This window comes from Clostridium sp. CMCC3677 (assembly GCF_023845585.1).
GTDB lineage: Bacteria > Bacillota > Clostridia > Clostridiales > Clostridiaceae > Clostridium > Clostridium aquiflavi.
Window position 1 is genome coordinate 1 of sequence record NZ_JAMQHS010000012.1, and the last position, 57,671, is coordinate 57,671.

Below are 57,671 nucleotides of genomic sequence, written 5' to 3' on the forward strand. Positions count from 1 at the left end.
GTTTAATCTTGACTTACTCAAATAAAGAATTGCTGGTTTATTTTAATGTTTCTTGTTCTGTTCAATTTTCAAAGATCTTCGCTGTCTTTCGACCGCTTTATTATAATAACATTATCAGTTTTAGTTGTCAACATTTTTTTCAAATATTTTTAATCAACTTTCAACTAATTTTGCACTGTTGCTTCGACATTTATTTATCGCTCACAACGGATATTATGATATCATGATTATGTATTGTTATATACATTTATTTTAGCTTATTATAATAAATTAAACGAATTTTTCTCTATTTACCTTCATTTATTTAACTTTTACATATATTGATACACGTGGGTGAGTTATTGCCTTTTTATTCCCACATTACATTTTACCACCCTAAAACACTACATATATTCTTTACTCTTTGCGCAAGTTATCATAATATTAATACTATAAATGTTAATAAAAATTATTAAATTAACCTTTAATATACTACTTGGGGGGATTTTTTATGATAAAAAAAATATTAAGCTTACTTTTATTATGTTCTACTTTGTTTATAGTAGGTTGTACTAAACAAGAAGAAAAAAAAAGCGTTGATAAATCAACTTCAACAATTTCTTCATCCAGCGAGTTAACATCCAATTCAATTTCACCATTTATATTAACTGACTCAACTTCTTTTCGTTGTCCATTTGTATTTAACAATGATACATTAATATTTCCTAATCCAGATGAGAACAATAGAATTTCAATGATAAATGCTCCTCTTCCAAAGGATATATTGAAAAGTAGTGATTTAAACGATCTAGTTGATTATTATACTGGTGACTTAGCTTTAGTAAATAGTACTCTTTATTTTGCAGATGGAAGTAATAGCAATGGACTATCTTCTATAAATGTTTCTGATAAAACATATACCTCTTTAAATAAAGATTCTGTTTATAGTTTAATTTCTTCAAACGATAAATTATTTTACATAAATAAAAATGATAATCAGAAATTATACAGTTATGATATAAGTAAAAATACATCTTCTGCATTATCTTTAGATAGTGTTGGATCTTTTATAGTTAATGGAGATTTTTTAATCTATCAAAACTTAAGTGATAATTCAAAGCTTTATTACGTTAAAAATGATGGTACTAATAGAACTAAATTAACTGATTATACTGCTAATAGTTTTATTCCATTTGATGGAGAAATCTTATTTTTTAATACATCTGATAACGAAACATTATATTCATTAAATATAACAACTTTAGAATCAAAAAGAATTTCAACTTTACGTGGAGGGAATTTAAAGTCTATAAATAATCAATTATTTTTCATAAATAATGATGACTCAAATTATTTATATTCTTTATCTGTAGATTTACCTAATTCTAAAGTTGATTCAAAGCCGTATATTTCTGAATCTCTAAATAATTATTATTTAACTAGCTCAGGAATATTTTATGAAAAATCTATAAATATTAATAATATATATTATTATCAATTTTCTGCAAAAAATTAGACAAAAAGACTGATGGTATTCTAGTATCATCAGTCTTTTCTTTATTATTGGGCTATGTTTTAAATCATTCTGTTTTTACTTTTCATTGATATTAAAATGATTTCCTCTGTACATTAACTTTATACTAAATTATCTAGATGTTTTTAAAATAATACATTATAAATTACTAACTATCTCTTTAAATTTATTTCCTCTAATCATAAAGTTAGGGAACATATCAAAAGATGCACAAGCTGGTGATAATGTAACTATATCGCCTTCTTTTGCTAAACTTTGTGCTTTTTCAACTGCTTCTTCTAAAGTACTTACTTCTGAAATGTTTATTTTTATTCCTGTATTGTTTTCTAATTTCTTAAACACTTCTTTTATCTTTTCTTTAGTTTGACCTAATAAGATTAATTCCTTTATATATGGATATCCTTCATTTGCTAATGGTTCAAACAATAAATGCTTATCGTATCCCCCTGCTATCAATATAACCTTTTTATCAAAAGCTTTAAGACCTGCTAGTGTTCTAGTTGGACTTGAAGCTATTGAATCATTATAATACTTTACTCCATTTATTTCTCTAACAAGTTCACATCTATGTTCAACTCCGTTAAAGCTTTCTGCAACTTTTTTCATGCTTTCTATAGATACATCATCTTTAGTAGCTATAAATGCAGCTAAATAATTTTCTACATTATGCATACCTTTTATAACTATATTGTCTTTTTTACAAACTTCTTTACTGTCTACATATAGAATCCCATCTTTATAGTAAGCACCATCTTTTATTTCTCTCTTAGAACTAAATTCTCTTACTATTCCTTTTGCTTCATCTTCAAATCCATAAGTGATTTCATTTTCACGATTTATTACTAATACATTATTAGTGTCTTGGTATAAGAATATATTTTTCTTAGCATCAATATACTCTTGCATATCCTTATGCATATCTAAATGGTTTGGAGCCAAATTAGTACATACTGCTATATCCATTGGTAGATTCATAGTCATTAATTGAAAACTTGATAATTCAAGTACAACTCTATCTTCTGCCTTTATTTCTTCAATTTGAGAAAATAGAGGCGTTCCTATATTACCTCCAACCCAAGTTTTATATCCTTCTTCTTGTAGCATTTTAGATACTATAGTAGTTGTAGTAGTTTTTCCGTCACTTCCTGTTATTCCATATATCTTAGCCTTACAATATCTTACGAACTCTTCCATTTCAGAAGTTACATATGCACCTTCTTTTTTAACTTTAACTAAACATTCACTATCTATTCTCATAGATGGAGTTTTAAAAACAACATCAAATCCTGTAAGTTTATCTAAATAATTCTCTCCAAGCTCTAGATTTACACCTTTATTTTTAAAATCAGAAGATACTTCTCCTAATTCTTCTTCTGTTTTTTTATCAAATGCTGTTACTTCTGCACCTAATTTAATTAAAAAATTGATAAGAGGAATATTGCTTACTCCTATTCCTACAACCCCAACTCTTTTTTTGTATATAAAATCTTTAAATTTTTTAAAATCATCTTTCATGTTTTGCCTCCAAACAAATATGATTATAACTTATACTATTTATATATTATTAAAATTCCCCATATGTTATAAATTATAACATTATTATTTTCATATTTTATCACATGTGTAAAAAGTCATTTTAAACTAAGAACTGTCCTAGCTTAAAATGACCTATAACAAATATTACTTTATAAAAAATTCAAATTAAAATTCTAAGCTTTTTTCTATATAAACTTCTAATTCAGATATTTTAATTCTTTCTTGCTCCATAGTATCTCTATTTCTTATAGTAACACATTGATCTTCTAATGTATCAAAATCTATTGTTATACAATATGGAGTTCCTATTTCATCTTGTCTTCTATATCTCTTTCCTATACTTCCTGTTTCATCAAAATCAATATTGAATTTTTTGCTTAAGTTAGAATATACCTCTAAAGCATTTTCTGAAAGCTTTTTAGAAAGTGGTAATATAGCCGCTTTAAATGGAGCTAGTGCTGGATGTAAATGTAATACAGTTCTAGAATCTCCTCCATCTAATTCTTCTTCATCATAAGCTTCAATTAAAAATGCTAAAGTAACTCTATCTGCACCTAATGATGGTTCTATAACATAAGGTATATACTTTTCATTAGTAGTTTGATCTAAGTAATTTAAATCTTGACCTGAATGTTCTTGATGCTTTTTTAAGTCATAGTCTGTTCTATCAGCTATACCCCAAAGTTCACCCCAACCAAATGGGAATAAATATTCTATATCAGATGTTGCATTAGAATAGAAAGACAATTCCTCTTCACCATGATCTCTCATTCTTAAGTTTTCAGTTTTTACATTTAAATTAAGTAAGAAATTCCAACAATAATCTTTCCAATACTTATGCCATTCTAAATCTGTTCCTGGCTTACAGAAAAATTCTAATTCCATTTGTTCAAATTCTCTTGTTCTGAACGTAAAGTTTCCTGGAGTAATTTCATTTCTAAATGATTTACCTATTTGAGCTATTCCAAATGGTACTTTTTTTCTAGAACTTCTTTGTACAGCTTTAAAGTTTACAAATATACCTTGAGCTGTTTCTGGTCTTAAATAAATTTCTGATTTAGCATCTTCTGTAACACCTTGGAATGTTTTAAACATAAGATTGAACTTTCTTATGTCTGTGTAATTCATCTTTCCACACTTAGGACAAACTATGTTGTTACTTTCAATGTATTCTTTTAATTGTTCATTAGTCCAGCCATCAGCAGATGCTACTTCTGCACCATTTTCAGTCATATGATCTTCAACTATTTTATCAGCTCTAAATCTAGCTTTACATTCTTTACAATCCATTAATGGATCTGAGAATCCACCAACATGACCTGATGCTACCCAAACATCACTGTTCATTAATATAGCTGAATCAAGTCCTACATTATAATGACTTTCTTGTACAAACTTCTTCCACCAAGCTTTTTTAACGTTATTTTTAAATTCTACTCCTAAAGGACCGTAATCCCATGAGTTCGCCAATCCACCATATATATCTGATCCCGGGAATACAAAGCCTCTATTTTTACAAAGAGCTACAATCTTATCCATTGTCTTTTCTACTGCCATTCTTTCTTACCTCCAATTTATTTTCATAAAATAAAAAAAGCCCTATAACCATAAAGGGACGAAATATTAATTCCGCGGTTCCACCCTTCTTAGCTTAAGCCCGACTTTCTTCTCATTACACTCAAAAGTTCCATTCATTTTAATATTATAATGATTTCCACCAAACATCATCTCTCTAAAAAAACATTAAAACTACTAATCTTTTTCACTGTGTATATTCAATTATATATTAATTTTATCAAAAGGCTTTTAGATGTCAAGTAAAAAACCTCCTATTCTTAATATATATGTTATTTTAAAATATAAACTCTTTTTATTGAAACAAAAAAGAGTTTTATAAAAATAGACTTTATCTACTTTTATAAAACTCCTAAGAAAAGCTATGTATTTTATTATCATATATAAACATGATTAAATTTATATTATTTTTAGATAAAAAAAATGGCTCCGCGAAGAGGACTCGAACCTCCAACCTATCGGTTAACAGCCGAGTGCTCCACCATTGAGCTATCGCGGAACGTCATTACTTTTACTATTATATCAGACTATTATAATATTGCAACCCCTTTTTGAACTTTTTTGTTTTTTATAATTTACATTTTAGCTGATAACTTTTTTATACTTTCTGTAACCTAATATCTTTATATCTATAGATATATATTCAATATTTTAATTATTACATAAACATTACTGATTTACTTTTATCACATGAAAAAGAGTTTTATAAAAATAGACTTTATCTACTTTTATAAAACTCTTACTAGAAAACATATATTTAATCATCTCATACAAACATGATTAAGTTTATACTATTTTTAGATAAAAAAATGGCTCCGCGAAGAGGACTCGAACCTCCAACCTATCGGTTAACAGCCGAGTGCTCCACCATTGAGCTATCGCGGAACGTCATTACTTTTACTATTATATCAGATTATTATAATATTGCAACCCCTTTTTGAAACTTTTTTTAATTCTTTATAAATTACATTTTACTAATAGGCTATGTTTTAAAACAGTGTTGATATATGCAATAGGTGAAGTGGCATTGTAAATGGACTTTTTTAATTATTACCTAAATAAAATGAATATTAGTAATTTATTTTTATTACATCAAAAAGAGTTTTATAAAAATAGACTTTATCTACTTTTATAAAACTCCTATTAAAAACTATACATTTTATTATCTTATATAAACATAGTTAAATTCACACTATTTTTAGATAAAAAAAATGGCTCCGCGAAGAGGACTCGAACCTCCAACCTATCGGTTAACAGCCGAGTGCTCCACCATTGAGCTATCGCGGAACGTCATTACTTTTACTATTATAACAGATTTTTTATAAATCTCAACCCTTTTTTATAATTTTTTTGTTAATTAAGCTAAATTTTAAGATAATGTTGATATATTCATAGGTAAAATGACATCAGAATTTTACTTATCCATATATAAATGTTCTTCATAACTATTCTTTGATTAATAATCTTTTATATGTCAAAAGTCCCATAATATTATAATATGGGACTTTTGATAAAATTAAATTATTTAATACTATTTTTGTGGTTTCATTGTTGGGAATAATATTACGTCTCTTATAGATGATGCATCTGTTAAGAACATAATAAGTCTATCTATACCCATTCCCATTCCACCTGTTGGTGGCATACCTGTTTCTAACGCACTCATAAATTGTTCATCTAACATATATGCTTCGTCATCACCAAGTTCTCTTTCCTTAGCTTGTTGTTCAAATCTTTGTCTTTGAACTACAGGGTCATTTAATTCTGAGTAAGCATTACATAATTCTCTTCCGAATACGAATCCTTCAAATCTTTCAGTAAATTCTTCATTTCCTCTCTTCTTTTTAGTAAGAGGTGAAATTTCAACTGGATAATCCATAACAAATGTAGGTTGAATCATATTTGCTTCACCAAATTCTTCATATAAAGCATTTAATACTTCACCTTTTGTTACTGTATTTAAAGGCTTAGCAAATTCTAAATGTTTTTCTTTCGCTATAGCTTGAGCTTCTTCATCAGACTTTATTGTAGTAAAATCTACACCTGCATGTTCTTTAACAACATCAACCATAGTTACTCTTCTCCATGGTGGCATAAAGTCTATTTCTGTACCTTGATAAGTAACTTTTGTAGTTCCATTTACTTTTTCACAAACATATGCAACCATATTTTCTGTTATTTCCATCATATCATTATAATCAGAATATGCTTCATATAATTCAATAGCAGTAAATTCAGGATTATGTCTTACTGACATTCCTTCATTTCTGAAGTTTCTTCCTATTTCATATACTTTTTCAAATCCAGCTACAACTAATCTTTTAAGATATAATTCTGTTGCAATTCTTAAGTACATATCTATATCTAAAGTATTATGATGAGTAACGAAAGGTTTAGCAGCTGCTCCTCCTGCAATTGGCGCAAGTATTGGAGTTTCCACTTCTAAGAAACCCTTAGTATCTAAAAATTCTCTAATTCCTGAAATAATTTTACTTCTCTTTATAAAAGTTTCTTTTACTTCTGGATTAGTTATTATATCAACTTCTCTTTGTCTATATCTTAAGTCTGGATCTTTTAAGCCATGCCATTTTTCTGGTAATGGTTTTAAAGACTTACATATTAATTCAAAGTTAGATACTTTAACAGATACTTCTCCTGTTTTTGTAGTAAATACTTCTCCTGTTGCTACAACCCAATCTCCAAGATCATAAGTTTTATATGATTTTAAACTTTCTTCTCCTACAAGATCAATCTTTATAAATAATTGGATTTTTCCATCTTTATCATGAATATCTGAAAAGACAACTTTTCCTTGTCCTCTCTTTGACATTATTCTTCCTGCAACTGTTACATTTTTTCCTTCTAATTCTTCATAATTAGATTTAACTTCTTCTGATGTATGAGTTCTTTCTACCTTATAAACATCAAAAGGGTCCTTACCAGCTTCTTGTAAATCTGCTAATTTAGTTCTTCTCAATGCTTCTTGTTCGTTATACTGAGATTCTAATTCACTTATATTCATTTCCTCAGTTGACATATTATCCCTCCGTTAATCGCTTCTTAATTTATTTGGTTCCCCTTTTAGCCTCTTTGTATATCTAAAATTTCGAACTTGCTTACGCCATCTGGAATTATAACTTCCACTATATCACCAATTTTCTTTCCTACTAGAGCATTTCCAACTGGTGATTCGTTTGATATTTTAAAATTCATAGGATCTGCTTCTGCTGAACCTACAATTGAATATTCAACTTCTTCATCAAAATCATAATCCTTAACTTTAACTTTTGACCCAACTGAAACTATATCTTTTGGAATTTCTGATTCATCAACTACAACTGCATTCTTAAGCTTATTTTCTAATTGTAGTATTTTTCCTTCTGTAAATGCTTGGTCGTTTTTAGCTTCATCATATTCTGAATTTTCGCTTAAATCTCCATAACCCAAAGCAACTTTTATCTTTTCAGTTATTTCTTTTCTTTTTACAGTTTTTAAATATTCTAATTCACTTTCTAATTTCTTAACACCTTCGTAAGTCATTACGTATTGTTTTGGTTCACTCATATTTTACTCCCCTTCAATCACCTTAAATTTTTTTATATTTAAGTGCCTATTTCAGGCATTATACTCAAAATCATTAACTAATTATAAATCAGGGTATCATATATGTCAACAAACCTACTGATTGCCTAATATGATTTCCACATCATTATACAGTATTGATTCAAGTGTAATATCATTACTTTTTAACATTTCACATATACTACTATTTCTTTGTTTTCTAATTATAGAAGCTATTAATTGTGGAGGCATTTCTTTTAACAATATATTCCAAGGAACTTTGTATAATATACTATTTATATATATGCCTTTATTTGAATTAGTTGGAAAATCCCCTAAATACCAAACATTGTTACAGTCATATTGTTTATTTTTAGATGTAACAACAAAATCTATATTTGGTAAATTACTTTCTCGTAATATTACTTCTATAGATAATCCATATTCACTCATAATAGTTTCTCTAATTTTTTCTATTTTATTAATGCTATTATTCAGCAGAATAACATTTCTGCCTTCTTTAGCCAATTCTTTAAGTATGCTTACTAATAAGTTTTCCTCATCAATATCTACTAATATATTTGAATTCTTAATAGATTTATTAAGGTTCATTAAAACAAACCTTATGCTTTGTACTATACTATACGAAATGAACTCCTTTTGAAATTTACTTGCATAATTTAAATTATACAAGCTCTTTCCATTCAAACTTAATTCATCATACTTTCCATTATATTTAGTTAATATCCTTGATAGATTTTTTTCGTAAGCAATATCATTTAAATTAGATGGAATTTCTACTCTTTTTATAAGAATACCCAATTCCTCTATTTTTATATCTTTTAATTTTTTTGTTTTAAATACGTCAATTATTTTAGTAAAGAAATTATATTTATTATATATACGTTTTTTATTCAAATATACATATAAAATAGTATCCATAAATAAAATTCTCCATAACATTGATATCAATACTATCATATTCTAATAACTTTACAATAATTCTTATTTATAAAGTATTTTTATATTGTTCTAAAATACTCATAACTTCATCACTATCATTAAGAATATTTATTTGATTCTTAATTTCTGTGGATCTTGGAAGTCCTTTTATATACCAAGAAGCATGTTTTCTCATTTCTCTTATAGCCTTGTATTCTCCATCATTTTTAATAGCTAGTTCATAATGTCTTATACACATATTAATTTTATCCTGATAAGAAATTTCTCCAACAGCTTTTCCATTCAATGCATCTTGAATTTGTTTAAATATCCAAGGATTACCCATACTACCTCTTGCTACAAGTATTCCATCACAATTTGTTAATTCTTTCATTTTTATTGCATCTTCTGGTGAAAATACATCTCCATTCCCTAAAACAGGAATAGAGACTGCTTCTTTAACCTTCTTTATTATCTCCCAATCTGAGTGACCTTCATACATTTGCTTTCTAGTTCTTCCATGAACAGCTATTGCATCTGCTCCAGCTTCTTCTAATACTTTTCCAAACTCCACAGCATTTATATGTTCATCATCATATCCTTTCCTAAACTTTACTGTTACAGGTTTTTTAGAAACTTTTTTTATTGCTTTTACAATATCATAAGCTAAATTTGGCTCTAGCATAAGTGCTGATCCTTCTTTGTTTTTTACTATCTTAGGAGCTGGACATCCCATATTTATATCTATAATACAAACATCTTCTCTTGGATTTAAATATTTTTCACATATTTCTGCCATTATTTCAGGTTCACGTCCAAATATTTGTACTGCTACTGGAGACTCCTCATTAGAGACTCTAAGTAGAGTTTGCGTATTCTCACTCCCATAATATAAAGCCTTTGCACTAACCATTTCAGTGCAAACTAGTCCACAACCCATTTCCTTACAAAGTCCTCTAAATGATAGATCTGTAACACCTGCCATAGGTGCTAAAAAAACAGTATTATCAAAACTCAGATTTCCTATTTTCATTTGTTTTACTCCCTATTCTTTTTGTATAATATTTTTAATCCCTCTAATGTTAAATCTGAATCTACTTTATTTATTACATCTGTTTCGTTTGCTATTAAATTAGCTAAACCTCCTGTTGCTATGACATAAGGCTCTACTCCATCGCTCATTTCTTCTTTCATTTTCTTTACAATATACTCAACTTGACCTATGTATCCAAATAATACACCAGATTGTATACTCGAAACTGTATTTTTGCAAATTACTTTTCTAGGTACTTCTAATTCTACTCTTGGTAGTTTAGCTGCTCTTTCAAATAATGCATCTGCAGAAATTCTAAGCCCGGGGCATATACAACCTCCTAAATAATCTCCATTTTCAGTTACAGCGCAAAAAGTTGTTGCTGTACCAAAATCTATTATAATGACTGGTCTTTTGTAAATTTCAAAAGCAGCAACTGCGTTAACTATTCTGTCTGCACCTACTTCTTTAGGATTATCATATTTAATATTTATACCTGTTTTTATTCCAGGACCAACTATTATAGGTTCTTGACCAAAGCATCTTCTTAACATATTTTCTAAAGAATGCATAATATTGGGAACAACTGATGAAACAATAATACCTTTAACCTCTTTTGGGTTAAGATCACTTAAATTAAATAATTGCATTATTTGTATACTATACTCATCAGATGTCTTATTTCCTTCAGTGGAAATACGCCAACTCGCTATGTATTTTTTATCTTTATATACACCTAGAACTATGTTAGTATTGCCCGCATCTACAAGTAGAATCATTAAAAGCACCACCTTAATAATATTAAAATTAAAAGCAGCCCTAAAGCTGCCTTAATTTAGTAATTTACTTTAAAATAACAATTTAATTTTAACAATTCACATTAATTTGTCAAGGGTTTCATATAAATTAAAATAATCCAATTATTTCGCCATCTTTAAGTACATCCATCTTATTTGCAGCTGGAACTTTTGGTAATCCTGGCATAGTCATTATATTTCCTGTTTGAACTACTATAAATCCGGCTCCATTAGATACTCTAATTTCTTGAACATTAATATTAAATCCTTGTGGTTTAGCTAATAAATTTGGATTATCTGATAATGAGTATTGAGTCTTAGCCATACATATAGGTAATTTATCTAAATTAAACTTAACTAACTCATTAATTTGTTTTTTAGCTTCATTACTATATATAACTCCATCAGCTCCATAGATTTCCTTTGCTATAGTTAATATCTTTTCTTCTATAGTTTTATTGGCATCATAAAGAGTTTTAAAATTAGATTTATCTTTTTCTATAACATCTAATACAGCTTCACCTAATTCTATTCCGCCATCTCCGCCTTTTGCCCAAACATCAGAAAGCGCTACTTTCACACCTAACTTTTCACAAAAGTCCTTTATAAATTGAACTTCTTCATCACTATCATTAACAAATTTATTTATAGCTACTACAGGTTCTATATTAAATTTTTTAATATTTTCTATTTGTTTTTCTAAGTTAGCTATTCCTACTTTTAGTGCTTCAACACTTGGAATATTCAAATCTGCTTTAGATACTCCACCGTGATGCTTTAATGCTCTAATTGTAGCAACTATAACTACACAACAAGGTTTTAAGTTTCCATATCTACATTTTATATCAAAAAACTTTTCAGCGCCTAAATCTGCACCAAATCCTGCTTCTGTTACTACTATGTCTCCTAATTTAAGTGATAATTTAGTAGCCATTATAGAATTACATCCATGTGCTATATTGGCAAAAGGTCCACCATGTATCAATGCTGGAGTATTTTCTAATGTTTGAACTAAATTAGGTTTAATCGCATCTTTCATTAATAATGCCATAGCACCTTGAATTTCTAACTGTTTTGCATATACAGGATTTCCATCTAAATCATATGCTATTAGTATATCCCCCATTCTATGTTTTAAATCTTCTAAATCACTAGCTAAACAAAGTATAGCCATTATTTCTGAAGCTACAGTAATAGTGAATCCATCTTCTCTTACAAAACCATTGATTTTTCCACCCATACCAACAATGATTTTTCTTAATGCTCTATCATTCATATCCATAACTCTTTTGAATATTATTCTTCTTGAGTCTATCCTTAAATCATTACCTTGGTGTATATGATTATCTATGGCTGCTGATAATAAATTATTAGCAGATGTAATAGCATGCATATCACCTGTAAAATGAAGATTAATATCTTCCATGGGAACTACTTGTGCATATCCACCACCAGCAGCGCCTCCTTTTATTCCAAATACAGGTCCTAATGATGGCTCTCTTAATGCTATAATAGCATTTTTACCCATCTTATTAAGAGCGTCTCCTAAACCTACTGTAACAGTTGATTTTCCTTCTCCTGCCGGAGTTGGATTTATAGCTGTTACTAATACTAATTTTCCATCTCTATTATTTTTAGCTTTCTCATATACATCTAAAGAAACCTTACATTTATATTTACCATAGTACTCAATATCTTCTTCATCTAAGCCTAACTTTTCTGCAACATTTCTAATATGTAACATTTCTGCTTCTTGTGCAATTTCTATATCCGTCTTCATCAAAAACCCTCCAATACTTTATTACATTAATTTTTAGCTTACTATTAATTGTATTATAGCATTTTGTTATAGAAGTCAAAAGATTTTTTCGAATATTTAACATTTTATCAATTTTATCATTCGTATATATTAGAAATTTTATAAAATTATAATTTTGTATCATTTGTATTTATAATAAAAAGAGATTTTTAAAAGAATATCTTTTAAAAATCTCTTTACTTTAGTTATTTGCAAAAATTTCTTCAAACTCTTTACCTTCGATCTTTTCCTTTTCAAGTAAAGCCCCAGCTACTGCATGTAACTTATTTAAATTTTCATTCAATAATTTTTCAGCTTTAGAATATGCTTCATCTATAAAATCTTTTATTTCATGATCTATTTTAGAACTAATATCTTCACTAAAGTTTCTACCTTTTCCTAAGTTTCTTCCTAAGAAAACTTCACTATCATCAGAACCATAAGATATAGTACCAATTTTATCACTCATACCATATTCCATAACCATGCTTCTTGCAATAGCGCTTGCTCTATCTATATCATTCTTTGCGCCAGTACTTATATCTCCAAGTATTAAGTGCTCTGCAACTCTTCCACCAAGTAAACCTACCATATCATTTTTAAGCTTAGATTTTGATGTATAAGCTCTATCCTCATTAGGAAGTTGCATTGTATATCCTCCAGCTCTTCCTCTTGGAATTATACTGATTTCATGTACTTTATCTGAATTAGGAAGTAACTTCATAACAACAGCATGACCGGCTTCATGATAAGCCGTTAATTTTTTATCATGATCTGTTATAACTCTACTCTTCTTTTCAGGACCTGCTATAACTCTTGTTATAGCTTCTTCCATATCTTGCATTGATATTCTCTTCTTATCTCTTCTTACTGCAAGAAGAGCTGCTTCATTAGCTAAGTTTTCTAAATCCGCTCCTGAGAATCCCGGAGTTCTTTTTGCTAATACATTTAATTCAACACTTTCTTCAAGTGGTTTTTTTCTTGTATGAACTTTAAGAATCTCTTCTCTTCCTTTTACATCAGGTATTCCTACAAGAACTTGCCTATCAAATCTACCTGGTCTTAGTAGAGCTGGGTCTAAGATATCTGGTCTGTTAGTTGCAGCTATCATTATTATTCCTTCATTAGCTCCAAATCCATCCATTTCAACTAAAAGTTGATTCAAAGTTTGCTCTCTTTCATCATGACCACCGCCTAAACCAGCACCTCTTTGTCTTCCTACAGCATCAATTTCATCTATAAATATTAAACAAGGAGCATTTTTTTTAGCATCCTCAAATAAACTTCTAACTCTTGATGCACCAACACCAACAAACATTTCAACGAAGTCAGATCCTGATATACTAAAGAAAGGTACTCCTGCTTCACCAGATATAGCTTTAGCTAGTAAAGTTTTTCCAGTTCCTGGAGGTCCAACTAATAGTACACCTTTAGGTATTCTTGCACCTATCTCAATATATTTTGATGGAGTCTTTAAGAAATCAACAATTTCTTCTAATTCTGCTTTTTCTTCATCAGCTCCAGCAACATCTTTGAAAGTGACTTTTTGAGAATCAGGCATCGCCATTTTAGCTTTACTTTTACCAAAATTCATTACGCCTCTTCCGCCGCCACCACCTTGGGACTGTTGAGTAAATACAAATAAAAATACTAAGAAAATAACAACTAATAAAACGCTTGGTATTAATGTTGTAAGCCACATTCCACTATTAGATGGTTGTTCAAAGCTTATTCTTACATCTGATTTAGGAGTTTCTTTAATTAAAGAAGTTATTAAATCGTCTGGAACTACTGTAACAAAACTTTTATCATCCTTAGTCTTTCCTTCAACGGTCATTTTGTCTTGTTTTATAGTAATACTTTCAATTTGATCTTGATTCCATTTTTGTTGGAACGAACTATATATTATACTATCTGAGCCTTTTCCTGTTTCCCACATAGCAACCGATGCTAAAATAAGCATAATCGAAACTACTGTCCACAAAGCTGCACTTGAATATTTTTTCATTCAAGGCCCCCCTTTCTTATACATGATTTTAATTTTACCATAGCACTATTTCAATTACAATAAATTGTAAATTCTATTTTTCATATACTTCTGGTTTTAATACTCCTATAAATGGTAAATTTCTATATTTTTCTGCATAATCAATACCATACCCAACTATGAATGCATCAGGTACTTCAAAACCTATGTATTTTACATCAACTTTAGCTGTTCTTCTTGCAGATTTGTTTAATAAAGATACTATCTCTATAGTATGAGCTTTTCTTGCTTTTAAATACTTTAATAAATAACTAAGAGTAATTCCACTATCAACAATATCCTCTACTAATAAAATATCCTTACCTTCAATACTATAATCTAAATCTTTTAAAATTCTTACTACTCCTGATGTTTCTGTAGAATTTCCATAGCTTGATACAGCCATAAAATCTATTTCACATGGTATAGATATGTTTTTAATTAACTCTGCTGCAAATAACACAGATCCTTTAAGTATTCCTACTACAACTAATTCTCTTCCTTTATAATCTTCACTTATCTTTGCTGCTATCTCCTTTATTTTTTCATTTAAAGTTTCCTCATCAAATAATATCTCTTGTATATCTTCTTTCATAACTTCTATTCCTTTCTTTTAGCTACTATTTTTAATATATTTTTACTATTATTAGTTACTTTAAAGTTATCTGATATTTTTAATCCTACAATCCACGCTATATTATCATCAAAACAAATTAATGGTATTAAATCTCTATCTTCTTGAGGGATTTTCATATTTATAAATATATCTTTTAATTTCTTTTGACCTTTCATCCCTAAAGGTGTAATTTTATCCCCATTTTTTCTTGTTCTAAATAAAATGTTTTCTTCTATCTTATCCAAATCAAAATATTTCACTAAATTATTTTCTTTTAAATCTAGTAAATTATTAGATTTATTTTTTAAAATACTCATTACAAATTCATAATTATTAAAATATATGGTATCTTCACCTATGTTTTTCTTATCTAAAAAAGTTTCTGTTTTGTTACTTTTAATATTTTCTTTTACTTTGCTGCTTATTTTTATATCGCCATATATATTTTCTACATATATATTCTTAGGCAGATTTATACTTTTTCCTGTTTCTTTTTTAGATAATTCTAAAATATCATATATATGCTTCATTTCAAAATCATAATGAGATTTAGAATATTCAACAAGAGCGCTTCTTATAATTCGTGTTACTATAGCTTCATCTTCTCTAAACAATTTTTTATTTAATATAAAAAAATTATTGTCATTATCCTTTTTACAATATTCATTATAAACTTTAATACACAATCTCTCAATAAAAGCATTGTCTTTTTGTATTAATAATGACATTCTATTTAAAGTTTTAACTATATCTTCATTAAAATTATCCTGAATATATGGAATTATATCCAATCTTATTTTATTTCTATTATAAATTTTTTCAAAGTTAGTCTTGTCTATTCTAGGCTTTAGATTTTTCTTTTCTATATACTCTTCAACTTCTTTTCTAGTTAGACACAATATAGGTCTAATAATCTTATCCTCTCTACAAACTTTTATTCCACCTAACCCTTCAAGTCCAGTGCCTCTCATCATTCTAAAAATTATAGTTTCAGCCTGATCATTAGCATTATGAGCAGTAGCTATTTTATTAAATCCTTCTTTTTTTAATATCTCATCAAAAAAATCATATCTTACATTTCTTCCAGCTAGCTCAGAAGATAATCTATGTTCTTTTGAATATTTATTTATATCAACCCTTTTTACATAATAAGAAATATTCATTTTTTTACATGTATTAATCACAAATTCTTCATCTTTAAAAGCATCTTCGCCCCTTAATAGATGATTTAAGTGAGCTGCTCCAATTTCTATACCAAGTTCTCCTCTCAATTCTTTTAATATATTTAATAGGCATAAGGAGTCGGGTCCTCCTGAAAGAGCTACTAATATTTTATCTCCCGATTTTATAAGATTATTATCAATAATATAAGATAATATTTTTTTCTTCAAAATTAACACTTCCTATTTTTTTATACAACTTCTATTATAATACCTTATATTCATTTTAAATGTAAATATTTATAGTGGCAAAAGAAAGAATCTACCCAATAAAAACTGCTGCATTTTTAATATACAGCAGTTTTACAATTAAACAGCATATACTTTAGAAACTAATACAGTCATGTCATCTTTAAGCATATTATCACTTAATGTCATAGCTTTTTGTAAAATATTCTCTGATAATTCTCTTGGATCTGTACAACAATCTTTCAAATACTCCTTAAGCCAAATAAAGTTTCCACTATTTAATTTATCTATATCTAAAATCCCATCACTAACACTTATTAAAATGTCACCTGGCATTACTTCTTCTTTTATTACATCAAGCTCCATTTCATCAACAAGACCAAATGGTAAGTTTTTAGAATCTACCACTAATATTTGATCTCCTCTTTTTATAAAGCTTGATGCTGCTCCTATCTTCACAAAATTAACTTCTCCACTATATAAGTCTATCTTACTTAAATCTAAAGTGGCATATTTTTCACTTTCTGAAAATTTCATTCCCATTATAGAGTTCACTGTATTAATTGTTACTTCTTCATCAAATCCAGCCTCCATGAATTTCTCCACTAAATCTACTGTAGATTTGCTTTCCTTTTCTGCATCAGGACCAGATCCCATACCATCACTTAATATTGTCATATATGATCCATCTGTAACTTTTCCAAAACTATAACTATCACCAGTATGTGTTTCTCCTTCCTTAGAAGCCATAGCTCCATAGGAAATAACATTATATTTAGGCATTTCTTCTATTAACAAAGTACATGTATTTGTATCTTTATTTATAAAATAACCATTATCTAAAATGCATAAAGGAATATGCATTATCTCATTAAGCAACGGAATTAATTTATTTTCATAATACTCGCAGTTTTCACACTCCTTCATTATCAATTTTATTTTTACCCTTCCATTTCTATCGGTATAACAGAAAACATCATTATATTCAACTGAATTTTTATTTAACCCCCTTTTTACTATTCTTTCTAAATCGCTACAAATTGTTACCTCCCTTTTAAATTCATCTAATACATTACTTAAACTATAAGATATATTGTTTATATGAGTTGATATAATTTGCCTCCCTTCACTAAATCTATCTTTAATATTTGAATTTACAATATGATTAGTCACTATATCCTGTGCACTTTTTAATAATGTAAAATGTTTTACGCATGAAGATTCTAGTGCCTTTGGCAATATTGGATTTTCTTCTTCAGCACTCTTTATAAGAGTTTGGAAAGAATTATAAGTATTATTAAAATCCCTTCTCCAGCAAGAATTTTTCTTTTCACAATCTATACACACTCTATCAGCTAAACTTTCTACAAATTCACAACTTTTATTTTTAATTAAAAGTCTATCATTATCATCCATGTCTTCTAATGTTTTAGATACCTGATTTAATACACAACTTAGATCCTTTAACTTTAACGTAAATTCCTCCTTTAATTCATTTAAGTGAATTTGGTTTATACTTTCTTGTTTCTTTTCAGTATTTATTTCAAGTTCTATATTGTTATATAAATTTTTAGGTATAAATAAAAATATTGCTAAGCTAGATCCTACTTCTATTATAAATTGAGAATTTATACTTTCCGAATAAAGTCCCAAAGCAAAATAAATTAATATTCCGGATAGAACTGAAAATATTTTACCAGTATCCTTAAATATGCCTATAACTAAACCTCCTACACCATAAAACCCTACTGATGCCATCATATTATTAGATGAACATCCCAAAATTATTCCCATAGCAACACCCATGGTCGCACCATAAGATGCACCACCAATGTATGCAATTGTTACTACCAATAATAAAGCTAGTACATTCCTTAGAGAACAATACTTTATACTTATATCTCCTATACCAGCAACAAATAAACAAAATAATATGGCCATACTTACTATCTCTTCAGATGTAAAAAAGTAATTACTATTAACTTCATCAAGACAATTAAAAGAATACTTAATGATATAGTAAACAGGTAATACCACAAGTGCATTAATTAATGCCAATGTTATGTTAACGCCTAAATCATAGTTATTAGAAAATATTCCATAACCTATGAAGCTTAAAAAAACTATAAAGAAACTTGCAAACTCTTTTTTTCTTTTTTCAGATTTATTTAATACTTCATAATATAATGTCAATGCAGCTGCTGTAATTAAGTAAACCATTCCACCTGGTAACTTAGAGTTTATAGTTACATAACCTAACAGCACTCCAATTGAAGCCATGGCCGTTTTACTCCTATTACACTTTAATCCTATTACTATTAAATAGGCTATTCCTAATGGTGCTATACCATTACTTTCTGTTTGATTAAATAATAAAGTTACTCTTGATAACAATAATCCAGCTATTAATATAAATATCATTCTTGATAATTCCATTTTTAATAAAAAGCTTTTTTTAGCTTTTTTATTCTTATATGCATTAATATTCAATTCATATTGCATATATAGCCCTCCTCTTTTTCCAAATATTGTAATTTGATTATATCACTTAAGATTTAAGATTAATGTCATAAAATATACATTGGAAAATTTTTCGTTGGACAATATATTCTATATTTCTTTTTAATATTAACTGTAAAATTTTTACATAAAATAATGTGAACAAATTGATATATCTAAAGTAATAGTTATTTTTATAATGACTAGTTTAATAAAAAGCAAACATGTTATTTTTATATTAATTTGTCGTTAAAATATGCTTTTTAAAAATTTATGAGGATTTATTTTTTCATAATATATTTTTTTGTGAATATATATAACTTTACATTTATTAATTCATAAATACTTTGTGCATAGTTATCTTTTTGAATAAAAAAAAGCGACTACCACCCTTAAAATAATATTTTTTATTATATCTTTTATTTTTAAACATAAAAAAAGACTTAAGTTTATAACTTAAGTCTTTGGTGCCGAAGACCGGAATCGAACCGGTACGGTGTTTAACCACCGCAGGATTTTAAGTCCTGTGCGTCTGCCAGTTCCGCCACTTCGGCATATATGGTAGCGGAAATAGGACTTGAACCTACGACCCTTCGGGTATGAACCGAATGCTCTAGCCAGCTGAGCTATTCCGCCTTAATTCTTATGGTTGCGGGGGCAGGACTTGAACCTACGACCTTCGGGTTATGAGCCCGACGAGCTACCAGCTGCTCCACCCCGCGATATTATATTTAGTTGATTATGGTGCCGAAGACCGGAATCGAACCGGTACGGTGTTTAACCACCGCAGGATTTTAAGTCCTGTGCGTCTGCCAGTTCCGCCACTTCGGCTTACCAGTTAGGTTATTTCCTAACGACAAAATTTATTATACTGTATAGTTTCTACACTGTCAACATATATTTGATATTTTTTTATCTTTTTTCAAAATTTTATCCTAATAACAGAACAAAATCGCCAAAGAAACTTTAGAGCCGTCGATTTTTTTAGCCATGTCCCCTTTCCAAATGCAACGCAAGAATAATGGTGCGGCAATGATTATTTTTTATTCTTTAGATGTACTTATCATATCTTTAAAATACAGCATTCTATAAGTTGTCCTCAGATTGTTTAACAATATAAATTCCCAAAGAACAAAAAACGCCTTATAAATAGGCATTAAAACCTGTTTATAAGGACTTTATATAACATAATAAACTTAGATATAATAATTAATTTTGCATTAAATTATTATATATCTTTTAATTTACTTAATTATTTGGCTGGGAATTTCTTACCACCCTTACCTTTAAATTCTTGATGTTTTTTAACATCTTGCATTCTTTCTTCACTATCTTTTAAAAATCTAGACATTATGTCTTCAAAATTTCCTGAACCATTTTTCTTCTTTTCAGTATTTGAGTTCCAATCAATTTCAACTGGTTTTACTGATTTTTTTTGAATATTTGCTTGTTTTATTGAAAGACTAATCTTTCCATTGTCATCTATTGAGATAACTTTAACTTTAACTTTATCTTGTTCCTTAAGATGTTCTCTAATGTCTTTTACATAAGAATCCGCAACTTCTGAAATATGAACTAATCCAGTTTTGCCTTCAACTTCAATAAAAGCACCAAAATTTGTAATGTTTACTACTATACCTTCTAATATGTTTCCTGCCTCTAAGGTCATGTTTAAAAGTTTCCTCCTTAAAAATATAAAAATATATATTATAATATTATTAAAAACTATTTTTCAGAATTTGATGTTTGTTCAGAGCTGTTAACTACTTTTTCGCCTGGTTTTATCATTCCAAGTCTTTCTCTAGCTAGTTTTTCAAGATATTCACCTGAACCAGAGTCAATCTTTTCTACTTCATCTGAAAGCCTATTATTTCTTTTAGTTATTTCATCAAGTTGAAGTTGTTTTTCATTAAGTTGTTTTTCTATTCTATCAATTGCCAATCGTTGTCTAACATAACTAAAAACAAATATACTAAGTAATACCATTATTATTATGTTTCTAAATGTTAACTTTTTCATTTGCAGAACCTCTATTTCAAATTCTCTTATTTATATTGTAAACACTCTAAAGGTATTATTCAAGTAATTTTTTTGTGCTATTTACTTTTATCAATTACTTTGTAAAATACTATTTTTATTGGATATATAAGGTTCTTAAAAATTATTCTAAAAAAAGTATTTACTTTTTTTATTACTAATTGTTCTAATGAATAAAAATAACTACTTATAGCTTTCAAGTATATTAAAAGTGATATAATGATGAATATATAAACATATGGAGTTAAAAATGCATAATTAGTATACAATAAAAAAGTAAATATAATTAGAGCAGTAAGTACCCAAAAAAGAATGTCTTCGACAACTGTAATTATTTTTATTGAGTTTAACCCTCTTATGCCTCTATATATATCAAATAAAAAACCTGTTATAAGTCCTGCTATAACACTATACATAAGAAGATTAAACTGCATTGTCAAAGTTAACGGCATTTAGTATAACTCTCCAATTATTTAAACAACCTAGAAATTATACTTTCCTTGCTCTTCTTTACTTCTTTTCCATTGTAAACCATAGAATCAATGCTACCATTTATTATCACATCACCATTTTTAACATCTAGCTTATTCATCTTTAAATCTGAACCTTTAATACTTAGATTTCCCAAAACAGTTGTTAAATCTATTTTTTGACTATCAAAGCTTATAACCTCTATAACACCACTTAATATTAACTTCTGTCTATTTTCTAAAGATAAATTAGAATTTCTATCATTGAGCTTATTTTCATCTTTATTCTCCATAATAAATTCCCCCATATACTTTGTCTTATACAATATATGAAGATATATTTTAATTTATTCATTAGTAACCTTTTTATTTACCTTATAAGATTATAGATTTAAAGAGTAGCCTTTGATAAACACTTATCTAAGCTACTCTTTATCTTCTTGTCCTTCAATAATAACATACATTTCTTTTGCATCTTCTTTTCTTACATGTTCTTTAATATTAACTATTTTAGCTTTTAATATTCTATTTGCAAAAGTTATTTCTATTATGTCATCTTCTTTTATATCTGTAGATGGCTTTGCAACTTTTCCATTTATTGATACTCTTCCACTTTCACAAGCTTCTTTAGCTACAGTTCTTCTTTTTATTATTCTTGAAACCTTTAGATATTTATCTAATCTCATAATTGCTCCCTTGTTAAAAGAACCCGAGAAAACTCGGGTTCATATTTTTTCTATTTATTATTAACCTTATCTTTGAATTCTTTTCCTGGCTTAAATACTGGTACTGTTGTTGCTGGTATATTGATCACTTCTTTAGTTCTAGGATTTCTTCCTTCTCTAGCTGCTCTTTCTCTTGTTTCAAAAGTACCGAAGCCAACTAGTTGCACTTTTTCACCAGATTCTAATGCTTCTTCTACACTTTCAATAAAAGATTTTAAAGCTAATTCCGCATCTTTTTTAGTTAATTTACTTTTTTCAGCCATACTAGTTATTAATTCTGCTTTATTCACAATTACATCCTCCTCAAAATAAAGTTATAACATTTAATTGTCTAACTATTTCATATATGTACTAAATTACACCTCTTTATTATATAGCCAATGTGCCTAAACGTCTATATAAAAATAACTTATTAACACAGATACTGTTACTATAATAAATATTGTAATATAGTTCTTTTAATAATTATTCTTCAAAAACTAAATAAATCCTTTATTTTATTATACTTTTATTTAGTTTTTTTGCTTCTTCCCATAATATATCCATATCTTCTAAAGACATTTCATTTAGATTTAAATTTTTTTCCAATGCCTTGTTTTCAATATATGAGAATCTTGAAATGAATTTATTAATTGTTGAGTTTAATGCTTCTTCTCCATCTACCCCTAAAAATCTAGCTACATTTACACACGAAAATAATAAATCACCAATTTCATTTTCTATATTTTCCTCATTCTCACTAATATATGCATCTTTTACTTCTTTTAATTCTTCTTTTACTTTTTCAAACGCAAAACTAACATCATCCCAATCAAATCCCACTCTTTTAGCCTTTTTTTGAACCTTATAAGCCCTCAAAAGAGATGGAAGTGATTTTGCTATTCCATTCATTTCTTCTGTTAATGTTTCGTATCCTTTTTCTGATTTCTTAAGTTCATCCCATTTTTCAAGTACATCTTTAGATGAATTAACATTCTTTAAGTTCTTAAATACATGAGGATGTCTATAAATCATTTTATCACAAATAGCCTTAACGACATCATTTATATTAAAATAACCATCTTCTTGGCCTATTGATGAATGAAACACTACTTGAAATAAAACATCACCTAATTCTTCAATTAAAGAATCATCATCTTCATTATTTATTGCATCTACTACTTCATAGCTCTCTTCTATCAATGAATTTTTTATTGATTCATGAGTTTGTTCTTTATCCCAAGGACAACCATTTTCGCCTCTAAGAACTTCTACAGTCTCTAATAAATCATAAAAATCTTTTTTGTTATTTAAATCTTTTGGTATATATACTGAAGTTAAGTAATCTATATCTTCTTGCATATCTAATTCATACAGTGGAATTTTTCTAATACTTTCTTCTCCAATTATCCCTGCTGCTCTTACATATACTATTTCAGTTTCATCATCATATTGTTGCAATAATCTTAGCTTTACTTCAGAAGCTATAAGTGGATTATATACTTGAGTAATTATAGTTCCAATTCTTTTATCTAATATTTGATTGTTTATATCAAAGGCATCTATTACTTTTAAACCTTCTATTGGATCTATTGCTAAACTTTCCATCATAGCATCAATAAAACTAACAGCTGGAATGACTTTATAATCTATATTTTCTTTTTTACATAGCTCCATTAAATTAAACACTGACTTTTCAGCTACTAGTGGATGTCCTGGTACAGCATATACTAATTCACCAGATTGCTTATATTTATTTATAATATCATTTGCTATATTGAAATAAACTTCATCAAAACTTTCTTCAGTATCATAGATATAGTCATAAGTTTTAAATTCAATATTATTTTCTGTTAAATAATCTACTGTTGGATGTTTTTCTGTTCTTAAGAAAATATTTTTACAATTTTTTAATTCTTCTATACATCCTATTGTTAGAGCTTCTTTAGCTCCTGGTCCTAATCCTACTATCTTAATCATTGGGAATCTCCTTTTTAGTTTCTTCTAAATCTACTTTTTATTTCTTCTATTTTAAATACTTTAAGTAACATTATTAATATTATATACACTATAATACCTAAAAATATAGATATTAAGCAAGATATACCATTACTTGTTGTACTTTTATAAATAAAATTATAGCTTATTAATACTAATATCATCATTAAAGTTGATGCATATGCTGGCTTTATTAATATTTCATATACATTAAGTTTAATTTTTAACTTCCACCTCATTGCTATTAAATTTAATATAGAAGATACTAAGTAAGCAGTTACACTAGCAATAACTGCACCATAAATATTAAATGCTTTTATAGGCACTAAAATCCATGTTAAAATTCCCTTTATAAAGCAACCTATAAATAAATTAATTACTGGTAATACATAATTGTCTGTTCCTTGTAAAATAGATGTTGTAGTTTGAGTTAAAATTATAAAAGGAATTGATAAAGATAGATATTTTAATATTTCTGCTCCTGCAAATCTTCCTGGGAATATAAATCTCATAATAGGTTCAGCTAAAAAAAATATTCCAAACATACAGGGTATAGCTATTACAGCAGACATTTTTATAGACATATTTATTTTTCTTTTTACTTCAACATGATTCTTAAGAATAAAATTTTCTGCAATAATAGGTATTAAAGATGTGCATAATGCCATTGATAAAGTTAATGGCACATTAACTATTACAGATGCTTTTCCTGTCAATTGAGCATATAAAACAGTGCTTTGCATATTAGTTAATCCTGCCTCTAATAACTTTTGTGGCACTACAATTGAATCTATAAGTCCCATTATACTTCCAACGGTTGCACCTAATGATATTGGAATTGCTATTCTTAATATATCGCTTAAAACATCTGGATTGGTTTTTATTTTTTTTATTCCATATTCTTTTTTAACTTTTTTGTATTTACTAAATAGATATATTCCAGCCATTATAGCACCTGCTGTTGCTCCAAAAGCAGCTCCACCAGCTGAATACTCTATTCCTCTAGGCAATAATATTACTGCCAAGCCTACGCCAAATATAATTCTCCCAATTTGCTCTATAAGTTGTGATGTAGCTGATGGTGACATATTCTGAAACCCCTGAAAGAAACCCCTAAAAACAGTTATAAATGAAATTATAACAGGTGCAAAAGAGATTCCAATAAGAGAGTAATATGCCTTAGGATCCCATTTTAAAAAACTAATAATAGGTTTTGCAAAGAAAAATAGTGCAAAAGTTGTGCCTGTCCCTAAAATAGCCATTAATATTGCTGATTCTTTCATAACCTCAAAAATTCCATTTATATCATCTATTGCATTATTTTCAGAAATCATTTTTGATATTGCTATAGGAACTCCTGATGCCATTGCTACAAAAAACATATATAAAGGATATGACATTTGATAATAGCCTATTCCTTCATCTCCAATTAACATTATTAAAGGCCATCTAAAGAATAATCCTAAGAATCTTGTTAGGATTCCTGCCATTCCAAGAATTAAACTTCCTTTTATTAAGGATTGTTTTTTCATAAAATACCTCCAAACTTCAAGTTATACTAATAATTTTTATTGTAAATTTGAAGGTATTATGACTTTTATTTTTATCAAATAGAAAATTATTTATGTAATCTCTATTGTTCCATTTGTTTTCCTAAAAATGTTGCAGCTGTTTCTGCCAATTTTAATTCTACTTCTCCTAATGTTTCTCCATCTTCCTTAGATGAAATAATTACTGTACCTATTGCATCTCCTTCTGCTAATATTGGAGAAATAACTTGATTTACATATTTGCTTTCATCATCGTCATTATGTAATGGAATAACAACATTTTGACTTTTATCTAACAATACTGTTTTTCTTCCATCCATAATGTCTTCTAATTCTGAGCTTATTTTTCTTTCTATGTAATCTTTCTTAGGTGCTCCACTAGCTGAAATAAATGCATCTTTATCTGCTATTAACACTATATGACCTATAGCTTGTTGTAAGCTTTCAGCATATTCTCTTGAGAAGTCAGTTAATTCTCCTATTGGAGAATATTTCTTTAATATTACTCCGCCTTCTCTATCTGTGAATATTTCAAGTGGATCCCCTTCTCTTATTCTTAAAGTTCTTCTTATTTCCTTTGGAATTACTACTCTTCCTAAATCATCAATTCTTCTAACAATGCCTGTTGCCTTCATTGGTTATTTAACCTCCTTTAAAACTTCAATAATTCTAATTGCAATATTATTATTTGACTTCTTAGAAATTTTATACACTTATAGTCAATTTTTATATAAGATATTATTTTTAGTATTAATAAGGAACAATGTGGTTATAAAGTACTTTATTGATTGGTTCAATTACTCCGCTTACTTTGCTTATGCATATATCACCATTCTGCTAAAACAAAGTCTTTCTTAAAAATAAAAAAATGCTTTTACAAGCAATTTTATTACTTGTAAAAGCATTTATAACTTAAAGTTTAAGTTTATAATTTTTTATCATTTATCTTTACACCAACATCTTTTTTCCACTCTTCTATCTTTTCATTAAATACATTACTTTGTTTAGTTTGTAATAATTGACCTCTGATATCTTCTTTAACATCTTCTAACGGTGTTGCTGTACCTTCTCCCTTATTAGCTACTAATATGTGAGATACTTCTGCACCAGTATCAGTTACTCCTGTTACCTTAATTATATGGTAACCAAATTGACTCTTTATAGGTTCTGAAATTTCTCCATCTTTTAAGTCTTTAAATCCATCCATAAATTCTTTAACATATTTAGTTGATGAATATTCTATAAATCCTAAAGAACCACCATTGTCCTTAGTGCCAGGGTCTTGTGATTTTTCCTTAGCCACTTCTGCAAAATCCGCTCCACCATTTAATTGACTTTTTATTTCATTAGCTTCTTGTAAAGATTTATCAAAATCAATTTCTCCTGGAGTTGAGAATTGAGTATCTTTGTTCTCATCATAATATTTTTGTATATCATCATCATTAACTTCTACATCCTTAACCATGTCTTGATATACATATCTTACTATTGCTTGATTCTTTTGATATTCTTTAAATTCGTCTTCAGTAAATCCATTTTGTTCTAAGAAAGTATTGTATTGTTCTTCTGTTTGATAAGCAGTTTTATAATAGTTTACTGCCTCATCTACTTGCTTATTTAATTCTTCATCGCTAGGTTTTAAATTTAATTCTGCTGATTTAGTTAATATCAATTTTTCATTAACTATAGCATTTAGATATTGTTTTTTTAATTCTTTTAATTGATCTTTTATGTCAGCATTACTTTCATAGTTTTCTCCATATTTTTGTTTTAGAGATTCCGTAATTGATTTTAAGTCTCTATCTAAATCGCCTTGGGTTATTTTTTCTTTTCCTACTGTTGCAAGAACTGTATTTTTTATAGCTTCTGGTGTCTTTTCAATCATTTTACAACCAACAATTGAAAATGCAAGTGTAGCTACTACTACAGACGCAACAATTTTCTTTATTTTATTCAAAATTTTTCCCTCACTTTTTTGTAAATTTTAGCCTAAAAAAATTCTAATATTAGTATAACAATATTATTTTCACAATTCAAACCGTTTATATTACTTTTTTATTAAAATGTTAATTGATTGTATAAGTCTTTAAATTTAAGATTCTAATTTTTCTAAAATTTCCTTTAAAACTTCTAATTTATCCTCTTTTTTTATATTTTGTGTTTTAAATGAAAAATATGGTTCAGTTCCAAATTTAAGAATTATATTTTCTTTATAATTCTCCATAAGTATTTTAAATAACTTCTTATATTCATCTTCACCACTTGCAAATCTAAATCTTATTTCTTTTGGCATTTCTTTTATCTCTTCAATAAATAACTTTTTAGCTATACTTTTTATATAAGCTATATCCATTAAATTATGCACTGGCTCAGGTATTTTAGAATATCTATCCTCTAACTCTTCTTTTATATCATTATAGTCTTCTATATCTTCTATAGCAGCTATTTTCTTATATATTTCTATTTTTTGAATTTCATCTTCAATATAATTTTCAGATATAAATGCATCAATTTTTATTTCTACAGTAGTTTCAATAGGTTCTTTAGATATATCACCTTTAATTAGCTTAATAGTATCTTCAAGCATTCTACAATATAAATCGTAACCTACAGATGCCATATGACCATGTTGAGATGATCCCATAATATTTCCAGCGCCTCTTATTTCTAAGTCTCTCATGGCTATTTTAAATCCTGAACCTAATTCAGTAAAATCTTTTAATGCTTTAAGTCTTTTTTCTGCAACTTCAGTTAATACTTTATCCTTAGTATATAATAAATATGCATATGCAATTCTATTTGATCTACCGACTCTTCCTCTTAATTGGTACAGTTGCGATAACCCCATCTTATCAGAGTTATAAACTATTATTGTATTTACATTAGGGATATCTATTCCAGTTTCTATTATTGTAGTACAAACTAAAACATTAGATTCTTGATCCATAAATGAAATCATTTCTTTTTCTAATTGTCTTTCTGTCATTTGTCCATGTGTAACTGAAACCTTGCTCTCTGGAACTAATTCTTGGACATATCTAGCCATTTCATTTATATCTTCTACTCTATTATAAACAAAATAGACTTGACCACTCCTACCAATTTCTCTTAATATTGCATCTCTTATAAGTTGGTCATTTTGCTCCACAACATATGTTTGAACAGGATATCTTTCTTCTGGCGGAGTTTCTATTACAGATATATCTCTGGCACCAGTTAACGACATATGAAGTGTTCTAGGAATAGGTGTTGCACTTAATGTTAAAACATCTACATTTTTCTTTATATTTTTAATTTTTTCCTTTTGAGATACTCCAAATCGTTGTTCTTCATCTACTATGAGCAATCCTAAATCCTTAAATTGTATATCCTTTGATACTAATTTATGAGTACCAACTAAAATATCTACATTTCCCTCTTTTAATCTTTGTATTGTAACTTTTTGTTCTTTAGCTGTCCTAAATCTACTTACCATATCTATTTTAATTGGGAAATCAGAAAATCTCTTTTTCATATTTTTATAATGTTGTTCAGCCAAGATAGTTGTTGGTACTAATAAAGCAACCTGTTTTCCATCCATAACTGCTTTAAAAGCAGCTCTTAATGCTACTTCCGTCTTTCCATATCCAACATCACCACAAAGCAATCTATCCATAACTTTATCAGATTCCATATCTTTCTTTATTTCTTCTAATGAAGTTAATTGATCTGGTGTTTCTTCAAATGGAAATTCATCTTCAAATTGTCTTTGCCATTGAGTATCTTTACTAAATTTATGACCTTTTATTGTAGATCTAGTGGCATATAACTTCACTAAATCTTCTGCAATATCATTGATTGATTTTCTAACTTTTGCCTTAGCCTTTTGCCATTCAGCTCCACCAAGTTTTGTAATTTTAGGTGATTTACCCTCACTACCAATGTATTTTTGAATTAAATCAAGTTGTTCTACTGGAACATATAGTTTATCACCTTTGTCATATACAATATCTAGATAGTCTCTCTTATGACCAGATACATCTATCTGTTTTATTCCTTTATAGACTCCTATTCCATGATTTACATGGACTACATAATCCCCTGGCTTCAATTCATTAAAGCTTTTTATTTTAGATATACCCTTTTTCTTTTTATTCTTTGGTTTTAATTTTCTCTTTGCTTCACCAAATACTTCTTTATCTGATATAATGCATAATTTATATTCTGGATATTCAAATCCCTTTAATTGATTACCACACGTTATTACAACTTCTCCAAATTGTATTTCCTTTATCTTATCTTTATAAGAACTTTCAACACCTCTATCTCTTAAGGTATCTACAAGTCTTTCTCCTCTGACTTTAGTACCAGATAATATTACTGTTTTATATCCCTTTAATTTTTTGTCTAAGATGTCTTCTATTAGTATATCTAATTGACCTTGATAATTGCTTAACGTTGTTTGCTTTAACTCTATACTCGTGAAAGGTCTTAAAAATTTTTCTGTATTATTTAAAGTTTCAAAGAAAAGTATATTTGATTTCTCAAATTTATCTAATGTATCATGTTCATTAATTAATAACTTTTCTTGACCTGGAAGTATATCTCCTCTTTCAAGAAATGAAGTGAAATTTTCAGCAAACTCTAAATAAGATGATTCTAATTTACCTTTACATCGTTTAACATCATTCATTATAAATAAATAATTTTTAAAATAATCAAAAAAGCTTTCTACTTCTTCATAAAAATAAGGTAAATAACTATCTATAGTTTCAAATGTTAAATTTTCTTCAAGTGATTCTATATTAGATTTAACTACCTTTTCTAATTTTTCTATTCTTTCTTTTTCTTTATTATGTGAAGAAATTTTCTTAAATTCATTTAAAATTGATTCTTTTGCTTTATTCATTGACTCTTGAGATACTAATATTTCTTTTGCCGGAAACACTTTAAAAGATTTAACTTTATCTATGCTTCTTTGAGATTCTGAATTAAAAGTTCTAATAGATTCTATTTCATCTCCAAAAAGTTCAACTCTATAAGGATAAGTTGAACATGTTGGGAATATATCTAATATTCCTCCTCTTACAGAAAATTGTCCCTTTGATTCAACTATTTCTACTCTCTCATACCCACTTTCAATTAATTTTGAAGACATTTCATTAAAATTAATCTCAGCACCTTGTTTTATAGTCATACTATATTTAATAAATAGTTTATGCGGAGCATATGTTGCCATAAAAGAATCTATAGATGTTATTACTATTTTTTTATTTTTATTATTTAATATCTCATTTATTACATTTAATCTTGCCCATCTTAAATCACCTGATACAGCATCTATATTATAAAAAACCGTCTCTTTTACAGGAAAATAATATACTTCATTAGTATATAAAATTAAGTCTTCATAAAGATTCTTAGCTTCCATATCATTTTGAGTAACAATAACAATAGATTTTTCAATATTTTCAAATATTCCATCTATCATATAAGATTTTCCTGAATCTGATAACCCATATATACCTACTGGATAAGTTTTTTCATTAATAGATTGCAATATTTTTTTTAACTCAATACCAGTTTCTAAGGGCTCTAATAACCCTTTTAATCTCATCTTATACACCATCCTTAAATACTTTTATCAGCCTTAAATCCATTAAATTTGTTCATAGCTGAATTTACATCTTGTTTTATTATTTCTTCTACCGAATTTGTTGCTGCTTCAATACTTTCTTTTAATACTTCTTTTTCTTCTTTTGAGAATTTTCCTAAAACATAATCAACTAAATTAATGTTAGGTTGTCCAACACCCACTTTAATCCTTGGGAAAACATCCGTTGATAAATTTGCTATTATGCTCTTTATACCATTATGCCCGCCTGCACTGCCTTTTTCTCTTATTCTTAGTCTTCCTATATCTAAACTTATATCATCATATATTACTATAATATTTTCATTACTTATTTTATAAAAATTAGCTACTTCTCTTACGCTGTCCCCACTTAAATTCATATATGTGGTTGGTTTTAATAAAATAACCTTATTATTAGCTATAAATCCTTCACCATATACACCTTTAAATTTTTGCCTATTTATATCAATATTATACTCATTTGAAATGTTATCAATAACTTCAAATCCAATATTATGTCTTGTATTATCATATTTACTTCCTGGGTTTCCAAGTCCAACTATTAAAAACATATTTTTCTCCTTTGCATATCTTTTAATTATACTAATTTATCTTCTATTATACTAAATAATAATATATTTCATATATTTAATTATTTTGTTTGAAATTTATAGCCTTTTCTCCAAAGTGTAACTATTTTATAATTTTCATCTGGTTCAAACTTCTCTCTTAATCTTTTAATATGAACATCTATAGTTCTACAATCACTCTTATAATCATTTCCCCATATTTCATCTAATAATTCTTTTCTTGTAAAAACCTTATTAGGATTATTTATAAGAAAAACTAATAATTCAAATTCCTTTGGTGGTAAATTAATTATATTTCCTTTAAAAATAACTTCATAGGTACTTAAATTTATTGATAAATCAGATATAGATATTATATCTGTTTTATTATTTTCTATGCTACATCTTCTTATAATAGCTTTCATCCTAGCAACTAACTCTTCTACTTTAAATGGCTTTAAAATATAATCATCTGCACCTATATCAAATGCTAAAACCTTATCAAAAAGACAATCATTACTTGTAACTACTATAATAGGAATATTACTTTGTTTTCTTATCCATTTTAAAAAATCCATACCATTAAGATTTTTTGTAAGTAAATCTAACAAAATTATATTAGGGGCATATTTCAAAAATACACTTTTAGCATCATTTCCATCTAGCACTATTTTAGTTTTATAACCTGATAATTTTAAATAATTATCCATTAAATCATTGCTATATATATCGTTATTTATAATTAAAACCTTTCCAAAAGATTTATCCATAAAAAAATTACTCCTTTTTAGATTACTTACAAACAATATGAAATCTTGTTTAACATGTTAATAAACCTCCCATGATATGCTCATAGGAGGTTTTATTATATGTATACAAGATTATACTTCAAATAATTTACTTATTGGTTCATCATCGTATATTCTTTTAATAGCTTCTGCAAATAGTGGAGCAACAGAAAGAGCAGTAATCTTCATATTTTCCATTTCTACATCTACTGGAATAGTATTTAATAATACTAGTTCTTCAATTGCAGATTTATCTAACCTTTCACATGCTGGTCCTGATAAAACTCCATGCGTACAGCATGCATAAACATTTTTAGCACCTAATTCTTTAAGGGCATTAGCTGCATTTGATATAGTTCCTGCTGTATCTATCATATCATCAATTAATATACATCTTTTTCCTTCAACTTCGCCAATAATATTCATAATTTCTGAAACATTCGCTTTAGGTCTTCTTTTATCTATTATAGCTATTGGTGCATGAAGATTATCTGCGAATTTTCTTGCTCTTGTTACACTTCCTAGGTCTGGTGATACTACAACCACATCATCTTGTTCCGCTAATCCCTTTGATATAAAGTGCTTAGCTAATATAGGTGCTCCTAATAAATGATCAACTGGTATATTGAAATATCCTTGAATTTGCGATGCATGTAAATCCATAGTCAAAACTCTATGTGCTCCTGCTGCTGTTACTAAATCAGCAACTAGTTTTGCCGTAATTGGATCTCTAGCCTTCGCTTTTCTGTCTTGTCTTGCATATCCATAGTAAGGAATAACTGCTGTTATTCTACCTGCTGATGCTCTTTTAAAAGCATCTATCATTATTAATAATTCCATTAAATTATCATTAACAGGAGAACATGTTGATTGTACGATGAATACATCAGTACCTCTTACAGTTTCATTAATATCGACAGATATTTCTCCATCACTAAAAGTTGATACCTTTGATTTTCCTACTGGCACACCTAATATATCTGCTATATCTTGTGCTAATTTACAGTTTGAATTTCCAGTAAAAACTTTTATATTTCTTTCATGGCTTATCATAATATAAGAAGACCTCCTTAAAATTTTGGCTGATTTATAATTAAAATTATTTTTTTAATCCTTTTTTAGCTACCCATCCTTTAATATTTCTTTGCTTAGCTCTTGCTACTGCAAGGTCACCTTCTTGTACTTCCGATGTAATAGTTGAGCCAGCTGCTATGTAGGTATTATCCCCTACTTCTACTGGTGAAACTAAGTTTGTATTACATCCTATAAAGCTGTGATCCCCAATAATAGTTTTATATTTTTTCTTACCATCATAATTTACTACTACTGTACCACAACCGAAATTACATTCTTTACCTACTTCAGCATCGCCTATATAAGTTAAATGAGATACCTTTGTTCCATCTCCAATAGTAGATTTCTTTATTTCTACAAAGTCACCTATTCTTGCTTTTTCCCCAATTTTACTTTCAGGTCTTATATATGCAAATGGTCCAACAGTGGTATTATTGCCAATACTGCTGTCTAAAATTACAGAAGATTGAATATCTACTTCATTTTTTATAATACTATCCTTTATCCTTGAGTTTTGATATATTATACATCTTTCCCCTATAATAGTATTACCTTCAAAAATATTATTAGGATATATTATAGTATCCTTTCCTATTTCTACATCAATACCTATATATGTTGTTTTAGGATCTATTAATGTAACTCCATTTTCCATATGTTTTAAGTTTATTCTATCTTTAAGTATTTCTTCAGCTTGAGCTAATTGAGCTCTAGAGTTAACCCCTATAGTTTCCTCAAAATCAGTTACAACTGCTCCTATATTATGTCCTGCAGATTTTAATATTTCTATAACATCTGTAAGATAGTATTCACCTTGTTCGTTGTTATTGCTTAGTTTACTTAATGATTCATATAATAATTCTATATCAAAACAATATATAGCAGAGTTCATTTCATTAACTTTTAGTTCTTCTTCATTACAGTCTTTATGTTCTACAATTTTTAATACTTCATTACCACTTCTTATTATTCTTCCATAGCCTGTTGGATCATCAACAATGGCACTTAATATTGTAGCTGCATTTTTTTCTTCAATATGAGTATTAAATAAATTTTTAATAGTAGATTCCTTAATTAAGGGAGTATCTCCAGCAAAAACTGCAACTGTACCTTTTTTACCTCTTAAAAATTCTGATGCACATTGTACAGCATGACCTGTTCCTAACTGCTCTAATTGAAGTGAATAAGTCACATCCTTTTCTGCAGTTCTTTCTTTAACAAGTTCTGCTCCTTTTCCTATGATTATATTGGCATCTTGTATTCCAGCTTTTCTTATTGTATCTATAACATGATTAACCATTTCTTTTCCACATACTTTATGTAAAACTTTAGGTAAATCTGATTTTATTCTTTTTCCTTGTCCAGCCGCTAAAACTAAGGCACATTTATACATTGTTATCCCACCTCATTTACAAACATACTCTTAACAAAATATATTAATAATATGCTTTAAATTCATACTAATTAATTATATTTGAAACGAATTTTTATTTCAAGTTTTATATAATGCATCTTAAATTTGTACAAAAAATAAAAGGAAGCATTTATCTTCCTCTCATTTTTCCCAATTATTAAACTTTATTCTTCCACTTCTTGTTCTTCAATAGCTTTTTCGTAAGCGCTTAGAATTTCGTTTTGTATCTTTTCCCTTGAATCCATAACTATTGGATGAGCGATGTCTTTAAATTCTCCAGTTGGAGTTTTTCTACTAGGCATAGCTATAAATAACCCATTTTGGCCTTCAATAACTTTAATATCATGTACTACGAATTCGTTATCAAAAGTTACAGAAACTATTGCCTTCATTTTTCCTTCTGAAGAAATTTTTCTAATTCTCACATCTGTGATTTGCATTTTCGTACACCTCCAAGTTGCATTTAAAAATACTTATACTTAATTAAGTTCTCCGAAAATGTTTAAATCCCTTCTAAAATCATCTAAATATTAAGAAATTTGTTTTATTTATACGAATTGTTACAAAAATCTTTTTGAAGGTTGAATTTCCAAAATAGCTTCTTTATCAACAGCTTTTAATTCTACTATGGAAACATATTCATCAACTAACTTTTTATTGATCTCTTTATTATCAACTAATACACCTATTCCTACTAGTTCACTCTCAAATTCTGTTAATAAATCTTTAATTCCAAGAGCTGTTCCTCCAGCCTTCATAAAATCATCGATAAATATACATCTGCTCTTGGGTTTCATAGATTTTTTTGAAAGAGACATCTGTTGTAATCTGCCACTGCTTCCAGATACATAATTTATACTGACAGTAGTTCCTTCTGTAAATTGACTGTCTCTTCTTGCTATTACTAATTGTACTCCTAAATTTCTAGCTACTTCATAAGCTAAAGGAATTCCTTTTGTTTCAACAGTTATAACATAATCTACATTTTTTTCTTGAAAGCACGATGATAACATAACACCTGCAGTACTAATAATTTCTGGATTATACATCACATCAGTCATATATATTATGTTACCAGGTATTACTCTTCCATCATCCTTTAATTGATCACATAGCTTTAATGCAAAGTCTCTAGCTACATCATCTCCAATCATTGGAATATATTTAATTCCACCTGCAACTCCAGCAATTGTTTCTATTCTTCCCATTTTAAGTTTTTCTAAAAGTTCTCTCACTATAACTATATCTTCACTTATAGTGGATTTTGCTGCATTTAACAATTCTGAAAACTTATTTAAACCTATTATTTTATTTGAATTTTCTATTAAAATTTTTGTTATAGCAACCACTCGGTTGTTTCTGCTTAATTTTTCCATAAAAATCACCCACATCAATTATTCACGAATTATTTTTTGATTAATTATACTTAACATTCATATTTTATTCTAAATTTTACTCAATATCAATGGTTTTTAAATACAAAAGTTCTTAATTACAAAAATTCTTCACATATTTGAAAAAATAGCATAAAATATTTGAGTAATTGTTTTTTTTGTATTTCATTTATGGAAAAATGTATATAATTATAAATAAGTATCCAAATATCATTATAAAGTAATTTACGAGTATTGTTTAGGATATAATTAAATATAGAGGAGTTGATATTTTGTCTTTCGATTTTATAAAAGATAGAGATAAGAAAGTTCACTTTATTGGTATCGGTGGAATCAGTATGAGTGGTCTTGCTGCTGTTTTACTAAATAGTGGATATACAGTTTCAGGTTCAGATTTTAAGGAATCAGAAATACTAAAAAAATTAAGACTTTCTGGAGCTGATATTTACATAGGCCACAGTGAAAAAAACATAAAAGATGTTGATTTAGTAGTTTATACAGCTGCTATACCTGAAAATAATCCTGAACTTATTTATGCTAAAGAAAATAATATAGACTTAATGAATAGAGCAGAATTTTTAGGAAATATCATGAAGGGACATAAATATAATGTTGCTATTTCTGGTGCACATGGAAAAACAACTTGTACTTCTATGCTCTCTAATATAACTTTAAAAGCTAATTTAGATCCAACTATACTTGTTGGTGGAGAATTAGATGTTATTGGTGGTAATTTTAGAATAGGTAGTAGTGATTACTTTATAACAGAAGCTTGCGAATATAAACGTTCATTTTTAAGTTTTTTCCCTTATGTTGGAGTAATTTTAAATATAGATGCTGATCACTTAGACTACTATAAAGATATAGATGAAATCACTGAAACATTTGGACAATTTGCAGATTTAATTCCTAATGATGGTTATTTAATAGGCTATGTTGGTGACTCTAGGGTAAAAGAAATTTTATCTAAAGCTAAATGTAATACTTTAAGTTATGGATTTGAAAACGCTGATATAACTGCTAGAAATATAACTTTCAATGAAAAGGGTTGTGCTTCTTTTGATGTTTATAAACATAATGATAAATTATTTGATTTAACTTTAAGCAATCCTGGAGAACACAATATATTAAATGCACTTTCTTCAATTTGTGTATCACTTGTATTTAATCTTAATTATGATGATATAATATGTGGATTATCAGAATGTAAGGGTGCGCATAAAAGATTTGAATATAAGGGAGAAGTAAATGGTGTTACTGTTATAGATGATTATGCTCATCATCCAGTAGAAATAAAGGCAACTTTAAATACATCAAAGAAAATTCTTCATAACAAAACTTTCTGTGTATTCCAACCACATACTTATACAAGAACTAAAACATTGTTTGATGAATTCACAGATGCATTTTTTGATGCTGATGAAGTTGTTTTAATGGATATATACGCTGCTCGTGAAAAAGATACTGGATTAGTTTCTTCAAATGATTTAGGAGAAGCTTTAAGAGCTAAAGGCGTTAAATGTACAAATGTCCATTCTCATGATGAAGCATTAAAGTATGTAAATGAAAATGCTAAACCTAATGATTTACTTCTTACAGTTGGTGCTGGAGATGTTGTTATTGTTGGTGAAAAATACCTTAATCAAGGGAAATAATAATATTTAAGATTTTAATAAAAAAATGATAAATTAATTTTTTATTAGTTGAAAGTGGAGAGATGAGAGTTTTGGCTGAAAGCCATAGGCTTTCTAAAAAATATACGTTTAAATTTCAACTTGAAATTTATTCCTTAACTCTCCATTTTCAACTCTCAATTCTCAACTAAAATTCCATATTACATAATATACAATTAGAATTTCAAAACTTATACTACTCTCTATATAATCTTATATAACTGTAAGTTCTTTTGTTACTGAATTTAGTATTTCTGCACCATCTTTTGTTACTAATACTAAATCCTCTATTCTAACGCCTATGTCATTTTTTAAATATATTCCAGGTTCAATAGAGAATATCATTCCAGCTTTAACCTCTTCATGATTTATTGAGCTTACATCTCCCTTATCATGAGTTTCTAAACCTATACTATGACCTGTTCTATGAGTAAAGAATTCACCATATCCTTTATCATCTATATAGCTTCTTGCAGCAGAATCTATTTCTGAAAATTTTACACCATCTTTTACTTTTTTAATAGCATTTAAGTTTGCTTCTTTAACTATTTCATATATTTCTTTTTTATGGTCATTAGGTTCTTCTCCAAAGAATACAGTCCTAGTCATGTCAGAGCAATAATAATTATATATTCCTCCTATATCTAAAACTATAGTGTCACCTTTCTTTAGCTTTGTACTTCCACATTCACTATGAGGATCTGCTCCATTAGTATCAAATGCTACTATTGGTGTAAATGAAAATCCACTTGCACCCTCTTCTTCATATATTTCAGCAAGTAATCTTTGATAATATTTTTCTGTCATGCCTTCCTTAAGCTCTGATTGAAGTTTTAACATAACTCTATCATTTATTTGTGATGATTTTTTCATAAGTTCAATCTCTTCTGAGTCTTTAATCATTCTTAAGCTATCAATTATTGGAGATGAATTTACAAAGCCTTTTACTACGTTAAGCTCCATTAATCTTATCAAAAATTTAGCACTCCAATCTTTATCTATACCTAAAACTTTATCCTTTTCTAAAACTTTGCTTAATACTTCAACTGAATCATCACTATCTGTATACCAAATAATATCTACACCTAAGTCTTCTTCTATTGGAAAAAGCTTATTAACTATAAATTTATGATTTCCAGAAGAATTTATGTAAAGTGCAATCATTCTTTCTCCTGGCGAAATTCTTTTACCTACAAGATAATAAATTGATGCTGGTGATGTAACTATTATTTGTGAAAGTCCTTGTGACTCCATTTCTTTTATTACTTTTAAAACTCTATTATTTTTCATAAAATCAACCCCTTAACTTAGTAATTATTTTAATAAATTTTGTTTCTGCTTTTAATCTATGTTTTAGTAAAATTTATATATAATTAATCAAAATTGTACATAATTCAATATATAATCAAATATTTAAAACATAGCTTTTCTATATATTATTTGTATATAATAAATTAAAATATTCTATAAAATTTATTATATAACTTTGCATCTAAAAATAATATTATAATGATATAATATATTTAACAATTTTATATTTAAACATAAGGGGAGTTAGTTATGAAAATAGCAATAATTTCAGATATACACGGAAATATTTATTCACTTATTAGAGCATTACAAGATATAGACAATGAAAAAGTGGATTCAATTGTTTGTTTAGGCGATTTAGTTGGATATGGACCACATCCTAATGAAGTTATAGCAATGATTAAAAGAAGAAATATTCTTTGCATTCAAGGAAATTATGATAAATCTGTTATAGATAATGATTATACTTTTATAAGAGAAACTGCAATAAATAGTTTTTCTCTTCCTTGGACATACAATGAGCTTAGAGCACAAAATAGATATTTTTTAAGTAATTTACCATCATCTATTAGTATTAATATTCAAGGCAAAAAAATAATATTTGTTCATGGTAGTCCAAGCATACTTAATCAATATTTATTTGAAGACGCTGAAGATACTAAAAATATAATAGAAACTATGGAAGAAGATATTTTGGTTTGTGCACATACCCATATTCCTTCTATTAAAAGTTTTGGAGAAAAAATGTATATAAATTGTGGTAGTATTGGAAAACCTAAAATAGGTAGACCTAATCTTACTTATTGTTTGTTAGATATAAATGAGATTAGCGGGATTAAAGCGCAGATAAAAGAATTAGAATATGAGTACCCAAGAATCGTAAAAGATATGACTTTATTAAACTTTCCTTCAAAATTAATTAAAAGTTTTGAAAAAGGTTTAGAATAACTCTGTTGCATTTGTAAAAGAAATACTGTAAAATTATACACAATGTAATATTGTAATTACTTTGATGAGAAGAGTACGTTTAGAATATAGTCTTAGCGAGTAAGGGATGGTGTGAGCCTTATACGAAGTCTATTCCGAAGAACATCTCTGAGTTTCTAACCGAAAGTTTTTAATAATTAGTAGGCTTAGACGGGGTCAACCTCGTTAATAATCTAAGAGAAGTCATATAATTTTATATGTTATATGGCAAATTGGGTGGTACCACGAAATAATACTTTCGTCCCATACGGGGACGGGAGTTTTTTTTATACTTTTTTATATTTTATAAAATAAATATTAACTCATTATTATATGTTAATCATATAGATAAATTAAATATTTAATGAATTAAATTATGGAGGTCATGTAAATGAAAAATACAGTTTTAATTAAAAAAATTTATAGAGAAACTGATCAATTTCTTTCAAAGGAAGTAATGATATCAGGTTGGATAAGAACTTTAAGAGCATCTAATGCTTTTGGTTTCATTGAAATAAATGATGGTTCTTTCTTTAAAAATATCCAAGTAGTTTTTGATGACAAATTAGGTAACTTTAAAGAAATTTCAAAATTACCAATAAGCTCTTCAATCTCAGTTGTTGGTACATTAGTTGCTACACCAGATGCTAAGCAACCATTTGAAATTCAAGCTAAAGAAATAGTTATTGAAGGAATGTCAAATTCTGATTACCCACTTCAAAAGAAAAGACATACTTTTGAATACTTAAGATCAATTGCACATTTAAGACCAAGAAGTAACGCATTCTCAGCAACATTTAGAGTACGTTCAGTTGCTGCCTTTGCAATACATAAATTCTTCCAAGAACAAGGTTTTGTATATACTCATACTCCAATAATTACAGGTAGTGACTGTGAAGGTGCTGGAGAAATGTTTAGAGTAACTACTCTTGACCCTAAAGCCCCTGAATTAACTAAAGAAGGAGATATTGATTATACTAAAGACTTCTTTGGTAAAGAAACTAACCTTACTGTTTCTGGTCAATTAAATGCTGAATGTTTTGCATTAGCATTCAGAAATATATATACATTTGGACCTACATTCAGAGCTGAAAATTCTAATACTACAAGACATGCAGCTGAATTCTGGATGATAGAACCTGAAATAGCATTTGCTGATTTACAAGATGATATGGAGCTTGCAGAAGCAATGCTTAAATACGTTATAAAATATGTTATGGATGAATGTCCAGAAGAATTACAATTCTTCAATTCATTTGTTGATAAAGGATTATTAGAAAGATTAAATCATGTTGTTTCATCAGATTTTGCTAAAGTTACATACACAGAAGCTGTTGAAATCTTAGAAAAATGTGATAAAGAATTCGATTATGACGTATCTTGGGGTATCGATTTACAAACTGAACATGAAAGATATCTTACAGAAGAACACTTTAAAAAGCCACTATTTGTAACAGATTATCCTAAAGAAATTAAAGCATTCTACATGAGAATGAATGAAGATAACAAAACTGTTGCTGCAACTGATCTTTTAGTACCAGGCATCGGAGAAATCATTGGTGGTAGCCAAAGAGAAGAAAGACTTGATAAATTAGAAGCTAGAATGGCTGAATTAGGTCTTAAGAAAGAAGATTACTGGTGGTACTTAGAATTAAGAAAATATGGAGAAACTAAACATGCTGGATTTGGTTTAGGATTTGAAAGATTAATCATGTACATCACTGGTATGACAAATATCAGAGACGTAATACCATTCCCTAGAACTCCTGGAACTTCTGAATTCTAGAATTTTAATAAGAAAAGCATTTGAAGTTAAATCTTCAAATGCTTTTTTTATTATTACACATATTAATTTTAAATTTTTCTAATCAAATAATTTTTTTAATTATTTCAATGCCTATTTATATCTCATACATTCATATTGAAACAATTTATATTTCCACAATTGAAATTATAGTTCCTCTTGATTTAACTCTACAATTAACTTTTCCTTTCCAATTTTACATACATCCGGAATAATACAAAACACTGTTAATATAATTGAGCCTATACAAATTAATATCAATGTAGTATAGTCTGGAACTATAAATGTAGTTCCTCCCTCAAATATTGATACTATAAACGATCCAATGGTTCCAATTGTTAATCCTAATATATCGCCAAGTAACAAGAAAACTATTGATTGAGTTATTATCATTTTGCTTAAGTCCTTTTGTTTAAATTTCATACATCTTAAAAGAGCATATTCTTTTCTATTAGAATTTATATTATTTTTAATTGAAGTAATTATTCCAAATATCATTGAGCAATAGAGAATTACTAAACTTAATTTAAAATATTTCCATCGTTCTTCTATAGCTTTATTAGTTTCTGTTAATACATTTTCTAAGGTAGCCCACTTTATTCCTTGATATTCTTGCCTTTTTTCATTTAATAATGTATCTATATTTTTATTAGTTGTATCTATATACATTTTATTTAGACTACCTGAAATATCATTAACTAACTTTGTATTTGACATGTCAATTAATACAGACTGGCGATTCATTAAATTATCATCTTCTATACTACTCACTTCTAAGTTATATTCATACACTTGATCTTTAGTACCTTCCTTAATAGTAATCATATTTTCATATTCATTTTTAAACGTAGGGTTAATAAATTTAAGTTTTTCGCCCACCACAATATTATTTTCTTTAGCATATTCTTCACTTACAACAACCTTATTTTTCCCATCACCATCAAATTTTTTTATTAACCCTTGTTTTTCCATTTCTTCTAAATTACCTAAAGAAAATGTAATGTTTCCTTTACTATCATTTCTTACAATAGCTGTTGTCCCGCCTTCTGTCATAACAGATGCCACTGTATCATCAATTTCATTTACATCATTTAGAAGCTTAAGAGTTGTCTCATAGTTAAGATTATCATCACATGTTAGTACAATATCAGTTAAATACTCTTTTCTATAATACTGTTCACTGTTCAATGTAATTAATTTTACAAAACTTCCTCCAATACTTGTTATGACTATCATTGTGGTTATAGCCAAGATTAATATAGAATTCTTCTTAACTTGAGGTATTAGCATCTTCATTGAAACTTCTCCACTTCTTCCAATGATCAACTTTAGTGGTTTAATTAATAAACTGAAAATTTTATTTATATATAACATTACAAATAAGAAAGAGCTTAAGTATATACATAAAAATCCTCCTATTGCATCTAATAAAGCTTTTGTGTCTGGTGTGATTATACACAATAAAATTATTAAGATTCCAGTAATCAAACTTCCTATCATGGTATATTTCATTAATTTTTTATGCTTAAATTCCACATTGTCATTTTTAGACATCGCTTTTAATGGTAATATTCTAGTAGTTTTAAATACAGGAATTAGTAAAACAATTTGAATTATTAAAAATCCAATTAAAGCAATCTTTAGTATTGGCAAAAAATAATATTCAAAGGTAGTTAAAAATAATTTACATGTTAAAAATGATAATATTGTTCCACTAAGGACTCCTGTAATATTAATCATCATTGTCTGCATTAATACTGTAATAAAAACTTGAAATGACGAACCTCCTATTGCCTTTATTACTGAAAAATCTTTAGTATATTTATATATATATCCTTGAAGATTAGATACTATAAATATTCCACACATGATAAATACTAAACTCCCTAAAAATCCAATGAAATATCGCATAGTATTAATATTCTCATTTAAGTTCTTATCTTCTTGAAATACTTCAACTCTCAAATCTTTATCTAAATTTATTAATTCCTTAGATACTTTAGATATATCATCATTATTTTGTACCTTAACCATCATATAATTAGCTTCTTCCAAAAAGCCTAATATTTCCTTCAATGATTTTCTATTCATGATTGCCATGTTTATAGAATTAGAACTATATGTTTTATCATTGAAAATTTCTATAACCTTATTTTCATTACCATTAACTAATACATTATCTCCCTCATTAACCTTTAAGCTATCAGCTAACTGTTTATTAATAATTATTGTATTTTCTTCAACATCACTATTATATTTATATTTACTTTTACTTAACTCATCATTTTCTACACCTACTGTGTAAGTATCAATTCCATTAATCTTAATCTTTACACCATCTACAATAACTGGTGATATTTTATCTATTCCTTCTAAAGAAGAAGTTTCCTCTAAAAAGTCTTTGGTAATTCTTTTTGAACTATCAATCTCATAACCGCATTGTATTTCAAAAGCTCCAAATTTTTCAAGAGTTTCTTTCTTTAAGTTATTTTCTGAATTTATTGAGAAATTCATAAGTGATGTTATTAATAGAATTGATAAAGCTATTGCAATTATAGATGAAATTGTAATAGCTTTATTAGATATAAAGAATCTTTTTGATAAATCTCTTAAATTCTTAATCATGCTTACTAATAACTCCTTTAAATTTCTCTAATATGATATCAATACTTTCCTTATTATTTTCTTTATTTTCATATTCATCTACAATTTGTCCATCATTAAAAAATAATACTATATCTGCATAACTTGCTACCATAGGATCATGGGTTACAATTATAATACTTTGATTTAACTTTTCTCTCATCATCTTAAATATATTAAGCACTTCTAACGAAGTATTATAATCAAGATTACCTGTAGGTTCATCTGCAAGTAATAGATTAGGTTCTGTAATCGTAGCCCTTGCCACGGCCACCCTTTGTTGCTGTCCTCCTGAAAGTGCTGAAGGTCTATGTTTTTTCCATCTGGTTAGACCAACTAAATCTAATTCTTGCTCAACTTTCTTTTTTATTTCTTTAGACTCTACGCCCTGTAAAATTAATGGCAGAGCTACATTTTCTTCAACACTTAAATCCCTCAATAAATTAAATGACTGAAAAATAAATCCTATATTTTCACTTCTATATTCAGTTGCAAAAGGTTCTATGTGATAGTCTTGTTGCAATTTTCCATTGATATACACCTTACCTGAATCTGGTGAATCTAGTGCTCCAAGTATATTTAGAAGTGTGCTTTTTCCTGATCCACTGCTCCCCATAATTGCAAGTAATTCCCCTTTATTTAGAGAAAAACTAACATCTTTTAAAGCCCATATTTTATTTATCTTTATCCCATACGATTTTGAAATCTTTTCAACTCTTAATACTTCCATACCATATCCCCTATCTATAATAACTCGCTTGAGCTTCATACATATTTTTATATTCACCATTATTATTTATTAATTCTTTATGTGAACCTTTTTCAATAATTTTCCCATCTTTCATTACTATAATTATATAAGTAGTAAACCAATAAAAAATTTAAAATAAGTCCTGACTTCATAAACTTAAATGTAAAATCATCAAGATAAATTATGTAATTATATCCATAATAACATATAATTGTTTTTTGATTTATGATACCATTTAATATTAAATAATACAATTATATGAAATAGTTAATATGCTAAAATTTATAATTATACATTTTTAGGGATCATATAATTTATTTTTCAATTGCAATTACAAATTTAAAATATAGAATTTAATTAGAGTTTGTATTAATCAGATAAAGAGAACAACAACAATGGATTTCAACCTATGATTAAGATTAAATTATTTACAATTCGAAGCCAATGCATTGGATGAAAATAAAGAAATGATTACTCGATTTGAAGAGCAACAAAATAAACATTTTAATTCTTATATAGATAAATTCTACAATGAAATTAAATCTATAAATAAAAAAGTAAATATTACAGTATTCTCATCTACAAAGTGCCAAGAGGCTACAACTAATACTCTTTTTTTATACTGTTTCTATATCAAATAATAAATATGTTACAAAAATCATCTAATACAATTATTAATTATAGTTAATACATAATTAACTTTATAAATACAAATTATATTAAATAATACAAAATATATAAAATAATCTAAAATATTATTTAATAAGTATTGTCAATTAATAATATTTGTTTTATAATAAAAATATGAAATACAGAGAGATAGGAGCGAAGTAATATGAGTAATAAAGAAAATTTAAACAAAAAAAATGAATGTAATTGTACAGATAAATATGAAGTAACTTTTGAAGAAGAAAAGGTTAAAGTAGATCCATCAAAGCCATGTGATTCAAGTAATCCAGATTATCCATGGGTTTCATGTGGTATAGATAAAAAAACTAAAGATAGTGAAGAAAAATAACTACTTTTTTTAAAATTTTTTATTTAAGAAAATAAAGATAAAAATGAACCTATATTAAACTATAGGTTCATTTTTTATATGTTTTAATAATTATTTTATAGCCCCTTTAGTAACTCCATCGATAATACCTTTTTGTGCTACTAAGTAGAATAATAATATAGGTATTAACGCTAATAAGTATGATGCAAATGCTAAATTATAGTCTGTTCCAAATTGTGATTGGAATATAAATTGAACTAAAGGAATAGTTGCAAAGTCCGGGTTACTTAATATTACAAGTGGTAACATAACATCATTCCAACACCATAATGCTGTTAAAATTGCTACTGTTGCATGTATTGGTTTTAACATTGGAAATATTATTTTAAAAAATACTTGCCAAGTACTTGCTCCATCTATCAATGCTGCTTCTTCTAATTCTATTGGTATAGATTTTAGAAAACCTACATATAAAAATACATTAGAAGATAGTCCATACACTGTATATAAAAGAAGTAATCCAATTATATTATCCATATTCCAAACACTAACTTGCTTTACAAGTGGAAGCATTATAATTGGAAATGGTACAAACATAGCACTTAAAAAATAATAGTACATCGCTTTATATGTTTTTTTATGCATATTTCTTGCTATTGCATAACCAACCATTGAATTAGTGATAAGTGTTAATATAACAGTTGTTATTGTAATAGTTAAACTGTTTTTTAATGCATTAAAGAAATTAGTCATTTCTATAGCTTTAGTAAAGTTTTCAAAATGAAACACTTTTGGTAATGAAAAGATTCCGTTCATCATATCTTGTGGTGATTTCAATGCTATAAGTACTGTTATTAATAATGGAAAAAGTACAGTTATAGTTCCTAAAATCATTAGTATTGTTACAAACCAATTTGTTTTCTCATCTTTATTTACTTTAGATTCTTTATTTTTTCTTGATTTATTAGCTACTGCGAACATTATAATTGCATCTCCCTTCTTTCAAGGATTCTTAGTTGTAATAATGATATTGCTACTACTACTATGAAATAAATAACTGAGTTTGCTGATTGGTATCCAAATTGACTACCATCAAAACCAGCTTTGTATATTAATACAGCTATAGATTCTGTTGATCCTGAAGGACCACCACCAGTAAGTGATATAATTTGATCGAATACATTTAAGAAATTTTTCATTGCAAGCACCATATTTATAGTGAAAAATGGAGCTAGTAAAGGAAACGTTATCTTTTTGAATTGTATCCATTTATTCGCACCATCAATTGCACTTGCTTCATATACATCTTCTGAAATAGTTTGAAGTCCAGAAATATATATTATTGTGTTAAATGCAATAGCTTGCCAAGATGCTACTATAACAACCCCAAGCCATGCCAAATTAGGATTTCCAAGTATGCTTTTACTTAAAACTTCGCTTCCTATCGCTTGCCCTGCACTTGTTAGTATAAATGTAAATATATAATTGAATATATATCCAACTATTAATCCACCTAAAATATTAGGAATAAAATAAATACCTCTTAAAGTACTTTTGAATTTTATTTTAGAATTTAATCCTACTGCTAAAATTAAGCTTATTACATTTACTATAATTGTTGAAAGTAAAGCAAATTTAAATGTAAACATATATGAATTAATTATTCTTTCATCTGAGAATATACTTATATAATTCTTTATACCTACAAATCTAAAAGTTCCAAATCCTCTCCAGTTTGTAAAACTATAAGATATACCCTTTAGTAAAGGTAATGTATGAAAAATAAAAAATAGAATTACTGCTGGTATTGACATTAATAAGAACACTCTTCTTTTCTCTTTCATGCTCGTTCACCCCTATAACTTATTTTATTGCTGTGATCTATTCCATCTGTCATCTAAACTATTTAAAAGCTTTTCTATATCCTTATCAAATAAATAAGCTTGAGCTAAATCTCCAACTTGCATTGATGCTGGATAATGGTGATCAGGAAAATCTAAAACCATTCCATTTTTAAAATATGGATTCAAATCTTCTACAGTTTTATCTTGTTGATATATATTATTAATTGCTGGAATTGCAAACTGCTCTTTTGCATATAGTTCTACATTCTCATTCTTAGTCATAAAATCTAAAAATTTAATTGCCGCTTCTTTATGCTTAGAATCCTTAGGTACTGCAAATAGTAAATCGATACCTGAAACAACATTGTTCTTGCTTGCATCATTATTTGTTGGCAATACAAACATTCCTAAATTCATATCTGGATTTATCTTTAATATTTCTGGAATAACCCAATTTCCTTGTATCATCATTGCTGCATTTCCTTGAGCAAAAGATACATTTCCATCATTGTATCCGATTCCAAAATTATCATTGTGACCATATTCCATTAACTTTTCCATCTTTTCAGCTATTGGTTTATATTCATCTCTAAATGTAACTTCATTTTTTCTACGTTCAATAAAAAAGTCTTCAGATTGAGTATTAGCTGTTATAGCATTCCAAGCTGGCATGGCAGTCCATGCATCCTTTAATGTAAAGTAAAATGGTGTAGTTCCTGCTTCTTTTATCTTTTCAGCAGTATCTATAAATTCATCCCATGTAGTTGGAACTTTTAATTTTAATTTTTCAAAAATATCTTTATTGTAAACTACTCCTCCAGCATTACATGCATAAGGTATTCCACATAAAGTGTCACTAGGTTCAAACTCTAAGCTTTTTAAAACATTAACGTAAGCAGGTTGTATTCTATCTATAATATTTTTTTGACTAGATAAATCTTCTAAAATGCCTGCATCTACAAAGTCTCCATAATTCATCTCCCCAGCTATTGTTAATATATCTGGAACATCATTCTTTACTAATCTTGTTTTTAATACTGTCATAGCTTGAGCTGGTGAACTAATAATTACATCTATATCAGGATTTTCTTTTTCAAATTTTTCTTCAAAATTTTTAAATGTATTTATTGCTTCTGCTTTACTTAAAAAAACTTCTACTTGTTCTTTTCCATCTGCATTTTTAATATCATTGCTTTTACAACCAGTTAAAAGTGATGTAGAAAAAATACAAATTGTTAAGCAACTAATAAGAATTTTTGTAATCTTCATTATGCCAACTACTTTTCTATAGTACTTAATACTCATAGAAAAATAGTATTCACCTCCTATTTTTTATAATCTTTGTTGACTATATATCTTGTTTCAGGAATCGTTCCCAAAACAAGATATATCATTATTAAATAAGATATGCTCTACATTCGTAAGGTCTTAAGCTTATATTCTCTAATGTTTCTTCTTTACATTCATCATAGTTTGCTATAAGAAGTTTTTTGTATTTTGATTTTATATTATTAGGTAATTTAAATTCTGAAGTATTGCTAGAGAAATTACATATTACTAATAATTGTTCTTCATTTAATGTTCTTACATATGCATATATCTCTTCACTATCATCTAAAATTAAATCGTAATTTCCATAAACAATAATTTCATTATCTTTTCTTATTTTTATAAGCTCTTTATAATAATTAAAAATAGAATCTTTATTATCTACCTGACTTTCAGCATTTATTTTATTGTAGTTAGAGTTAACCTTAATCCAAGGAATACCTGTTGTAAATCCTGCATTTATACTGCTATCCCATTGCATAGGTGTACGTGCATTATCTCTGCCTCTATCATGAATTCCTTCCATCATTTCATCATGCGATCTTCCTTTTTTAACAACTAGATCATTGTATGCATTTATAATTTCTATATCTTTATAATCATTTAAATCATCAAATGCAACATTAGTCATACCAATTTCTTCACCTTGATAAATATAAGGAGTTCCTTTCATCATATGAAGACATGTAGCTAACATCTTAGCTGATTCTTTCCAATATTTCTTATCATCCCCAAATCTTGAAACTACCCTTGGTTGATCGTGATTATTCCAATATAAGCTGTTCCAGCCTGAATCTTCTAACCCTTTTTGCCATTTAGTCATTATTTTCTTTAAATCTGTTAACTTAAATGAATTCTTATGCCATTTTCCATACTTTCCATTACCTAAGTCTGTATGTTCAAATTGAAATACCATATTAAGTTCGTTTCTGTCTTCCCCAGTATATAACTTAGCTTCTTCAATACTTACACCTGGCATTTCTCCAACTGTTATTAAATTTTTACCTCTTAAAACCTTTTCATTCATTTCTTCTAAAAACTCATGTATTCTTGGTCCATTCATTGAATACTTACTAAAATCTCCATTTACACCATCAGGGAACTCTTGATTTTTAGAAATAAAATTAATAACATCCATTCTAAATCCATCTATTCCCTTATCTAACCACCATTGCATCATAGAATAAACATCATTTCTTAATTCACTATTTTCCCAGTTTAAATCTGGTTGTTTTTTAGAGAATAAATGCAAGTAATACATATCTGTTTCTTCATCATATTGCCATGCTGGACCGCTAAAACAAGATGTCCAATTGTTTGGTGGTTGACCATCTTTACCTTTTTTCCATACATAATAATCTCTATACTTGCTAGTTTCTGATTTTCTGCTTTCTACAAACCATTGATGTTCATCTGATGTATGATTTACAACTAAATCCATCATTATTTTAATTCCTTTTTTATGAGCTGATTTAAGTAACTCATCAAAGTCATTCATAGTACCAAATTCAGTCATTATATCTTTATAATCACTTATATCATATCCATTGTCATCATTAGGTGATTTATATACAGGTGAAAGCCAAATTACATCTATACCTAATTCTTTTAAGTAATCTAACTTTTCTATAATTCCTCTTATATCCCCAATTCCATCTCCATTACTATCCTTAAAACTTCTTGGATAAATTTGATATACTACACTTTCTCTCCACCAATTCTTTTTCATAAAAACTCCTCCTTTTTATTTTATAAATAAATACTATGTTTTAAATATATGTTTATATCTGTATTAGATAAAGTGACATATATAAACATTCTACTAAAACATGATCTAAATAAATTATGTATTAGGTTAACCGATTACGTAACCTTGAAAAATAAAATGGTTTATTTAAACCATTTTACAGTTTCCCTTTCGACAATATTATGATCCATAATTATTTGATTTTTAGAACCGTTTCCATTTAACATATTTAAAATTTCATTAAATGCCTTACAGCCCATTTCATATAATGGTTGTGATAATGTTGTTAATGGTGGTATTGACATTATAGCCACCTTGGTATTATCATATCCTACAATTGATAAATCATCTGGTACTCTGATATTTTTTCTATAGGCAACATTTAAAACGCCCACTGCCATATCATCACTAGCTACAAATATAGCTGTAAATTCTTTTTTTCTTTCTAATAAAGTATTCATACATTCAATTCCACTTTTATAAGAGAAATCTCCATATGTAACTAAGTCATTATCTATATTTATTCCATAATCTGAAAGTGCCTTCATATATCCTTGTACTCTAGGTAATCCTGCTATTGTATCTTCTTTAGTTCCACTTATCATAGCAATTTTCCTATGACCTCTATCTAATAGATACTTAGTTGCAGTATAAGCAGCTGATAAATCATCTACTTTTATATGAGGCATATCATATTTAGGTGATGTTGTAGATATAAGTATATATGGAATATTAATTTTTTTTAAAGCCTTGTAATATTCATCTTCTATTTTTATACTTACAATGATGACAGCATCTAATTGTCTTTCCTCTAAAATTCTTAAATACTCTAAAGTTCTAATTCCTTCTGAACCAGCATTACAAAGTATAACACTATAGTTATTATCATGTGCTGTATCCTCTATTCCTCCAATGATTTCACCATCAAAGCTTGTAGATACATCCGGTATAATTACACCTATAGTTCTTGTTGTATTCGTTGATAATGATCTTGCAATGGCATTTCTTTTATAGCCAATTTCATCAACTACTTTAAGAACTCTAATTTTGGTCTCTTCAGAATATCCTCCTAGATTATTTAAAACTCTTGATACTGTAGCTACGGATACTTTAGATAAATTTGCTACATCTTTTATTGTTGATGCCATCTTAATCCCCTTTTTTTCCTTAAGTTAATCGATTACTCAAATATACAATACCATATTTTTATACATATATCAATAAAGTAAAATACAAAAAAAATTTCTTTTTTATCTCCAGTCAGCAACTTTATTTTTTCCTTAATTTGTTCCTTTGTTAAGTGAGTAGTAGCTCTTTCCTTAAGCTTTGCAAGTTACATAGCTTGAACTTGTTGTTTTTTTAGTTCTTGTTCTTGTTGCTTTTCAATTTTTTTCTTGTTTCTTTAATTCTTTTACTTCTTGTTTTTTGGCTTTTTCTTGTTGTTTTATTACTTTTGCTTCTTGCTTTACTATCTTCTTTGGAGAATTTTTAACACCTTTTTCAGCAGCAAAAGCTGGAACAGAACTTACCATAGTCATTATAGCTAAAATAGCAATTATCTTTTTAGTTATCATAAGTAAAAAAATCTGTAACTAATTAGTTACAGATTTTTAATATGTACTTAATAAAAACTATTTATAAAATAGGAGTTAGTTTTAATATTGTAATTTCATGTACTTCTAAATCAACAGTAAGCGTCAATTCACCTTGGATAGTTCTTTCCCCAAAATCCATTTTAGGAATAGATATATTTTTTAAATATTTTTCATATTCTAATGTTAAATTTTCTCCCCCTGAATTAATCCAATTATCAAAAGCAGAGCCGAAGTTTCTATTAACTCTTTCTCTTACTATAGAGTATTTTCCAAAGATATTGTTAAGGACTATTTTAAAAAATTTACTTTTTTCATTTGTAAATACACTATATCTATTTTTTAAATTTATATGAGATGTATTAAAACTTTTATATAATTGATCGTATTCTTGAAAATTATGAATTAAAATTTGAAAATTTTCATGATTATCTTTTGTAATAATCATATTCTCATCTTTATAAAGAATAATAGACTCTAAATCATTTAAAAACTTAAAAGCATAGTAAGCTGGCTTTTTTATTCCTTCCACTGTTATCAATCCGAATCCACCATGAAAAGTATCAGAAGATAAGATATGTTCATCAAATATATCTGATAATGTCCAATAACTCATAACATCTACGTATCCAATACAGTCAATTACATTTTTAACAATAAAAGATCCCATAAAAGCTGTATCATGCAATAAATCTCTTGGATCTGAAGACGAATTCCATTCAGTTATTATACAGTTACTCTTTTTAATGCATTTAGAATTTCTAACTGTTTCATGAATTTTCTCTACACTTTTTAAAATATAGCTAGATTCTGCATAACAATACCTTCCTTTTCTATCAGCATTCCAATGTTCAAAATAAGTTTCATCTATATTCCATTGAATAGGATATAGATGATATGTAAAATTATCAAGAATAATATTATTTTTTTCTAAGAAATCAAAGGCATTTTTTGTCCAATTAGTATCTAAAACGGACCAACTAGTGCCACTAAATCCACTAACCTTAAGATTTAAATTTACATTTTTTATAGAAATATATGTTGCTTTAAAAAATTCAAGATATTCTTCTTGTGATTTGTGCCAATAGTATCCATCTAAATGTGGTTCATTCCAGATTTCAAAATCCCAAGTTTCTACTTTCTTTTTACCATAACGATTAACAAGATGTTTAACAAATGATTCTACTAAATATGTCCAATGTTCTAAATTTTTAGGAGCAGATGTGTTTGCATTCCAATGATATATACTTTCACTACCAGAGGCTAAATCTTTAGGCATAAAACCAATTTCAATAAAAGGTATAATATCATTGGAAACAAAAAAATCAAAAATAAGATTAATATAACGGAAATTTAGCTGAGGATTTCCATCCTTTAATGAAAAAACCATTAGATTATCTGAAAATATTCCATGAAATCTTACACGATTAAATCCCACTTCACTTTTTGCAGCAATAAGTTGGTCCTGTATATTTACATTTAGAAAATCGCTAGCACGTCCAATTCCTATCATTTTTGTTAAATTTGATGGATATTGTCCATTTTCTTCGTCTGTATTTACTGTAATCATTTTACAATCTGAAGCTGGTATATTTTGAGGTATTTCTATTATATTTTCTTTATCATATTCAAAAAGTTGATTAAAAGGATTTGTTGAAATTAAGTTAATATAGTTAAATAAAGCAGATGAAACAACATTCTTTTCTAATAATACATCCTGTTTATTATTTTTGCGAAAATCTTTAGGAGAAATTTCAAAGTATTTTTTAAAACGTTCATTAAATGTGCTAATAGAATTAAATCCTCTTTCAAAAGCTATATCACTAATTTTTTTATTAGTAAGAACAAGATCAGAACAGGCAAGTTGCAATCTATAAATAGTTACATATGTCATAATATTGATACCTGTTTCTTTCTTGAAAAGCTTAGATAAATATGCTGGACTCATATTAAACTCTTTTGCAATATCATTCAAAGAAAAACACTTAGAAATATTATCATTAATATATAGTATAAAATCTAAAGTTTTCCCTTGAGATGATAATACTTTCTTATCTTTATTATTTATAGAAAAACGTTGCTTTAATATATTTAATATTTCTAAAATTGTTATCTTTCTCAAAAGATCAATATTATCATTCTTTTTAATATCTAATAAAGCTAGCTTAGAAAGATACTTTTTAAGCAAAAACAGATCATTTGAATTAGTATTTTCTAAGACACTAAAAACCATCGTATCTAAATCTTTAATTTCACTTTTTAGCAAAGTTTCTTTTATTTGAAGAGTATAAACAATATTTTTTTCAGATATAGCCTTAGCAGAATGCCTATAAAAACTGTTTACAATGTAAATTTCATCTTTATGAAGTTCCACAATTTCATTTTCTACATTTAATTCAATAGATCCATCAAGAACTAAAATAATCTCTAAAAAATCATGCCAATGATAAGGGACTATTTTTAAATTGTGAATAAAAACTTTATATGGAATTTTGTGGTGTGTTGGTATGTCAATATTTTCATAAAACACTTAAAATCCCTCCTAAACAAATAAGTTTTTCAATATAACATAATATATATAAACCAATAATAGTGCAAAATATAAACTATCGCAACTTTAAGATAAATAAGAATACTTAACAAAGATATGATCATCTTGTGCAATAAATTGTACTTGCTTTTGAAATGAATTTTGCTGTTCCTTCTTCATTACAATCAATGTTTTCCTTAAAACGTTCATCTCCGATATGAATCAAATTTAGCATTGTACAATCTTATTTGTACAGTTATAAAACCTTTCATTTTTAAATTATATATATAACAAAATTTAAAAATGTTAAAGTATATTTTTTAAGTCAATTTCAATCAATGAATTTACATTGCAATTGGCCTCTTTTAAATAGTCAAAGTTTCCAACCCCTATAGAATACATGCCTGCATCATTAATAGCTTTAATTCCAGCTGATGAGTCTTCAATTCCAACACAATTTTTTGTCTGTAAATTTAGTTCTTTTGCTGCTAAAAGAAATATTCCAGGATCAGGCTTTCCTTTTGATACTAGTTCAGGATTTGCAATAATGTCAAAGAGAGATGTTAAATCTAATTTTTCTAATATAAGTGGTGCATTTTTACTTGCAGATGCTAATCCTATTTTTATATCTGCATTTTTAAGTTTTTTTAGAAGAACTACAACTCCAGGTAATATGTCCTCTTTAGATAAATTAGAAATCCAATTCAAATAATATTTATTTTTCTTATCTAGCAAATTAATTTTTTCATCGTTTGTATAATTAGAACTTTTATTATTTTGTTTTAAAATTAATTCTAAAGAATCTTCTCTCGATAAACCTTTAAGTCCTTCATTAAATTCTCTAGATATAGAAACACCTATTTCATCAGCAAGCTTTTTCCAAGCTTTATAATGACCTTCAGCTGTATCTGTAATTACTCCATCTAAATCAAAAATAACTCCTTTAATTAACATCTAGTATCAAACCTCCCACAAAATGGATCTATAGGACTGATTCCTTTGAATTCACTTTTACCTATAAGCTTTTTTACTACCAATTCAATATTTGCTTTTTGATTACTATACGCATTTATATAAGTTGGTATACGTGGCGCGTCACACAAGTGGAATGGATTACCTAGCGATATTATAACTACAGGAATTTCTTTAACAAACCATGGCATAAATTGAGCAAAAGGCATTCCCCATTCAATTCTATTTGAAGTTTGATTACTTTTAGTCTGATAATCGACTCCATATATTACAATATCATATTTATTTTTAAACTTTTCAATAGAACCAATGATTAACTCTAAGTCAAGTTTATTATTATCTAATACAGTAACTTTAAAACCTGATTTTTCAAGTTCTTCTGAAAAGATTGCTTTACTTTTGGTTTCGTTTCCTAAATGAATAAATAAAACTTTTTCATATTTTTCAGGAAGGATTGGTAAAATATTTTCATTATTCTTTACAAGAGTAATTGATTTATCAAAAATTTCTGTTGATAAATCTTTATAATCTTTAATTTCACCATTAGAAATTTTTTTTAAATTGTTGTAATATTCCTTAATTCCTAAAATACGAA

47 protein-coding genes, 7 tRNA genes and 2 other annotated features (1 of these 56 running past the window's edge) are annotated in these 57,671 nt (G+C 27.6%); of the genes, 5 read left to right on the forward strand and 49 right to left on the reverse strand.

All coding sequences use genetic code 11. The features are described from left to right. The first annotated feature begins 490 nt into the window (after nt 1-490). Nucleotides 491-1,495 carry a DUF5050 domain-containing protein gene (locus NG901_RS14170; protein ID WP_252215880.1) on the forward strand — a complete coding sequence of 335 codons (1,005 nt, stop codon included), beginning with the start codon at nt 491-493 and terminating at the stop codon, nt 1,493-1,495. Between the two features lie 156 nt (nt 1,496-1,651). Here NG901_RS14170 and murD read toward each other — a convergent pair whose 3' ends face one another. The 36 genes from murD to purR form a co-directional block, all read right to left on the reverse strand. Then, entirely contained in the window at nt 1,652-3,028 is a 1,377-nt protein-coding gene (murD, locus tag NG901_RS14175; RefSeq protein ID WP_252215881.1) for a UDP-N-acetylmuramoyl-L-alanine--D-glutamate ligase, read from the reverse strand. 186 nt (nt 3,029-3,214) lie between these two features. After that, nucleotides 3,215-4,606, reverse strand: coding sequence for a glycine--tRNA ligase (locus NG901_RS14180; RefSeq protein WP_252215883.1), 1,392 nt, complete (start codon nt 4,604-4,606; stop codon nt 3,215-3,217). Nucleotides 4,607-4,657: 51 nt separating this feature from the next. Beyond that, nucleotides 4,658-4,824: a binding site (T-box leader), on the reverse strand. Nucleotides 4,825-5,048: 224 nt separating this feature from the next. Further along, a tRNA-Asn gene (locus tag NG901_RS14185) sits at nt 5,049-5,123 on the reverse strand. A 311-nt stretch (nt 5,124-5,434) separates the two neighbouring features. Next, nucleotides 5,435-5,509: transfer RNA gene (locus tag NG901_RS14190), tRNA-Asn, on the reverse strand. Between the two features lie 327 nt (nt 5,510-5,836). Beyond that, nucleotides 5,837-5,911: transfer RNA gene (locus NG901_RS14195), tRNA-Asn, on the reverse strand. A 244-nt stretch (nt 5,912-6,155) separates the two neighbouring features. Beyond that, a complete protein-coding gene (lysS, locus tag NG901_RS14200) occupies nt 6,156-7,661 on the reverse strand; it encodes a lysine--tRNA ligase (protein ID WP_252215885.1) in 1,506 nt (501 codons plus the stop codon). A 44-nt stretch (nt 7,662-7,705) separates the two neighbouring features. Next, on the reverse strand, nt 7,706-8,188 hold the full coding sequence (gene greA, locus NG901_RS14205) for a transcription elongation factor GreA (protein WP_252215888.1): 483 nt from the start codon (nt 8,186-8,188) through the stop codon (nt 7,706-7,708). Nucleotides 8,189-8,302: 114 nt separating this feature from the next. Next, entirely contained in the window at nt 8,303-9,127 is an 825-nt protein-coding gene (locus NG901_RS14210) for a hypothetical protein (protein WP_252215890.1), read from the reverse strand. Nucleotides 9,128-9,194: 67 nt separating this feature from the next. Then, nucleotides 9,195-10,160 carry a tRNA dihydrouridine synthase DusB gene (gene dusB, locus NG901_RS14215; RefSeq protein WP_252215894.1) on the reverse strand — a complete coding sequence of 322 codons (966 nt, stop codon included), beginning with the start codon at nt 10,158-10,160 and terminating at the stop codon, nt 9,195-9,197. A 5-nt stretch (nt 10,161-10,165) separates the two neighbouring features. After that, a complete protein-coding gene (locus NG901_RS14220) occupies nt 10,166-10,939 on the reverse strand; it encodes a type III pantothenate kinase (protein ID WP_252215896.1) in 774 nt (257 codons plus the stop codon). Between the two features lie 127 nt (nt 10,940-11,066). Then, a complete protein-coding gene (locus NG901_RS14225; protein ID WP_252215898.1) occupies nt 11,067-12,737 on the reverse strand; it encodes a formate--tetrahydrofolate ligase in 1,671 nt (556 codons plus the stop codon). A 220-nt stretch (nt 12,738-12,957) separates the two neighbouring features. Beyond that, nucleotides 12,958-14,763 carry an ATP-dependent zinc metalloprotease FtsH gene (gene ftsH, locus NG901_RS14230; RefSeq protein ID WP_252215900.1) on the reverse strand — a complete coding sequence of 602 codons (1,806 nt, stop codon included), beginning with the start codon at nt 14,761-14,763 and terminating at the stop codon, nt 12,958-12,960. Nucleotides 14,764-14,836: 73 nt separating this feature from the next. Beyond that, entirely contained in the window at nt 14,837-15,376 is a 540-nt protein-coding gene (gene hpt, locus NG901_RS14235) for a hypoxanthine phosphoribosyltransferase (RefSeq protein WP_252215903.1), read from the reverse strand. 5 nt (nt 15,377-15,381) lie between these two features. Beyond that, the gene (tilS, locus tag NG901_RS14240) at nt 15,382-16,788 is read right to left on the reverse strand and encodes a tRNA lysidine(34) synthetase TilS (RefSeq protein WP_252215907.1); all 1,407 of its coding nucleotides are present in this window, start codon (nt 16,786-16,788) and stop codon (nt 15,382-15,384) included. Between the two features lie 138 nt (nt 16,789-16,926). Then, on the reverse strand, nt 16,927-19,308 hold the full coding sequence (spoIIE, locus tag NG901_RS14245; protein WP_252215910.1) for a stage II sporulation protein E: 2,382 nt from the start codon (nt 19,306-19,308) through the stop codon (nt 16,927-16,929). Nucleotides 19,309-19,770: 462 nt separating this feature from the next. After that, nucleotides 19,771-19,859: transfer RNA gene (locus NG901_RS14250), tRNA-Leu, on the reverse strand. A gap of 5 nt (nt 19,860-19,864) precedes the next feature. Beyond that, nucleotides 19,865-19,941 (reverse strand) — tRNA-Met (locus NG901_RS14255). 10 nt (nt 19,942-19,951) lie between these two features. Beyond that, nucleotides 19,952-20,027: transfer RNA gene (locus NG901_RS14260), tRNA-Met, on the reverse strand. Nucleotides 20,028-20,047: 20 nt separating this feature from the next. After that, nucleotides 20,048-20,136 (reverse strand) — tRNA-Leu (locus NG901_RS14265). A gap of 421 nt (nt 20,137-20,557) precedes the next feature. Next, nucleotides 20,558-20,974, reverse strand: coding sequence for a S1 domain-containing RNA-binding protein (locus NG901_RS14270; RefSeq protein WP_252215913.1), 417 nt, complete (start codon nt 20,972-20,974; stop codon nt 20,558-20,560). Between the two features lie 56 nt (nt 20,975-21,030). Then, nucleotides 21,031-21,324 (reverse strand): FtsB family cell division protein, encoded by a 294-nt coding sequence (locus NG901_RS14275; protein ID WP_252215916.1) that lies wholly within the window; start codon nt 21,322-21,324, stop codon nt 21,031-21,033. Between the two features lie 77 nt (nt 21,325-21,401). Beyond that, nucleotides 21,402-21,794, reverse strand: coding sequence for a spore cortex biosynthesis protein YabQ (gene yabQ, locus NG901_RS14280; protein ID WP_252215918.1), 393 nt, complete (start codon nt 21,792-21,794; stop codon nt 21,402-21,404). Nucleotides 21,795-21,811: 17 nt separating this feature from the next. Beyond that, on the reverse strand, nt 21,812-22,105 hold the full coding sequence (yabP, locus tag NG901_RS14285; protein ID WP_252215920.1) for a sporulation protein YabP: 294 nt from the start codon (nt 22,103-22,105) through the stop codon (nt 21,812-21,814). A 132-nt stretch (nt 22,106-22,237) separates the two neighbouring features. Beyond that, a complete protein-coding gene (locus tag NG901_RS14290; protein ID WP_252215921.1) occupies nt 22,238-22,498 on the reverse strand; it encodes an RNA-binding S4 domain-containing protein in 261 nt (86 codons plus the stop codon). A 50-nt stretch (nt 22,499-22,548) separates the two neighbouring features. Beyond that, on the reverse strand, nt 22,549-22,827 hold the full coding sequence (hbs, locus tag NG901_RS14295; protein ID WP_003374604.1) for a non-specific DNA-binding protein Hbs: 279 nt from the start codon (nt 22,825-22,827) through the stop codon (nt 22,549-22,551). A 202-nt stretch (nt 22,828-23,029) separates the two neighbouring features. Further along, a complete protein-coding gene (yabN, locus tag NG901_RS14300; RefSeq protein WP_252215924.1) occupies nt 23,030-24,496 on the reverse strand; it encodes a bifunctional methyltransferase/pyrophosphohydrolase YabN in 1,467 nt (488 codons plus the stop codon). Nucleotides 24,497-24,510: 14 nt separating this feature from the next. After that, nucleotides 24,511-26,046 (reverse strand): putative polysaccharide biosynthesis protein, encoded by a 1,536-nt coding sequence (locus NG901_RS14305; RefSeq protein WP_252215927.1) that lies wholly within the window; start codon nt 26,044-26,046, stop codon nt 24,511-24,513. A 101-nt stretch (nt 26,047-26,147) separates the two neighbouring features. Next, nucleotides 26,148-26,699 (reverse strand): stage V sporulation protein T, encoded by a 552-nt coding sequence (spoVT, locus tag NG901_RS14310; protein ID WP_252215930.1) that lies wholly within the window; start codon nt 26,697-26,699, stop codon nt 26,148-26,150. A gap of 290 nt (nt 26,700-26,989) precedes the next feature. Continuing rightward, the gene (locus NG901_RS14315; protein ID WP_252215932.1) at nt 26,990-28,021 is read right to left on the reverse strand and encodes a peptidylprolyl isomerase; all 1,032 of its coding nucleotides are present in this window, start codon (nt 28,019-28,021) and stop codon (nt 26,990-26,992) included. Nucleotides 28,022-28,156: 135 nt separating this feature from the next. Next, nucleotides 28,157-31,660, reverse strand: coding sequence for a transcription-repair coupling factor (gene mfd / locus NG901_RS14320; RefSeq protein ID WP_252215934.1), 3,504 nt, complete (start codon nt 31,658-31,660; stop codon nt 28,157-28,159). Between the two features lie 14 nt (nt 31,661-31,674). Next, complete coding sequence (gene pth / locus NG901_RS14325; RefSeq protein WP_252215936.1) at nt 31,675-32,250, reverse strand: aminoacyl-tRNA hydrolase; 576 nt, start codon at nt 32,248-32,250, stop codon at nt 31,675-31,677. An 80-nt stretch (nt 32,251-32,330) separates the two neighbouring features. Next, on the reverse strand, nt 32,331-33,017 hold the full coding sequence (locus NG901_RS14330) for a response regulator transcription factor (protein ID WP_252215938.1): 687 nt from the start codon (nt 33,015-33,017) through the stop codon (nt 32,331-32,333). Nucleotides 33,018-33,128: 111 nt separating this feature from the next. Next, nucleotides 33,129-34,088 carry a ribose-phosphate diphosphokinase gene (locus tag NG901_RS14335; RefSeq protein ID WP_003372561.1) on the reverse strand — a complete coding sequence of 320 codons (960 nt, stop codon included), beginning with the start codon at nt 34,086-34,088 and terminating at the stop codon, nt 33,129-33,131. A 46-nt stretch (nt 34,089-34,134) separates the two neighbouring features. Continuing rightward, the gene (gene glmU / locus NG901_RS14340; protein ID WP_252215940.1) at nt 34,135-35,502 is read right to left on the reverse strand and encodes a bifunctional UDP-N-acetylglucosamine diphosphorylase/glucosamine-1-phosphate N-acetyltransferase GlmU; all 1,368 of its coding nucleotides are present in this window, start codon (nt 35,500-35,502) and stop codon (nt 34,135-34,137) included. A gap of 185 nt (nt 35,503-35,687) precedes the next feature. Further along, the gene (gene spoVG, locus NG901_RS14345) at nt 35,688-35,963 is read right to left on the reverse strand and encodes a septation regulator SpoVG (RefSeq protein WP_252215951.1); all 276 of its coding nucleotides are present in this window, start codon (nt 35,961-35,963) and stop codon (nt 35,688-35,690) included. A 120-nt stretch (nt 35,964-36,083) separates the two neighbouring features. Continuing rightward, a complete protein-coding gene (purR, locus tag NG901_RS14350) occupies nt 36,084-36,899 on the reverse strand; it encodes a pur operon repressor (RefSeq protein ID WP_252215953.1) in 816 nt (271 codons plus the stop codon). 290 nt (nt 36,900-37,189) lie between these two features. Between purR and murC the strand changes: the two genes are divergently transcribed. Beyond that, on the forward strand, nt 37,190-38,572 hold the full coding sequence (gene murC / locus NG901_RS14355; RefSeq protein WP_252215955.1) for a UDP-N-acetylmuramate--L-alanine ligase: 1,383 nt from the start codon (nt 37,190-37,192) through the stop codon (nt 38,570-38,572). 231 nt (nt 38,573-38,803) lie between these two features. On the opposite strand, the gene NG901_RS14360 is transcribed toward murC, so the two are convergent. Further along, nucleotides 38,804-39,880 carry a M24 family metallopeptidase gene (locus NG901_RS14360; protein ID WP_252215957.1) on the reverse strand — a complete coding sequence of 359 codons (1,077 nt, stop codon included), beginning with the start codon at nt 39,878-39,880 and terminating at the stop codon, nt 38,804-38,806. Nucleotides 39,881-40,150: 270 nt separating this feature from the next. Here NG901_RS14360 and NG901_RS14365 point away from each other — a divergent pair, with 270 nt between their 5' ends. Both NG901_RS14365 and asnS read left to right on the forward strand, forming a co-directional pair. Continuing rightward, nucleotides 40,151-40,849 (forward strand): metallophosphoesterase family protein, encoded by a 699-nt coding sequence (locus NG901_RS14365; RefSeq protein WP_252215958.1) that lies wholly within the window; start codon nt 40,151-40,153, stop codon nt 40,847-40,849. Between the two features lie 52 nt (nt 40,850-40,901). Continuing rightward, nucleotides 40,902-41,137: a binding site (T-box leader), on the forward strand. A 121-nt stretch (nt 41,138-41,258) separates the two neighbouring features. Beyond that, nucleotides 41,259-42,653 (forward strand): asparagine--tRNA ligase, encoded by a 1,395-nt coding sequence (gene asnS / locus NG901_RS14370; protein ID WP_252215961.1) that lies wholly within the window; start codon nt 41,259-41,261, stop codon nt 42,651-42,653. 165 nt (nt 42,654-42,818) lie between these two features. Here asnS and NG901_RS14375 read toward each other — a convergent pair whose 3' ends face one another. Together NG901_RS14375 and NG901_RS14380 are read right to left on the reverse strand one after the other, a co-directional pair. Next, a complete protein-coding gene (locus NG901_RS14375; RefSeq protein WP_252215976.1) occupies nt 42,819-45,296 on the reverse strand; it encodes an ABC transporter permease in 2,478 nt (825 codons plus the stop codon). Beyond that, nucleotides 45,289-46,044 carry an ABC transporter ATP-binding protein gene (locus tag NG901_RS14380; protein WP_252215979.1) on the reverse strand — a complete coding sequence of 252 codons (756 nt, stop codon included), beginning with the start codon at nt 46,042-46,044 and terminating at the stop codon, nt 45,289-45,291. Before NG901_RS14380 ends, NG901_RS14375 begins: the two co-directional genes overlap by 8 nt. Before the next feature lie 856 nt (nt 46,045-46,900). On the opposite strand from NG901_RS14380, the gene NG901_RS14385 reads away from it, so the two are divergent. Further along, entirely contained in the window at nt 46,901-47,083 is a 183-nt protein-coding gene (locus NG901_RS14385; RefSeq protein WP_252215982.1) for a hypothetical protein, read from the forward strand. 90 nt (nt 47,084-47,173) lie between these two features. On the opposite strand, the gene NG901_RS14390 is transcribed toward NG901_RS14385, so the two are convergent. The 10 genes from NG901_RS14390 to NG901_RS14435 all read right to left on the reverse strand — a co-directional run. Beyond that, entirely contained in the window at nt 47,174-48,043 is an 870-nt protein-coding gene (locus NG901_RS14390) for a carbohydrate ABC transporter permease (protein WP_252215985.1), read from the reverse strand. Beyond that, entirely contained in the window at nt 48,043-48,906 is an 864-nt protein-coding gene (locus NG901_RS14395; protein ID WP_252215988.1) for a carbohydrate ABC transporter permease, read from the reverse strand. Before NG901_RS14395 ends, NG901_RS14390 begins: the two co-directional genes overlap by 1 nt. Before the next feature lie 24 nt (nt 48,907-48,930). Then, entirely contained in the window at nt 48,931-50,211 is a 1,281-nt protein-coding gene (locus tag NG901_RS14400) for an ABC transporter substrate-binding protein (RefSeq protein WP_252215991.1), read from the reverse strand. Between the two features lie 91 nt (nt 50,212-50,302). After that, entirely contained in the window at nt 50,303-51,964 is a 1,662-nt protein-coding gene (locus tag NG901_RS14405; protein WP_252215994.1) for a glycoside hydrolase family 13 protein, read from the reverse strand. A 161-nt stretch (nt 51,965-52,125) separates the two neighbouring features. After that, the gene (locus NG901_RS14410) at nt 52,126-53,130 is read right to left on the reverse strand and encodes a LacI family DNA-binding transcriptional regulator (protein ID WP_252215996.1); all 1,005 of its coding nucleotides are present in this window, start codon (nt 53,128-53,130) and stop codon (nt 52,126-52,128) included. A gap of 234 nt (nt 53,131-53,364) precedes the next feature. Then, the gene (locus NG901_RS14415; protein ID WP_252215998.1) at nt 53,365-53,556 is read right to left on the reverse strand and encodes a hypothetical protein; all 192 of its coding nucleotides are present in this window, start codon (nt 53,554-53,556) and stop codon (nt 53,365-53,367) included. A 61-nt stretch (nt 53,557-53,617) separates the two neighbouring features. Further along, nucleotides 53,618-56,104, reverse strand: a complete 2,487-nt coding sequence (locus tag NG901_RS14420; RefSeq protein ID WP_252216000.1) for a GH39 family glycosyl hydrolase — start codon at nt 56,102-56,104, stop codon at nt 53,618-53,620. A gap of 121 nt (nt 56,105-56,225) precedes the next feature. Further along, nucleotides 56,226-56,339 (reverse strand): TipAS antibiotic-recognition domain-containing protein, encoded by a 114-nt coding sequence (locus NG901_RS14425; RefSeq protein WP_252216002.1) that lies wholly within the window; start codon nt 56,337-56,339, stop codon nt 56,226-56,228. A 71-nt stretch (nt 56,340-56,410) separates the two neighbouring features. After that, nucleotides 56,411-57,058, reverse strand: coding sequence for a beta-phosphoglucomutase (pgmB, locus tag NG901_RS14430; protein ID WP_252216004.1), 648 nt, complete (start codon nt 57,056-57,058; stop codon nt 56,411-56,413). After that, on the reverse strand, nt 57,052-57,671 hold the end of the coding sequence (locus NG901_RS14435; RefSeq protein ID WP_252216007.1) for a glycoside hydrolase family 3 protein. 1,039 nt of this gene lie beyond the right edge of the window; only the last 620 of its 1,659 coding nucleotides appear in the window; the start codon falls outside the window, past its right edge; it ends in the stop codon at nt 57,052-57,054. Before NG901_RS14435 ends, pgmB begins: the two co-directional genes overlap by 7 nt.

Bases quoted from the DNA above. Each gene is read 5' to 3' on its own strand.
- NG901_RS14270 (WP_252215913.1), bottom strand. From the start codon at position 20,974: ATGACCTTAGAGGCAGGAAACATATTAGAAGGTATAGTAGTAAACATT.
- NG901_RS14395 (WP_252215988.1), bottom strand. From the start codon at position 48,906: ATGAAAGAGAAAAGAAGAGTGTTCTTATTAATGTCAATACCAGCAGTA.
- pth (WP_252215936.1), bottom strand. From the start codon at position 32,250: ATGTTTTTAATAGTTGGACTTGGAAACCCAGGAAGTAAATATGATAAT.
- NG901_RS14385 (WP_252215982.1), top strand. From the start codon at position 46,901: ATGAGTAATAAAGAAAATTTAAACAAAAAAAATGAATGTAATTGTACA.
- yabQ (WP_252215918.1), bottom strand. From the start codon at position 21,794: ATGCCGTTAACTTTGACAATGCAGTTTAATCTTCTTATGTATAGTGTT.
- NG901_RS14225 (WP_252215898.1), bottom strand. From the start codon at position 12,737: ATGAAGACGGATATAGAAATTGCACAAGAAGCAGAAATGTTACATATT.
- NG901_RS14290 (WP_252215921.1), bottom strand. From the start codon at position 22,498: ATGAGATTAGATAAATATCTAAAGGTTTCAAGAATAATAAAAAGAAGA.
- lysS (WP_252215885.1), bottom strand. From the start codon at position 7,661: ATGTCAACTGAGGAAATGAATATAAGTGAATTAGAATCTCAGTATAAC.
- spoVG (WP_252215951.1), bottom strand. From the start codon at position 35,963: ATGCAAATCACAGATGTGAGAATTAGAAAAATTTCTTCAGAAGGAAAA.
- NG901_RS14210 (WP_252215890.1), bottom strand. From the start codon at position 9,127: ATGGATACTATTTTATATGTATATTTGAATAAAAAACGTATATATAAT.
- NG901_RS14275 (WP_252215916.1), bottom strand. From the start codon at position 21,324: ATGAAAAAGTTAACATTTAGAAACATAATAATAATGGTATTACTTAGT.
- purR (WP_252215953.1), bottom strand. From the start codon at position 36,899: ATGGAAAAATTAAGCAGAAACAACCGAGTGGTTGCTATAACAAAAATT.
- yabP (WP_252215920.1), bottom strand. From the start codon at position 22,105: ATGGAGAATAAAGATGAAAATAAGCTCAATGATAGAAATTCTAATTTA.
- mfd (WP_252215934.1), bottom strand. From the start codon at position 31,660: ATGAGATTAAAAGGGTTATTAGAGCCCTTAGAAACTGGTATTGAGTTA.
- NG901_RS14365 (WP_252215958.1), top strand. From the start codon at position 40,151: ATGAAAATAGCAATAATTTCAGATATACACGGAAATATTTATTCACTT.
- NG901_RS14415 (WP_252215998.1), bottom strand. From the start codon at position 53,556: ATGATAACTAAAAAGATAATTGCTATTTTAGCTATAATGACTATGGTA.
- dusB (WP_252215894.1), bottom strand. From the start codon at position 10,160: ATGAAAATAGGAAATCTGAGTTTTGATAATACTGTTTTTTTAGCACCT.
- NG901_RS14400 (WP_252215991.1), bottom strand. From the start codon at position 50,211: ATGAGTATTAAGTACTATAGAAAAGTAGTTGGCATAATGAAGATTACA.
- NG901_RS14305 (WP_252215927.1), bottom strand. From the start codon at position 26,046: ATGAAAAAACAATCCTTAATAAAAGGAAGTTTAATTCTTGGAATGGCA.
- NG901_RS14375 (WP_252215976.1), bottom strand. From the start codon at position 45,296: ATGATTAAGAATTTAAGAGATTTATCAAAAAGATTCTTTATATCTAAT.
- NG901_RS14360 (WP_252215957.1), bottom strand. From the start codon at position 39,880: ATGAAAAATAATAGAGTTTTAAAAGTAATAAAAGAAATGGAGTCACAA.
- NG901_RS14405 (WP_252215994.1), bottom strand. From the start codon at position 51,964: ATGAAAAAGAATTGGTGGAGAGAAAGTGTAGTATATCAAATTTATCCA.
- pgmB (WP_252216004.1), bottom strand. From the start codon at position 57,058: ATGTTAATTAAAGGAGTTATTTTTGATTTAGATGGAGTAATTACAGAT.
- greA (WP_252215888.1), bottom strand. From the start codon at position 8,188: ATGAGTGAACCAAAACAATACGTAATGACTTACGAAGGTGTTAAGAAA.
- spoVT (WP_252215930.1), bottom strand. From the start codon at position 26,699: ATGAAGGCAACAGGCATTGTTAGAAGAATTGATGATTTAGGAAGAGTA.
- NG901_RS14180 (WP_252215883.1), bottom strand. From the start codon at position 4,606: ATGGCAGTAGAAAAGACAATGGATAAGATTGTAGCTCTTTGTAAAAAT.
- spoIIE (WP_252215910.1), bottom strand. From the start codon at position 19,308: ATGCAATATGAATTGAATATTAATGCATATAAGAATAAAAAAGCTAAA.
- ftsH (WP_252215900.1), bottom strand. From the start codon at position 14,763: ATGAAAAAATATTCAAGTGCAGCTTTGTGGACAGTAGTTTCGATTATG.
- NG901_RS14335 (WP_003372561.1), bottom strand. From the start codon at position 34,088: ATGATAAGCCATGAAAGAAATATAAAAGTTTTTACTGGAAATTCAAAC.
- NG901_RS14170 (WP_252215880.1), top strand. From the start codon at position 491: ATGATAAAAAAAATATTAAGCTTACTTTTATTATGTTCTACTTTGTTT.
- murD (WP_252215881.1), bottom strand. From the start codon at position 3,028: ATGAAAGATGATTTTAAAAAATTTAAAGATTTTATATACAAAAAAAGA.
- NG901_RS14380 (WP_252215979.1), bottom strand. From the start codon at position 46,044: ATGGAAGTATTAAGAGTTGAAAAGATTTCAAAATCGTATGGGATAAAG.
- yabN (WP_252215924.1), bottom strand. From the start codon at position 24,496: ATGATTAAGATAGTAGGATTAGGACCAGGAGCTAAAGAAGCTCTAACA.
- NG901_RS14390 (WP_252215985.1), bottom strand. From the start codon at position 48,043: ATGTTCGCAGTAGCTAATAAATCAAGAAAAAATAAAGAATCTAAAGTA.
- asnS (WP_252215961.1), top strand. From the start codon at position 41,259: ATGAAAAATACAGTTTTAATTAAAAAAATTTATAGAGAAACTGATCAA.
- hpt (WP_252215903.1), bottom strand. From the start codon at position 15,376: ATGAAAGAAGATATACAAGAGATATTATTTGATGAGGAAACTTTAAAT.
- NG901_RS14410 (WP_252215996.1), bottom strand. From the start codon at position 53,130: ATGGCATCAACAATAAAAGATGTAGCAAATTTATCTAAAGTATCCGTA.
- NG901_RS14330 (WP_252215938.1), bottom strand. From the start codon at position 33,017: ATGGATAAATCTTTTGGAAAGGTTTTAATTATAAATAACGATATATAT.
- NG901_RS14425 (WP_252216002.1), bottom strand. From the start codon at position 56,339: ATGCTAAATTTGATTCATATCGGAGATGAACGTTTTAAGGAAAACATT.
- NG901_RS14220 (WP_252215896.1), bottom strand. From the start codon at position 10,939: ATGATTCTACTTGTAGATGCGGGCAATACTAACATAGTTCTAGGTGTA.
- glmU (WP_252215940.1), bottom strand. From the start codon at position 35,502: ATGTATAAATGTGCCTTAGTTTTAGCGGCTGGACAAGGAAAAAGAATA.